We start from the raw sequence: 57671 nt of genomic DNA, 5'->3' as shown, positions 1-57671 counted from the left end.
CGGTGATGATCACCAGGGTCATGGGAAGCGCGATGAGCGCGATCGGGATGACCTCCAGCGTGACGAACCGCCAGAAGCGCGGGCTGGCCACGCCTTCGACGCTGAGCGCGCCGATCGCGACGACCAGGATCAGGGCCACGACGAGCACGGCGTCCCAGGACCCGGCCACCGCCCGCACCCGCCTCATCGCGCCGCTCCCAGCCTTGGTGCCCACGCCGTCTCGTACCGCCTCAGCCACGGCCGCTCCTTTCTCGCAACGTCCTGGCCATGCGGACGGCCAGCGCGCGGTCCAGGCCGATCGCGGCCAGGATGAGCGCGCCGACGGCGGCCCGCTGCCAGAACGGGCTCACCCCGAGCACCGGCAGCGCGCTGCTGATCGTGGTGAGCAGCACCGCGCCGAGCGCGGCGCCGTAGACCGAGCCGCTGCCGCCGAAGATGGCCACGCCGCCGACCACGACGGCGGCCACCACGTTCAGCTCGAAGCCGTTGCCCGCGTTGGCGTCGAGGGTGCCGAAGCGGGCCGCGTACAGGACGCCGGCCAGGCCCGCGAGCGCGCCGGAGACGACGAACGCGGTGAACACCCGGCGGCCCACCGGGATGCCGGCCAGTCGGGCGGCGGGCGGGCTGGAGCCGATGGCGTACAGCTCCCTGCCGCTGCGGTACGTCCGCAGGTAGTAGCCGGCGGCCACCAGCACCACCACGGCGAACAGCGCCAGCACCGGCACGCCCAGCAGGGTCGCGCTGCCCATGCGCAGGAAGCCGGGCGGCATGTCGGCGGCGTTGATCTGCCGACCGGTGGCCCAGGTGTAGTCGACGCCGCGGAAGACGTACAGGGTGCCGAGCGTCACCACGAGCGCGGGGACGCGGGCGGCGGCGATGAGCGCGCCGTTCACGGCTCCGCAGACGGCGCCGAGCAGCACGCCGGCCGCCAGCGCGACCGGGATCGGCAGGCCGGGGTTCGCCACGAACAGGCTGCCCGTCGCGAACGCCGACAGCCCCAGCACCGAACCGACCGACAGGTCCACGTTGCGGGTGATGACGACGATGCTCTGCCCGACGGCGAGCACGGCCAGGATGGTCGAGCCGAGCAGCAGGTCCTTGATGCCCTGCGCGGTCAGGAAGCGCGGGTTGACCAGCACGGTCACGGCCACGAGCAGCACCAGCGCGGCGGCGATGCCCAGCTCTCTGATCACGAACACCCGGTGCACGAGCCGGGTGCCCTCGCGCGCCTTCGTGGGGGCCTCGGTGACGGCGGTCATGCGGTACCGCCCTGTCCTGTCGCCTGTCCTGTCGCCTGTCCTGTCGCGGCCAGCATCACCGACTCCTCGTCGGCCCGCGTACGGGGGATGTCGGCCACCAGCCTGCCCTCGTGCATGACGAGCACGCGGTCGGCCATGCCCAGCACCTCGGGCAGCTCACTGGAGATCATCAGCACCGCGACGCCCTGCCCGGCCAGCTCCGACAGCAGCCGGTGCACCTCGGCCTTGGTGCCGACGTCGATGCCGCGGGTGGGCTCGTCCACGATGAGCACGCGGGGCTCGGTGGACAGCCACTTGGCCAGCACCACCTTCTGCTGGTTGCCGCCCGACAGGGTGGAGACGGGGTCGGTGAGGCGGGCGGTCTTGACCTGGAGGCGCTCGCTCCAGGTGCGGGCCGCGGCCCGCTCGGCGCCGCCGAACAGCAGCCCGAGCCTGCTCAGCGACCAGCGCCTGGTGAGGGTGGCGTTGCGTTCCACCGACAGCTCCATGACCAGGCCCTGCTGGCGGCGGTCCTCGGGGACGAGGGCCAGTCCCGCGGCGATGGCGGCGGCGGTGTCGCCGGGCGGCAGCGTCCTGCCCTCGACGGTCACCTCGCCCGCGTCGGGCCTGTCCACGCCGAACACGGCCCGCGCGACCTCGCTGCGCCCGGCTCCGACGAGCCCGGCCAGCGCCACGATCTCGCCGCCGCGCACGGTGAACGAGACGTCCTCGAAAACGCCGTGCCTGGTCAGGCCGCGTACCTCCAGGCGGGGGGCGCCGACGTCCGCCTCGGTCTTCGGATAGAGCGAGGACACCTCGCGGCCGACCATCCTGCGGACCAGCTCCTCGACGGTGAGGCCGGCGGCCGGGTCGGTGGAGACCCAGCGGCCGTCGCGCATCACCGTGATCCGCCCGCAGAGGGTGAAGATCTCGTCGAAGCGGTGGGAGATGAACAGCACGGCCGCGCCCGCCTCGCGCAGCGAGCCGACGACCGAGAACAGCCGCTCGACCTCGACGCCGGACAGGGCGGCGGTGGGCTCGTCCATGATGAGGACGCGGGCGTCGAACGCGAGCGCCTTGGCGATCTCGACGAGCTGCTGGTCGGCGATGGACAGGCCGCGGGCGGGCCGGTCGGGGTCGAGCCCGACGCCGAGCCTGGCGAACAGCTCGGACGTGGCCGCGCGCATGGCCTTGGCGTCGATGCGGCGCAGGCCGCGTAATGGCTGGCGGCTCATGAAGATGTTCTCGGAAACCGACAAATCTGGAAAAAGGGTCGGCTCCTGATAAATCACCGCTATTCCGGCGGCCTGGGCGTCGGCGGGGCCCGAGAGCGTCAGCTCCTTCCCGTCCACGGTCAGCGTGCCGGCGTCGGCCGGATGGGCGCCGGCGAGGATCTTCACCAGCGTGGACTTCCCCGCCCCGTTCTCTCCCACCAGGCCGTGCGCCTCGCCGGCGTACAGGTCGAGCCGCACGTCCGACAGGGCACGGACCGCGCCGAAGGACTTGCTGACATCGCGGAGCGACAGGATGGGAGGAGATTCACTCATACGCCCTCCGGCGCCGTTCAGGCGAAACGTTTTAATGTGTCCAGAACGTAAAACGGTGGGGAGTTACGTGTCAATACTGCCGGTGCGCGACTTGGGTCCTGGCATAAAATTTCTAAAACGATTTAGACACCAACCGGTCGCGCGGGGGGCCGCGCCTCCGGACATCCAGCGCTCATCCCGGACGTACGCGCTCACTCGGCCCGGTCACTCGGCCCGGTCACTCGGCCCGGTCACTCGGCCCGGTCACTCGGCTTGCTCACCCGGCTCGGTTACTCGGCTGGGATCGTCCGGTAGCCGTTCCACACGAACCTGGCCGTCGTCACCGCGTCGTCGCCGTCCCCCGTGATGAGCTGGTGGATGGCGATGCCGTCCAGCTCGCGGTACTCACACCACTCGTGGTCCGACGTCAGCACCAGGTCCAGGCCCAGGTTAACCAGCAGGTCGAACACCTGGCCGCGGTTCGCCCTGTCCACCCCCACGAACACCTCGTCCAGCAGGATGAAACGCGGGCAGCCCGGGTCGGTCAGGTAGTGCGCGGCCACGGCGGCGAACAGCGGCAGATGCAGCGCGATCGCCTTCTCCCCGCCCGACAGGGCGCCGTGCAGCTTGCGGGTCAGGTCCTGCCAGCCCTGGCCGTCGCCCCTGTCCAGCTTGACCACGAAGCGGTGCCAGGCGGTGTAGTCGAGCACCTTCATGAGCTGGTCCTCCCAGCTCGCCGACGAGTCGTCGGCCCTGGCCTCCTCGACGCGGTCCCTGAAGAAGACGTACAGGGCCTCCTTGTCGGCCTCGCTCAGCCCGGCCGGGTCACGCAGCAGCAGGTCGCGGGCGGCGCGGGTGCCGGGCGACTGCGTGGGGTCGACCTGCCACACCAGCCGCACCGCCACCTTGGACGCGGTGCGGACCCGTTCGAGCCGCTGGTTCATCGCCTCCACCAGCGCCGTCGCCTGCCTGATGCGGTCGGCGAGATGCCGGCGCGTGTCGCCGGCCAGCGTGCGGTCGAACAGGTCCCGCTCGGCCTCGGTGATGTCCCGCCGCCGGGCGTCCCGATCCTGGTGCAGGACTCTGCCGAGCGCCGCCGCCCCGGCCCGCACCCCGTTGACGGTCGCGGTCAGCACCTGCACGTCGTCGTCGGGCGTCAGCTCCAGCTCCGCCCGCCCGCCCAGCGCCTCCCTGGCACGATGCACGGCGTCCCGCAACCGCGCCTCGGCCTCCCTGACCTGCTTGCTCTCAAAGGGCACCGCCCCCAGCCGCTCCGCCACCACCCTCGCCGCCTCCAGCACCGGCCCGGTCTCCGAGGCCGGCTCCAGTGTCACGCCCGCGTCGGCCGGCAGGTGGCCGGAGGCCAGGCGGCGGAAGCGGTCAGCGGCCTCGTCGCGTGCCCGCGCGGCCTCGGCGTGCCGGTCGCCGGCGGTGGACAGCTCGCCCCTGAGGCGGCCCAGGCGGGCGTTGAGCCTGGCCAGGCCGTCGTTGATCTGCTTGATGGCGCGGCGGCGGTCCTGGTAGGCGGCCTGCGACTCCTGGAGCCTGGCGAGCATCTCGTGCTGCTCGGCGCCGGCCGTGCCTTCGATCGCGGCCAGCCGCTCGGCCAGCACGACCGCGGCGGAGGCGGCCCGCTCGGCGCGTTCGACGGCGTCGAGGGCGAGCCGCTCGTACTGGGCGGCGGTCTCGGCGGCCAGCCTGGCGTGCTCGGCGGCGGCGCGGGCGTCGGCGCGGCGGTCGTGCCAGACGGCGCCGGTCGTCTCGGCGGTGCGCAGCGCCTGCTCCAGGTTGTCCAGCGCGGACGGCGCCGCGGGCAGCGCGTGCCGGTCGGCCAGCTCGGTCAGGCGGCGCAGCGACCGCGCCACGTCCTGCTCGCGCTCGTGCAGCCGCTCCTGGTACGCGCGCAGCCGGTCCTCCAGCAGCGCCACTTTCCGTTCCGCGTCGTCGAGCGCCTGGACGGAGTCCGCGTACGGCCGCCTGTCGGGCCTGCGCCGCAGCTCGGCGGCCAGCGTGTCGCGGTCGGCGTCCACCACGGCCAGCAGGTGGTCGCACTCGGCGATCCGCCCGGCCAGCTCGCCCAGCCGGTCGTCCAGCTCGGCGACGCGGCGCCGCCTGGCCCGCTCCCTGGCGGTCGCGCCGATGTAGGCGGGCTCCGGCTTGACCCAGCGGCCCGCCGCGGGGCCGAGCCGCCAGGTGCCGTCCGCGCCGATCACGGCCGGGTGGTCGACGCCGATCGCGGTGGGCGCGAACGCGATGCCGCCCAGCACGGCGTCGGCCGAGACCGGCGAGTCCGCCTCGGTGTGCAGCACGTGGGCCAGGCTGTAGCCGGGGGCCGGGCGGGCCAGGGCGGCGACCGCGAACGCGTCGTGCTCGCCCGCGTCGAACCCGCCGTCCGGACGCAGCCACAGGCCGAGCAGCCCGGACGCCTCCAGCGCCGCCTCCACTCCGGCCTGGGCGACCGGGTCGAGCCCCGACCTGAACGCCACCGCCCGCCACAACGGCAGCCCGGGCCGGGCCAGCCGCCCTGCGGGGGTGCGGGTGGGCGAGGCGGGCGGCTCGATCGCCGTCTGATCGCTGAGCCGCTCCCGCTCCTGAGCCAGCTCGGCCCGCTCGCCGGCCAGCCGGTCACGCAGGCCGGTCAGCTGCTGCTCCCGAGCCGCCAGCTCGACGGCGGCCATCGTGCGCGCCGTGCTCACGAGGTCATCGGCCCGCTCGAAGTCCTCGGCCAGGCCGGCCAGCGTGGCAGGATCAAGCTGAAGCTGCGCGCACCCGCCGGCCCAGTCGCCCAGCGCGGCGGCCAGGTCCCGAGCCCGCTCGTCCCGCACCCGCTCAGCCCGCTCACGGCCCTCCTGAGCGGCGGCCAGATCGTCACGCGCCTCGTCACGATCCCGCTCAGCCGTGCTCCGCCGCCCCACAGCCTCCTCGTGGGCGATCGCCCCCGCCCTGACCTCCCTGATCTGCCCGGCCCTGCTACTGACGGCCGCCCGCAGCAGCTCCCTCCCCCGCCGCACAAGCGCTTCCGCATCCCCCAGCTCATGGACGGAGAGGGGGGCAACGCGCCCCGCCCCTTCAGAGTCGGACAGTCGTCCGCCACTGTCGGTGGCGAGGCCGGAGGGATGGTCGGCATCGCCCGAGTGGAGTTCCGCGCGGCCGGCGGCGCGGTCCGCTGCTTCGGAGGCGGAGGGGAAACCGGCGTGGCCGGACGGCAAGCCCGTGCGACCCCCGCTGTTGTCGGCCGCCTCCTCGTGGACGGACCCGACGCCGGCGCGACCGGCTGCTTCCTCGTGAACGGACCCGACGCCGGCGCGGCCGGCTGCTTCCTCGTGGACGGAGAGGAGGCCGGCGCGGGTGGCGGCGTGGTGGGCCTCCGTGCGGGCGCGGTCGGCCAGGGCGGCGGCTGTGCGGGCCGCGGCGGCGGCGCGGTCGGCGTGGGCCTGCCTGGCCGAGACTTCCCCGGCCGCTTGGCCGGCCTGGTCGCGGAGGCGGGCCGCCGTCTCGTGGGCCGCCTGGGCCTCGGTACGGAGGCGGTGGAGGTCGCCGGCCTCCCGGTACGCCTCGCTCTCCTTCAGGCCGTCGATGCGGGCGGCCAGGGCCAGCTCCTGGGCCTCCTCCTCCCCCAGCCGCACGGTCGTGGCCGCCAGCTCGCGTTCGGCCTCCTTGAGCGCCTCGCGCCGGTCCTTGACCTCGGCGGCCAGCGACTCCACCCGTTCCCACGCCGACGTGACGGCAGCGGCGGCGGCCCGCAGCACGCGCTGGGCGTAGCCGCGCTGCCGCTCGGCCAGCCGGTCGGCCTCCTCCACGTCGCGGTCGAGCCGCCGCAGCTCCTCGCGCTGCCGGTCGAGCCGCTCGAACCCCTCGGCGATCTCGTGGATCTCGCCCTCGCCGAGCGGCGGCAGGGCGCTGGACAGCAGGTCGGACAGCAGCCCGGGGTCGAGGCGTTCGGACAGCTTGGGGGTGCGGAGCTGGCGCAGCGCGGTCAGCAGCGAGTCGTAGCGCTGCTCGTTCAGCTCGCGATAAAGGGTCCTGCGCACGACGTCGCGGTACGCCTCGGCGCTCTCGTGCACGGTGCCCGACGGACCCAGCTCGTCGATGAGCTGGGCCTTGGTCAGCGGCTGGCCGCCCTCGCCGACGAGCCTGATGCCGTCGGGGGCGTCCACGCGGGCGTCGGTGGTGAAATAGGCGGCGGTGACGTTCTTGGTGTGGACGGTGGCCTGCAGCCGCGCCCCGCAGGTGAACCAGCGGCCGTCGGCGTGCCGGAACTCCAGCCACACGTACCCGACCCTGGTGGCGCCGCCGGCGCCGTCGCCCATGAGGTTCCAGTGCATGGTGCGCTCGCCGCCGCCGAACGTGGACAGCCGGCTCGGCTTCAGGCTGGCGTCCAGCAGATACGGCAGCAGCAGCTCCAGCACCTTCGACTTGCCGCTGCCGTTGGGCCCGCGCAGCAGCAGCCGCCCCCGGTGGAACTCGAACACCTCGTCGTAGTAGCGCCAGACGTTGAGTATCCCGGCGCGTACCGGAACCCAGCGGGCGTCCATCCCCTGCGCGGCGCGCTGCGGGGCGAGCTCGGTGACGGTCATCAATCCTCCTGTACGGCCGCGCAATCGACCCGGTAGCGGGCCGCGGCGGGCAGGGCCGCGACCCGGTCACCCGTACGGCGGGCGAGCCCGAACCGGACGAGCACCTCAAGCGCGTCGGCGGCCAGCCGCGGCCCGCCGCCGTCCGACTGGTACGCCTTGGCCCACTGCGGGAAGCGGCGCAGCAGCTCGGCGGCCTCCTCGTCGAGCCGGGCCGCGCTGACGGGCCCCGAGGTGACGAGCAGGTCGAGCATGAGCAGGGCGGCCACCTTGGCGTGCCCACCGTCGTCGGGGAACCTGCTGTCGGTGGCGATCCCGTCGGGATCGACCAGCAGGAACCCCTCGGCCCGCTCCTCCAGCACGAACCCGGCCTCCTCCGCCGCGCGGCGCAGCAGCCTGCGGCCGGTCAGCGAGGCGGCGTAGGCGGCCTGGGCGGGGGTCAGCTCGTCGCGGTAGACGACGGGGTCGTCGAGCAGGCGGCGGATGAGGGTGTGGCGGGCGTGCAGGGCGCGCTGGGTCTCACTGGGCTCGCCGGCGCCGTACCGCGCCTCGGCGACCAGCGCCTCCGGCGGCCCGCCCCGCCAGGTGTCCGTCACCCGGGACGGGGGGACCGGGGCGGCGAGGAGGCGGATGACGCGGGTCGTGTCCACCCGGTAGAGCACCTTGGCGTCCTCGTCGTCGAGGTAGGCGTCGGTGGCGCCGTCCATCGCGGTGAGCGCGCCGTAGTGCTCCAGCAGCTTGACCGCGTCCACGAACGCCGCACGCTCCTCACCCCGCACCGGCTCGAACGCGGGCACGCCCGGCTCCACCGCGGCCGCCTGCGCCACCCGCCCGGCCAGCATGCCGATCGTGGTGACGGGCGAGGTGAGCAGCTCGGCCGCGCACAGGCACAGCAGTGTGTAGCGGCGGCGGTCGAAGGAGGCCCTGGTGGTGCGGCGGCGCCTGGCCGGGCGGGTGGTGCCGGGCTGGGACCTGACCTTGACCAGCCGGGCGTACCCCTGACGCGGCTCCACGACCAGCCGCCAGCCGCAGAAGTAGTCGAACCACTGGATGAGCGGCCCGCGCCGCTTCCTGACCAGGTCGAAGGCGGCCGGGTCGTCGTGGGCGGAGACGAGGGGACGTCCGAGCAGGGTCCTGATGGCCCGAGCCAGCTCCTCCTTCTCAGCGCGTACGAGCTGGTTGGCAAGGGTGCTCACGCGCCCACCACCCGTTCGCGCAGGGCGCCGGGGGCGCGGACGTCGATGAGGTAGTCGGGGCTGCGGAACCAGCCCTCGGACGTCCGCAGGACCGCCACCTCCCTCTCGGTGGGCGCGTCGTCGGGGGCTCGCAGGACGATCTCCACCCGGCCGTCGGAGGTGACGGCCCGGCGGAACCCGGTCGGGTCGGGGCGCTCGGCCAGCGCCCTGCCGACCAGGTCGAGCAGGCGGCCGAAGGTGTCGTGGTCGAGCTCGCCGAGCTGCGACAGCCGGATCGGGCCCGTCGTGGCCAGCGCCGCCCAGGCGGCCTCCAGCTCGGCGCGCTCGCGCTCGGCCATGGCCCGCCGTTCGGCGCGCAGTTCGGCGACGTCCCGGACCCTGCCGGTGCGGCCCATCCGCTCGGTACGTCCGCGCGAGCGCAGCAGCGCCGACACCTCGACCGGCTCGGCCTCCGCCCACGGCACCCCGGCCGGGATCAGCTCGGCGTCGGCGTGGCCGAGGTGGGCGTGGCGGGCCGAGCCGAGCCCGAACGCGGCGTCCCACAGCCGGTGCGCGTCGTCCTCGCCGGGCGCGGTGGCGAACCAGCGGGCCAGCGTACGGAAGTCGGCCGCGGCGCTGGACGAGCGGCGGCGGGCGTCGGTGATGCGGTCGAGCACCTGCAGCAGCACGACGATGGCCCGCCGCGCCACATCGTGCAGCCGCCGCACCCGCGGCACGCTCCCGTCCTCAGGCGCGAACCACGCCAGCAGCCCCTCCCACTGCGCCACCCGCGCCGCCAGCCACGGCGTCGCATGATCAGCCCCCGGCACCCTCGGCAGATCAGCCCCATCCAGGGCCCGCGCGTGCAGCACCGCGACACTCGGCCCGGTGTGCCGAGCCAGGCCGCCTCGCCCGCCCTGCCCGCCATACGCAGCCGGATCACCCCGCCCACGGTCTCCAACGGGACCCGCCTCTCCGGGCTGACCGCCCTGGTCGGGGTGGTCGGCCCCTCCGGTGAGGGGGTGGAGGAGGGTGGTGATGGTGTCGGTGCGTTGTTCCAGGTCTGTGACGAACTGCTGGAGATACGCGACCGTGGCGGTCTTCACCTCGTGGAACGTTGCCAGGTCTGTGCCCTCGGCGCGTAGCAGGCGCTGCAGGTCGGCGTTGAAGCGGCGGGTGTTGGTGCGCAGGGCGTCGAGGTGGGCTTCCAGCTCCATGAGGCAGGCGAAGATGCGGCGGTTGCGGCCGGGGTCGGGGTCGTGCAGCAGTGCGTTCAGCTCGGCCAGGCGGGCGGCGATGGCGTCCAGCACCGCCGTCTGCAGTGCGCCCGCCGAGTCGAGCGCGGCCATGGCGTGCCGGACTCCGGCGAGGGCCGCCGCGCCGCGGCCGGTGAGCGAGTATTGGAGGTTCCTGCGTTCGTACTCCTCGGCCGTGGCGAAGCCGCCCGCGTGGTCGAAGACCACGTCGAGCAGCCCCCACCCGGCCAGTTGCTTGAGCGTGCCGGCGAGGTCCTGCTCGCCGACCGGCGCGTAGCAGCCGGTCGCGCGCAGCCGCTCCCGCACCTCGTCGGCGGTGAGGGCCGTCTCCAGCCGCTCGTCGGCCTCGCCGAACGCGAAGAGGACCGCCGTGTGCAGGTCAGCCCGCTCCGTCGTGGTGAACCGGAACAACTCCGGCGGCACCTGTGGCGCGCCCGCCATCACCCGCTCCCCTCGCCGGTCGATTACCCGACGCAACCGTAGCGGGACACACCGTCGCGGGGGTCACTGTTTGCCCGTACATCACGGGGGTACGGCGCTGGCATTGGAAGCCAGGGGTCCGGGGGTAACGGTATGGCGGAGTTCGAGGCGACGCGGGGAATGCCGGCGGAGAGCATGGTGGTGTTCGGAGTGGCGTCCGATGTGCGGCTCATGGACCGGTGGCTGCCGCAGGGATTGTCGGTCCACGACGCGGGGCCCGGCACGCTCGAGGCGGACGGCTCCCTGGTGCCCGGTTCCGGTAAGCACGAGGGGTTGTTCCGCGTCTCCCAGGAGCAGCTGAGGGTGGAGTGGGGCGGGCGCGACCACCCCGACTATTCGGGCTGGCTGCAGGTGTCCGACTCCGCGGCCGGCACCAGCGAGGTGACGGTGCACATCAGCCTGCTCGACGAGCCTGAGTCCGGGGCGCGGGCGGACGAGGTGCGAGGGTTGCTCGACCGGTCGCTCGACAGCCTCGCCGACGAGGTGCAGCGCCGCGTCTCCGGGGGCGGCTGAGCCGTCACCAGGCCATCTCCGTGCCGTCCGAACGGGCGGCCATGCGGCGGCGCGATCGCGCGGGCGGGAAAGCCCGTGGGCGGGCGGATTTCGGGGCGGGGGACGGGCTTTGAAGTCTCGGGCGGTCAGTAGATCTTTTTCCGGATCGGGAATTCGCGTGTTTTGCCCACTTGCTCTCGATCTGGGGCAACGTCTATAAATAACGGGAAATCCGTTGCCTACATCCCCTGAGACATGCGACGACTATTCCGTTTCATTACGCCCGCCCTGGCCGGCCTGCTGACCCTCACCGGCGTCGCGGGCCACGCCCGAGCCGCCGCGCCTGAACGGCTTGGCGAATTCTACGGACAGCGCCTTGCCTGGTCTCGCTGCGGCGACGGCTATGAATGCGGGAAGTTGTCGGTCCCGCTCGACTACGCGCACCCCGAGGGCGACAGGATCGGCCTCAGCATGGCCCGCCTGCCTGCGACGGGACGCAAGGTCGGGTCGATCGTGCTCAACTTCGGCGGCCCCGGCGCGTCCGGCGTCGACACGCTGCTGCAGAGCAAGGACGTCGTCTCCCCCGCGATCAGGGAGCATTTCGACGTCGTCAGCTTCGACCCTCGCGGCGTCGGCGGTTCGGCACCCATCCACTGCATGAAATCCCTCGACCTCGATTCTTACTTCACCCTCGATCCCACTCCTGACACCGCCGCCGAAGTAAAGCGTCAGGAAAAGTGGGACAAAGCATTTGCAAAATCGTGCGCCAAGCGGTCGGGAAAGAAACTGCTCGCCCATGTGGGCACGGTCGAGGTCGCCCGCGACATGGACGTGATGCGCGCGGCTCTGGGTGACGAGCGGCTGACGTACCTCGGTTTCTCGTACGGCACCTACCTCGGCTCGCTGTACGCCGACATGTACCCGGCGCGGGTGCGGGCGATGGTGCTCGACGGCGCCGAGGACCCGTCGCAGGACACCGAGGACTTCATCGAGGACCAGGACCGCGGGTTCGAGGTGGCCACGGAGTCGTTCCTGCGCGACTGCTTCAAGGCCGAGGGCTGCCCGTTCAAGGGGCACTCGGTGAAGGCGGCGGTGAAGAAGCTCGACCGGCTCTACGACCGCGCCGACCAGTCGCCGCTGCGCAACGAGTACGACGCCCGCCAGGTCAGCGAGGCCGTCGTGCGCAGCGCGGTGGAGTACTCGATGTACCAGACGGCGACCTGGCCGCGGCTGCGGCAGGCGCTGGCGCAGGCGTACAAGGGTGACGGCACGAAGCTGCTGCAGCTCGCCGACGAGAGCAACGGGCGGCGGCCCAACGGCCGCTACGACAACAGCTTCGAGGCGCTGATGGCCATCAACTGCGTCGACCATCCGGAGAGCCCGTGCCCGTTCTGGCCGGTCAAGGGCTCGCGGGTGCCGGCGAAGGTGCAGGCCAAGGGGGCGCCGCCGATCGTCGTGGTGGGCACGACGCGTGACCCCGCGACGCCGTACAAGGAGGCGCAGGCGCTGGCCAGGCAGCTGGAGCGCGGCGTGCTGCTGACCAACGACGCCGACGGCCACACCGGTTACCGCAGGGGCTCCTCCTGCCTCGACCGCAAGGTGGACGACTACCTGCTGACGGCGAAGGCCCCGCGCCCGAGCACCTGCCGCCCCGACGCGAAGGCCGACGCGACGACCGACGCGAAGGCCAAGGCCAAGGCCAGCACCTGAGGCAGACGGGCGGCGCGCGAGGCGGCTGCCGCGACCGGCGCATGAGGTGACACCACACCTCGGTGTGGGAGTGGTGACGTTCGGGTCAACCCTGGCCGTGCCTGCGCGATGGCGCGGCCACCGTGGGAGAGATTGGCGGACGTAGCCGGAAATTCCCGCCCGAGGAGCCCATGGAGTCGCTGCTGATCCTGCACGCGGTCGCGGCGGCCTGCGCTCCCTGGCTGGTGACCCGCATGGGCCGGGCCTCCTACTTCGCCGTGCTGGCGGTGCCGCCGGCGGCCGGGCTGGCGTACACGGGATGGCTGGCGCTGCGCGGGCTGCCCGCGCGGGAGAGCAGGCCGTGGGCGCCGGTGCTGGGGCTGGAGCTGTCGTTCCGCGCCGACCCGCTGGCGGTGCTGATGATGGCGCTGGTCACCGGAGTCGGCGTGCTGGTGCTGGGGTACAGCGCCCGCTACTTCTCGGCGGCCGACGAGGGGCTCGGCCGCTACGGCGGGGTCATGGTGGCCTTCGCCGGCTCGATGCTGGGCCTGGTCGCGACCGACGACCTGCTCCTGCTGTACGTGTTCTGGGAGCTGACGACGGTCTTCTCCTACCTGCTCATCGGCCACGACCCGGCCAGCCGCCCGAGCAGGCAGGCGGCGATGAAGGCGCTGTCGGTAACGACGTTCGGCGGGCTGACGATGCTGGCCGGGTTCGTGCTGGTGGGGCAGGCGGCGGGCACGTACCAGATCTCGGAGATCGTCGCCCGCCCTCCTGACGTCGCGCCGGCGGCGCTGGTGCTGGTGCTGGTGGGGGCGCTGTCGAAGTCGGCGATCTTCCCGTTCAGCACGTGGCTGCCGGCCGCGATGGCGGCGCCGACGCCGGTCTCGGCGTACCTGCACGCGGCGGCGATGGTGAAGGCGGGGGTGTACCTGCTGGCCCGGCTGGGCCCGGCGTTCGGCGACGTGGCGGTGTGGCGGTCGGTGGCGGTGCCGCTGGGCGTGGTGACGATGCTGCTGGGCGGCTGGCGGGCGCTGCGGGAGACGGACCTGAAGCGGCTGCTGGCGTACGGGACGGTCAGCCAGCTCGGCCTGATGGTGCTGCTGTTCGGCGCGGGCACGGAGGGCACGGCGGTGGCGGGCGCCGGGATGGTGCTGGCGCACGCGCTGTTCAAGGCCGCCCTGTTCCTCGTGGTGGGCATCGTGGACCACGCGACGGGCACGCGGGACCTGCGCGAGCTGAGCGGGCTCGGCTGGGCGATGCCGTGGACGTGCGGAGCGGCGGTGCTGGCGGGCGCGTCGATGGCGGGGCTGCCGCCGCTGCTGGGCTTCGCGGGCAAGGAGGCGGCGCTGGAGTCGCTGCTGGACACGCCGCCCGTGCTGGCGGGGGTGGTGGCGGGCGCGGCGCTGACTGCGGCGTACACGCTGCGCTTCCTGTGGGGGGCGTTCGCCGGCAAGCCGGGCATCGAGCCGACCCCCGCGCACGCGACGCCGGCGGCGATGGCCGCCCCGGCGGGGCTGCTGGCCGTGCTGGGGCTGGTGTTCGGGCCGCTCGCCCCCTGGTACGAGGGCGCGATGTCCGGCTACACCGGCACGTACGCCGACCCGGGCGGGCACGCCCACCTGGCCCCCTGGAGCGGCCCTTCGCTGCCGCTGCTGCTGTCGGCGTCGGCGCTGGCGGCCGGGCTGGTGCTGTTCCTGGCGCGCGGCCCGATGGCCAGGGCGGGCACGGCGCTGCACGTGATGGACTCCAGCCAGGTCTTCTGGACGGCGATCCGCCGCCTCGACCGGTTCGCGATCCAGTTCACCGGCTTCATCCAGCGCGGCTCGGTCCCCGACTACCTGCTGCTGACGCTGCTGGCGACGGTCGGCGTGGGCCTGTTCTCGATCGTGTACGGCGGTGCGCCGCACCTGGACGTGCCGGTCGTCGGCTGGCAGCGGCCCGAGCAGCCGGTGATCGTGGTGCTGCTGGCGGCGGCGGGCGCGCTGGCCCTGTTCTCCCGCGCGTACGTCCTGCTGGCCCTGGTGATCGGCCTGACCGGTTACGGCACGGCGCTGCTGTTCCTGGTGCACGGCTCCCCCGACCTGGCGCTGACCCAGTTCCTCGCCGAGACGCTGAGCCTGGTGGTGTTCGCGCTGGTGCTGCGGCGGCTGCCGGTGGAGCCGGCAGGGGGGCGGCTGCCGATGCCGTTCCGGCTGGGGGTGGGCCTCGCGGTGGGCGTGGTGGCGACGGGCGCGGGCATGCTGGCGATGGCGGCGCGCGGCACCGAGCCGGTGGGCGCGTCGATGCCGGAGGCGGCGGTGGAGGCGGGGGCGCGCAACGTGGTCAGCGCCATCATCCTCGACGTCCGCGCCTGGGACACGCTGGGCGAGAGCGCGGTGCTCATCGTGCTGACGCTGGGCGTGACCAGCCTGGTGTTCCTGCGGCGCAGGTCGTACGCGATCGAGCGGGTGGAGCACGGGCACCGGCCCGGGGAGCCGACGCACTGGCTGGCCTCGACGCTGCCGCGCGGGCAGCGGGCGCTGGCGTTCGAGGTGGCGGCCAGGCTGACCTTCCACACGGTGCTGGTGCTGTCGGTGTTCCTGCTGTTCGTCGGGCACAGCGGGGTCGGCGGCGGGTTCGCGGGCGGCATCGTGGCGGGGCTCGCGATCACCGTGCGCTACCTGGCGGGCGGCAGGAACGAGCTGGCCGCCGCCGTGCCGGTGCACGCGGGCGTGCTGATGGGGCTCGGGCTCACGCTGTCGGCCGGGACCGCGCTGATCGGGCTGCTGTTCGGCCAGGCGGCGCTGGCGATGCTGGCCACGGACGTGAGCGTGCCGCTGGTGGGTCACCTGCACCTGTCCACGGGCCTGCTGTTCGACCTCGGCGTGTACGTCTCCGTCGTCGGCATGGTGCAGGACGTGCTGCGCGCGCTCGGCGCCGAGCTGGACCGCCAGATCGACGCCGGGGAGAACGCGTGAACAGCGTCTCGCTGGTGCCGTTCGCCGCCTGCTGCGTGCTGATCACCACCGGCGTGACGCTGCTGCTGGAGCGGAGCCTGGTGCGGGTGCTGGCGGGCGTCATCGTGCTCGGCAACGGCGTGAACCTGCTGATCGTGACCTCGGGCGGGGACGCGGGCGGCCCGCCGTTCACCGGCACGGTCGGCATGGCGGACCCGCTGCCGCAGGCCATGGTGCTCACCGCGATCGTCATCACGCTGGGCGTGACCGGGTTCCTGCTGGCCATGGTGCACCGCTCGTGGCAGCTCACCGGCACCGACGAGGTGCAGGACGACACCGAGGACCGGCGGGTGCGGCTGCGCGCGCGGCGTGGCGAGCTGGGCGACTCCGTACGGGCCAGGCGGGACGCGTACCGGCGGCTGATCGTCGAGCAGCGGGCGGAGCTCGCGAACATGGAGGCCGAGCGGGCCGAGCGGGAGCGGCTTGAGGAGGCGGACCTGGAACGGCGCATCTCCCGCGTGCACATCGAGCTGGAGCAGTGGATGCGGCTGCTGCGCGCGCAGGGCCTGTCGGAGGAGGAGCTGCAGCGCCGCTTCGAGGACGTCGGCCTGCGCGAGGACACCGGCGCGATCAGCAACGTCGAGCGCATCGAGCAGCTGCGCGAGGAGCACGAGCGCCGCAGGCGGATGCAGGAGGCGAGGGAACGGGAGCTGCGCAAGAAGCTCAAGGCCCGCCAGCGGGAGGCGCGCAAGCAGATGCGGGCGGCCATCAGGAAGGAACGCGCCAGGCAGGCCCTGGCGGAGGACCCCGAGCTCGAGGGCGACGACTGAGCCATGGACGGTGAGCGGTGATCGGCGCGAGCGGGCTGGAGAGCCTGGTCTGCGTGCCCGTGCTGCTGCCGCTGCTCGCCGCCGGGGTGAAGCTGGCGATCGGCGGGCGGCTGCGCGGGCTGCAGTCGCTGATCAGCGTCGTCACGCTGGGCGTGTCGCTGGCCGTGTCGGTGGTGCTGATGGTCGCGGCCGACACGCAGGGGCCGCTGGTGACGGAGCTGGGCGGCTGGCCGGCGCCGGTCGGCATCACCCTGGTCGCCGACCGGCTGTCCACGCTGGTGCTGGTGGTGTCGTCGGCGGTGACGCTGTGCGTGATGGTGTACTCGGTCGCCAACGCCTACGACGACCAGGAGCACGACGCGCCGATGGCGATCTTCCATCCGGCGTTCCTGGTGATGGTGGCGGGGGTGGCCGACGCGTTCCTGAGCGGTGACCTGTTCAACCTGTTCGTGGCGTTCGAGCTGCTGCTGAGCGGCTCGTACGTGCTGCTGACCTTCGGCGGCACCGAGTTCAGGATCAGGGCGGGGGCGACGTACACGCTGATGGCGCTGGCCTCGTCGATGTTGTTCCTGATCGCGCTGGCCGTCACGTACGGCGCCACCGGCACGCTGTCGCTCGCCCAGCTCGCCGAGCGCTTCGCGACCCTGCCGGAGCAGGTGCAGCTGCTGGTGGAGCTGACGCTGCTGCTGGCCTTCGCGATCAAGGCGGCGATCTTCCCGATGTCGGCGTGGCTGCCCGACTCCTACCCGACGGCGCCCGCCCCGGCCACGGCGGTCTTCGCGGGCCTGCTGACCAAGGTCGGCGTGTATTCGATCATCCGGCTGGAGGCGCTGCTGTTCCCCGTCGGGCCGGTCTCGACGCTGCTGATGTGGGTGGCGCTGGCCACGATGGTGGCCGGGGTGCTGGGCGCGGTGGCGCAGACCGACATGAAGCGGATGCTGTCCTTCACGCTGGTCAGCCACATCGGCTACATGGTGTTCGGGGTGGCGCTGTCGACGGTGGCGGGCCTGGCCGGCGCGGTGTTCTACGTGGTGCACCACATCACCGTGCAGACCAGCCTGTTCCTGGTGGCGGGCATGGTGGAGCGGCGCACCGGCACGACGTCGGTGACCCGGCTCGGCGGCCTCATGCGGGCCACGCCGCTGATCGCGGTGCTGTTCTTCGTGCCCGCCATGAACCTGTCGGGCATTCCCCCCATGTCGGGGTTCCTGGGCAAGCTGATGCTGGTGCAGGCCGCGCTCGCGACCGGCGGCTGGCTGCCGGTGACGCTGGTCGTGGCCGGGCTGGCGACGAGTCTGCTCACCCTGTACGCGGTGGCCAAGACGTGGGGCAAGGCGTTCTGGCGGACGCCGCGCTCCGAGCAGGTGGGCCGGGTGCTGGAGAGCGAGGAGGCCACCGGCGAGGACCCGACCGTGACCACGATCAGCCTGCCCGCGCCGCTGCCGCTGTCGGTGGCGGCGCTGATCGTGCTGGGGCTGTCGTTCACGGTGCTGGCGGGGCCGCTGACGGCGCTGGCCGAGCGGGCGGCGGGCGAGCTGCTGGCGCGCGAGCCGTACGTGTCTGCGGTGCTGGAGCGTCCCCGGTGAGGCGCGCACACGGGAGGTGGCGATGAGGCGGGAGTCGCCGGCGCCGCGGCTGCTGGGCCGGCGGGTGCCGCTGCCCCTGGTGGCCTGGCTGACGCTGGTGTGGGTGGCGTTGTGGGGCGACCTCAGTGTGGGCACCGTGCTGGGCGGGCTGGCGACCGGGCTGGTGGTGACCTGGCTGCTGCCGATGCCGCCCATCAACCGGGGCATCAGGCCGCATCCCGTACCGCTGGCCCGCTTCCTGCTGTCCTTCGCGTTCGACCTGGTGATCTCGACCGTGCGGGTGGTCTATTACGTGCTGCGGCCCGGCGACCCGCCGACGCAGTTCGTCCGGGTGCCGCTGCGCACGACGTCCGAGCCGATCACCGTGCTGGTCATGGTGGCGATCTCCACCTTGCCCGGCAGCCTGGTCGTCGAGCGCTACCCCGGCGAACTGCTGCTGCACGTGCTGGGCCGGCCCGGCGACGCCACCGACCCCGTACGCCGGGACGTGGCGGAACTGGAGTCGCGCATCGTGGCGGCCTTCGGCACGCCCATGGACCAGGAGGAGCTGGCGTGAACACGGTGTACCTGGTGACGCTGGCCCTGCTCGGCTGCGGGGCGGCGGCGACGCTCTACCGGGTGGGCAGGGGCCCGTCGATGCTGGACCGCGCGGTGGCGCTGGACGTGTTCACCTCGCTGTCGATGTGCGGGGCCGGGGCGTACGCGGTGGTCAGGGACGACTACTCCGACCTGCCGATCCTGCTGGTGCTGTCGCTGCTGGGGTTCGTCGGGTCGGTGTCGCTGGCCCGCTTCTTCTCCGGCAAGGAGGAGAGGAGGAGCCGATGAGCGTGCTCGACATGATCGCCTCCGCCTGCCTGCTGCTGGGCGCGGTGCTGGCGCTGTCGGCCGGGATCGGGCTGGTGCGCTTCCGCACGACGCTGCAGCGCATGCACGCCGGCACCAAGCCGCAGGTGCTCGGCGTGCTGCTGGTGCTGCTGGCCATGTGGCTGCACCGGCCGTCGCTGACGTACGCGGGGCCGCTGCTGCTGGTGGCACTCTCGCAGGTGATCACGGTGTCGGTCGCCGCCTACATGGTGGGGCGGGCGGCCAACGCCCGTCACTCCTCCGACGACGACACCGGGCTGCCCTCCGACGACTGAGCGCGCGTGGAGCCCTCGTCCCCGTCCGGACCCGTGTCCGAGCGGTCCAGCGCCGGCTGCCCGAACCAGGTCCACAGCGCGAGCAGCGCCAGCAGGCCGGCCGCGATCCACGCCAGCGTCGCGTCGAACAGGTAGTCGATGACGAACATCGTGGACGTGGTCATCGACACCGCCAAGGCGAGCGCGCCCAGGATGCCGTAGACGTTGGAGCGGCGTACCAGCGTCTCCTTGCGGCCCTGGCGGAACAGCACGCGGTGCTGCGCGGGCGGCGCGATGTAGCAGATCGACGCGAAGGCGGCGCTGAGCAGCGCCGCGAAGTAGAGCCAGCGGTCGGCCTGGTCCAGCCGGGAGAAGCCCGTGGAGAAGGGCACGGTGAGCAGGAACGCGAACAGCACCTGCACGCCGGTCACCGCCACGCGCGCGCCCTGGAGCAGTTCGACGAAATTGCGGTCCGCACGTTCCTGGTGCGACTCGTTCTTCAAGGGGGCCTCCCGCCACTGGACGAGAGCCTTACTCTGCTCCGCGAAGCACCGTTAAAACGTGTGCCCCAGCACCTTCGCGGGAGTGATCGGCAGCTCGCGCACGCGGTGGCCGGTCGCGTGGAAGACCGCGTTGCCTACGGCGGCCGCGGTGCCCACGATGCCGATCTCGCCGATGCCCTTGCTGCCCATCGGGTTGAGCGCGTCGTCCTGCTCGTCCAGCCAGACGGCCTCGACGTCGCGGATGTCGGCGCAGACCGGCACGTGGTACTGCGCGAGGTCGCGGTGCAGGAACCCGCCGAACTCCTCATCGGTCAGCGTCTCCTCCATCAGCGCCATGCCGAGCCCCATCGTCATGCCGCCGATGAACTGCGACCTCGCGAGCTTGGCGTCCACGATGTGCCCGGCGGCGAAGACGCCGAGCAGCCGCGAGACCCGCACCTCGCCGGTCACCGTGCTCACCCGCACCTCGGCGAACTGGGCGCCGAACGCGTGCCTGGCCAGCTCGGCCTCCTTCGCGACCTCGTCGGTGGTGTCGGCCCGGCCCTCCTTGCCGTCCTTGACCAGCTCCTCGCAGGCGCGGACGACGGCGGACCCCCAGGACGCGGTGCCCATGGAGCCGCCGGCGACCGGCCCGTCCGGCAGGTCGCTGTCGCCCAACTCCACGTGCACCCGCTCGGGCGCGACGTTCAGCGTCGCGGCGGCGATCCTGGTCAGCGCGGTACGCGCGCCCGTGCCGATGTCGGCGGCGCCCACCTGGACGAGCACGTCGCCGCCGTCCAGCACCTTGGCCAGCGCCTTCGACGGCCGCCGCCTGGCCGGGTAGGTGGAGGACGCCACACCAGTGCCGATCAGCCACTCCCCCTCGCGCCTGACGCCGGGCGCCGGGTCGCGCTGCTCCCAGCCGAAGCGGCGGGCGCCCTCGCGCAGGCAGCCCACGAGGTCGCGGGAGCTGAACGGCAGCCCGCTGTACGGCTCGGTCTCGGGCTCGTTGCGCAGCCGCAGCTCGACGGGGTCGATGCCGGCGGCGTAGGCCAGTTCGTCCATGGCGGACTCCAGCGCGTACATGCCGGGGCACTCGCCCGGCGCGCGCATCCACGAGGGCGTGCCGACGTCGAGCCGGACCAGGCGGTGCCTGGTGCGCAGGGCGGGGGTGGCGTACATGACCCTGGCCACGGTGGCGGTCTGCTCCGCGAACTCGGCGATCGTCGAGGTCTGCTCGTACGCCACGTGCTCCAGCGCCGTCAGCCGGCCCTCCCCGTCCGCGCCGAGGCGCAGCCGCTGGATGGTGGGCGTGCGGTAGCCGGTGACGTCGAACATCTGCTGCCTGGTCAGCGCGATCTTGACCGGGCGGCCCACCGCCTTGGCGGCCAGCGCGGCCAGCACCGCCTGCGGCCTGGTCGTGCCCTTCGAGCCGAACCCGCCGCCGACGTGCCTGGCCACCACCCTGACCTGGTCCTTCGGCAGGCCGAGCGTGTGGGCGACCATGTCGCGGCTGGTGGAGCTGCCCTGCGCGGTGTCGTACAGCATGAGCCGGCCGTCCTCGTCCCAGTAGGCCAGCGCCGCGTGCGGCTCCATCGGGTTGTTGTGCATGACGGGCGTCTCGTAGACGACGTCCACGGTGGTCGCGGCCTCGGCCAGCCCGGCCTCGACGTCGCCCAGCTCGGTGTCGGTCGGGTAGTTCGGGTTGACCACGTCGGGCTTGTACAGGCCGGGGTGGTCCATGCGCAGGGTGACGTCGTGGTCGTCGGGGTCGTAGTCCACGCGGACGGCGTCGGCGGCGGCGCGGGCGTTGTCGTAGGTGTCGGCGACGACGGCGGCGATGATCTGGCCGCGATAGGCGATGTCCCTGCTCCTGAACAGGGCCAGCTCGGGGTCGGCGTCCTCGGCGAGGCTCGGCGGGTCCTCGCAGGACAGCACGGCGAGCACGCCGGGCAGCTCCAGCGCGGGCGCGGCGTCCACGTGCTTGACGCGGCCCTTGGCGATGCGGGACTGCACGGGGTAGGCGTAGGTGACGCCTTCGGCCGGGTACTCCGCCGCGTACGTGGCCAGTCCCGTGACCTTGACGCGGCCCTCGATGCGGTTCACGGCGCGAGCTCCTCCAGCGTGGCGACGATCAGGTTGCGGGCCAGCGGCACCTTGTACGCGTTGCGCGGCAGCGGCCTGGCCTGCTCCAGCTCCGCCTCGGCGGCCTGGAGGAACGCCTCCCCCGTCGCGGGCCCGCCGATCAGCGCCGCCTCGGCCCGCTCCGCCCGCCACGGCACGTGGGCCACCGAGCCGAGCGCGATGCGGCACCCGGCCACCCTGCCGTCGCGCACGTCGAGCGCGGCGGCGATGGACACCAGCGCGAACGCGAACGACGACCGCTCGCGCACCTTGCGGTAGGTCTGGACGCCCGTGGGCGGCGGCGGCAGCTCGACGGCCGTGATCAGGTCGCCGGGCTCCAGCACGGTGTCCCGCTCCGGCTCGTCGCCCGGCAGCCGGTGCAGGCCGGGCATGGGCACGATGCGGTCGCCGCCCGGCCCCGTGACGTGCACCTCGGCCTCCAGCGCGGCCAGCGCCACCGCCATGTCCGAGGGGTGGGTGGCCACGCAGGCGTCGGACGCGCCGAGCACGGCGAGACCCGAGTGGTCGCCGGCGATGGCCGGGCAGCCCGAGCCCGGCCTGCGCTTGTTGCACGGCCTGGTGACGTCCTGGAAGTACGGGCAGCGGGTGCGCTGCAGCAGGTTGCCCGCCACGGTGGCGATGTTGCGCACCTGCCCCGACGCGCCCGCCAGCAGCGCCCTGGCCAGCATGGGGTAGCGGGTGCGGATCAGCGGGTGCACGGCCAGGTCGGTGTTGCGGACGGTGGCGCCGATGCGGACGCGGTCGCGTACCTGCTCGATCTCGTCCAGCGGCAGCCGGCTGACGTCCACCAGGCGGTCCGGCTCGGCCACGCCCAGGCGCATGAGGTCGACCAGATTGGTGCCGCCGCCGAGGTACATGGTGCCGGGGGCGAAGCCGCGCACGGCCTCCGCCGGGGTGGCGGCTCGGGCGTACTCGAAGGGTTTCACGACGTCACCTCGCGGATGGCGCTGACGATGTTGACGTAGGCGCCGCACCGGCACAGGTTGCCGCTCATCCGTTCCCTGATCTCCTCAGGGGTCAGGCCAGGGTCGGTGGCGAGGTCCTCGGTCACGGCGCTCGGGCCCGGCTCGCCCAGCATCCCGGCCGCCGAGCAGAGCTGGCCCGGCGTGCAGTAGCCGCACTGGAAGGCGTCGTGCTCGATGAAGGCCGCCTGCAGCGGGTGCAGTTCCTCGCCGTTCGCCAGGCCCTCGACGGTGGTGATCTCCCTGCCCTCCACCGCGACGGCGAGCGCCAGGCAGGCGTTGGCGCGCCGGCCGTCGATCAGCACCGTGCACGCGCCGCACTGGCCGTGGTCGCAGCCCTTCTTGGCGCCGATGAGGCCGAGGCGTTCGCGGAGCAGATCGAGCAGCGACGTGCGCGGGTCCACGTGCACCGTGCGCGGCACTCCGTTCACCTGCAGGGTGATGTCCATTTCGCACGACTACCCGAGCGTTGTGAGCGACAACCCCTGGCAGCGGTAAAGCGGCGCCGCCCTTTCGTCCTTGGACGTCCGGTTTTGCCGGGGTGGTGGCGGGTAGCCGTGGCGGCATGGGGCGGGCCATGGAAGAGGAGGCGGCGATCCTCACGGTGAACGCCGGCTCATCAAGCCTCCGCCTGGACCTCGTCCAGGGCGGCTGCGTAATCGACAGCACCCACACCGACCTCGCCACAGACCCGCAAGCCTCCGGCTCCGGCTCGGGCTCCGGCTTCCGGTCCGGCGCCGGCTCCCCCTCCTCCCCGGAACACCCCAGCCCGTCCGGCCGGGAGGGCGCCGGCGGCGGGTCGGGGGCGGCGGCGCTGGAGGGTTTCCTGGGTGGGCATTTCGACCGGGACATCAGGGCCGTGGCGCACCGGCTGGTGCACGGCGGCGACGTCGTCCGCGCGCCCGCCGTCGCCGACGACGAGACCGTGGCCGCGCTGCGCGGCCTGACCGCCCTCGCCCCGCTGCACCTGCCGCCCGCGCTCGACCTCCTGGACGCCGCCCGCGAGCAGCTCCCGGCCGTGCCGCACGTGCTCTGCCCCGACACGGCCTTCCACGCCGGCCTGCCGGACGAGGCCGCCGTCTACGCCCTGCCGCCCGAGTGGCGCGAGAAGCACGGCCTGCGCCGCTACGGCTTCCACGGCCTGTCCTACGCCTGGGCCGTCGACCGGGTGGCCGATCTGCTCGGACGCCCGGTGGCCGAGCTGGAGCTGGTGCTGGCCCACCTGGGCGGCGGCGCGTCGGTGTGCGCGGTCTCCGGCGGGCGCAGCCGGCACACGTCCATGGGGTTCACGCCGCTGGACGGCCTGCCGATGAGCAAGCGGTCGGGCAGCGTGGACCCGGGGATGCTGGTGTGGCTGCTGTCGCAGGGCCATCTGTCGGTCGCGGAGCTGGGCGACGGCCTGCAGCGCCGCTCGGGCCTGCTGGGCCTGTCGGGCGGCCGGTCCGGCGACACGCGGGAGCTGGTGGCGGCCGAACGCGACGGCGACGCGGCGGCCGGGCTGGCGCTGCGCGTGTTCGCGCACCGGGTGGCCGGGGAGATCGCCGCGGCGGCGACCGCGCTGCCGCGGATCGACGCGCTGGTGTTCACCGGGGAGATCGGCTGGGACCAGCCAGAGGTGCGCGAGGCGGTCTGCCGCCGTCTGGGCGTCCTGGGCGTCGAGCCGCCGCCGCTGCGCGAGCGGAGCGACGACGGGCCCGTCAGCGCGTACGAGGCGAAGGTCCCGATCCTCGTGGTCCAGGTACGCGAGGAGCTGCAGCTCGCCCGCGAGTGCCTGAGCACGCTCGACGACCCTCCGGCGGACGCGGCGGCCGGTTAGCCGGGTTGTCGGTGCCTGGTGGTTGGATCTCCTGTGTGGAGGCCAGCGTCGAGCAGCTCGTCTACGTCCGTGACGACGAATACACCGTCGCGCGCATGAGCGCCGACGGCGAGCCCGACTTCGTGGCCACCGGCCGGGCGCTGGCCGGAGTGCAGCCGGGCGAGACGCTGCGGCTGTTCGGCGAGTGGGGCAGGCACGCCCGTCACGGCCGGCGCTTCGCGGTCAGCGGCTGTGAGCGGATCACGCCGTCGTCGGTCCGCGCCATCCGCGCCTATCTCGGGTCGGGGCTGATCAGGGGCATCGGGCCGAAGCTGGCGTACGCGATCGTCGACCACTTCGGCGAGGCCACGCTCAAGGTCATCGACGGCGAGCCCGAGCGGCTCACCGAGGTCGTCAACATCGGGCCGCAGCGGCAGGGGCAGATCGTCCAGGCGTGGCAGGAGCAGAAGGCGATCGCCGCGCTCATGGTCACCCTGCAGGGCCTCGGGGTCAGCCCGCTGCTCGCCGCCAAGATCCACCAGGTGTTCGGCAGAGACGCGGAAGAGGTCCTCGCCACCGACCCCTACCAGCTCATCGGCCGGGTCAGGGGCATCGCGTTCCGCATCGCCGACCGCATCGCGCTGCGCGCGGGGGTGCCGGAGCGCAGCCCGCAGCGGGTCAAGGCGGCGCTGCTCGACCGGCTGGAGGCGGCGGGCAGCCGCGACGGCCACTGCTTCGTCCCGGTGCAGGTCCTGGTCAGGGAGGCGGCGCAGCTGATCGAGCAGGACCAGGAGCTGGTGCGGCCGATGGTCGACGCGCTGGCGGGCGAGCGGCGGCTGGTCGTCGAGACCCATCCGGAAAGGCCCGACGAGCCGGTCGCCTACCTCAAACACGTGCACAGCCGCGAGGTGGCGCTGACCGCGCAGCTCACCGCGCTCCTGCGGGCCCGCTCCACGCTGCCGCTGCGCTCCTTCCACGAGGACCCCGGGCTCCACGACGACCAGCGCGCGGCCGTCACCATGGCGCTGACCAGCACCGTCTCGATCATCACCGGCGGGCCGGGGTGCGGCAAGAGCCACACGGTCAAGGCGATCGCCACCGTCGTGCGGGCCGCAGGCGGCACGGTCACGCTCACGGCGCCCACCGGCAAGGCCGCCAAGCGCCTGTCGGAGCTGACCGGGCTGCCCGCGATGACCATCCACCGCATGCTCGCCCAGCAGCCCGACCCCGACCCCGAGACGCTGTTCGACGAGCGGCCCGCGCAGGCCGACCTGATCGTGGTCGACGAGGCGTCCATGCTCGACCTGCATCTGGCCACCCGGCTCACCGCGGCCGTGCGGCCGGGCAGCCACCTGCTGCTCATCGGCGACAGCGACCAGCTGCCCAGCATCGGCACCGGCGACGTCCTCGCCGACCTGCTGCGGGTCACCGCGATCCCGCGCGTCGAGCTGACCCACGTCTTCCGCCAGGCCGGCGGCAGCGGCATCGTCCAGGCCGCCCACCGCATCCGCGCGGGGCGGCTGCCCGCGACGCCGGGCGGCGGCGGGTTCTGGTTCGAGGAGCTCGACGACCCCGCGCAGGTCGCGCGGCGGGTGTCGCACCTGGCGATGGTGGCGATCCCCCGCAAGCAGGGCGTCGATCCCGGCCAGGTGCAGGTGCTGTGCCCGATGCGCAAGGGCGAGACGGGCGCCACCGCGCTCGGCAGGCTCATCCAGGACCAGCTCAACCCGGCCGCCGACGACCGGCCCGAGCACTGGTCGGGGTCCACGGTGTTCCGGGTGGGCGACCGGGTCATGCCGATCCGCAACAACTACGACAAGGGCGTCTTCAACGGCGAGACCGGCACGGTGACGGCCGTGGTGCGCGAGGAGCGCGCGGTCGAGATCCGCACCGACGACGGCGAGCAGGTGACGTACGGCTTCGACGAGCTCGACGACCTCACCCACGCCTATGCCATCAGCGTGCACCGCTCGCAGGGCAGCGAATACCCGTTCGTGGTGGCGCCGATCGTGGCCGAGTCTGGCGGCGTCATGCTGCGCCGCAAGCTGCTCTACACGCTGGTGACGCGGGCCAAGGCGTGGGTGGTGCTGGTGGGCCAGCGCGAGGCGCTGGAGCTGGCCGTCCACCGCCTCGGCAGGCGCCGCGACACGGGCCTGGCCAGGCGGCTCACGCTGGCTCTCGACGGGTGAGCGAGACCACCGGGCGGCCGGTGCGCCGCCGTTCGGCGGCGGTGTTACGGTAGTGCGTCGGTACGCCGGAGGTCTGGTCGGCATGGACTGCCGGCCGGACGGTCGGGGGAGGCGTTCACGAATGCGTGACCGTAGCCGTGCTCGTCACATCGGGGCACGTGCATGAACAGCGTTGTCGCCTGGCTGACGTCCCGTTTCCAGCAGCCCGCGCAGGTCGTGGTGCTCGGGTTCGGCCTGGCCATCACGGCGGGCACGGCCCTGCTGGCGCTGCCCGCCGCCACCACGTCAGGCGAGCCGGCCGGGCTGGTCGACGCGCTGTTCACGGCCACCTCGGCGGTGTGCGTGACGGGTCTCGCGGTGGTCGACACCGCCTCGCACTGGTCGGTGTTCGGGGAGCTGGTGATCGCGGGGCTGGTCCAGGTGGGCGGGCTCGGCATCATGACCATGGCCACCGTGTTCACGCTGCTCGTCTCGGGCCGCTTAGGACTGCGGGCCAAGATCGTGGCGCAGGCCGAGACCAAGACGCTCAGCGCCAGCGACATCCGCCATGTGATCCGCAAGGTGGTGCTGTTCACGCTGCTGTGCGAAAGCGTCGCCGCCGTCGTGCTGACCGGCCGGTTCATGGTCGCCTACGGTGAGCCGTTCGGCCGGGCGCTCTATCTCGGCGGCTTCCACGCGGTGGCCTCGTTCAACAACGCGGGGTTCGCGCTGTGGCCCGACAGCCTGATGAGGTTCGTCACCGACCCGTGGATCTGCCTGACCGTGGCGTTCGCCTGCATCGTCGGCGGGCTCGGCTTCCCCGTCGTGTTCGAGCTGGCCCGCACCTGGCGCCACCCGCACAAGTGGAGCGTGCTGACCAGGATCACGCTCGGCGTCACCGTGACGCTGCTGGTGCTCGGCACCCTCGTCTTCCTGATGACCGAGTGGCGCAACCCCGGCACGCTGGGCGCGCTCGACGAGCCCGACAAGCTGCTGGCCGCGTTCTTCACCGCCGTCATGCCGCGCTCGGCCGGGTTCAACACCCTCGACGTCTCGGCCATGTACCCGTCGAGCTGGCTGCTCACCGACCTGCTCATGTTCATCGGCGGGGGCAGCGGCGGCACCGCGGGCGGCATCAAGGTGACCACGGCGGGCCTGCTGGCGTTCGTGGTGTGGGCCGAGCTGCGCGGCGAGAGCCGGGTCAACGTCGGTCACCGGCGGCTGCCCGACACCAACCAGCGGCAGGCCGTCACGGTGACGGCGCTGGGGGTAGGGCTGGTGGGTGTGGCGACGTACGTGCTGCTCGCGCTCACCCCGCACAGCCTCGACCAGGTCATGCTCGAGGTGGTCTCCGCGTTCAGCACGGCGGGCCTGTCCACCGGCATCACCGCCGACGTCGGCACGGCCGGGCACGTGCTGCTCGTCATGCTCATGTTCGTGGGCCGCATCGGCCCGCTCACCCTGGGCTCCGCGCTGGCCCTCAACAGGCGCGCCCGGCACTACGAGCTACCAGAGGAGCGTGTCATCGTTGGCTGAGTACAAGGGCGACCCGGTCGTCGTCATCGGCCTGGGCAGGTTCGGCACGTCGCTGGCGCTGGAGCTCACCCGGCGCGGCACCGAGGTCCTGGCCATCGACAACCGGCCCAAGATCACGCAGAGCCTTGCGGGCCGCATCACCCAGATCGCGACCGCCGACGCCACCGACATGGAGGCGCTGCGCCAGCTCGGCGTGCCCGACTTCTACCAGGCGGTGGTGGCGGTCGGCAGCGACATCGAGGCCAGCATCCTCGCCACGTCGCTGCTGGTCGAGCTGGAGATCAACGACATCTGGGCCAAGGCCATCAGCACCCAGCACGGCCGCATCCTGAGCCGCATCGGCGCCCATCACGTGGTCTTCCCCGAGCACGACATGGGCGAGCGGGTCGCGCACCTGGTGAGCGGCCGCATGCTCGACTACATGCAGGTCGACGAGAACTTCGCGCTGGCCAAGACCAGCCCGCCGAAGGAATATGTCGGCATCCCGCTCGGCCGGTCCAACCTGCGCCGCAAGTACGGCGTGACGATCGTGGCGGTCCAGCCGCCTGGCGAGGAGTTCACGTACGCGACGGCCGAGACGGAGCTGTCGTACGGCGACATCGTGCTCGTCTCCGGGCGCACCGAGCAGGTGGAGCGCTTCGCCGAGCTGCCCTGACCCGTGCGGTGACAAGCTCGTGACCGGACGCTGCAACGCCCCACGCAGAGGGCATTCACCCTGGTAAGGGAGGTCATCGCATGCGCGCACGCGATCTCGCCGTCGAGTTCCCGACGGTCACCCTCGACACCCCGGCTCTGGAGGCGGCCAGGCTGCTCGCCGACCGCGACCTGCCGGGGCTCATCCTCATCGGCGACGACGGTCTCCCGCACAGCATCCTGCCGGGCACGCAGGTGCTGCGGCTGGCGGTGCCGGCCTACTGCCAGGACGACCCGGCGCTGGCCAGGGTGGTGGACGAGGCGCACGCCGACCGGTTCCTGCATCGGCTCGACGGCAGGACCGTACGCCAGTGCCTGCCGGAGGAGCCGCGCGAGCTGCCGGTGGCCGGTCCGAAGGCGACCGTGCTGGAGCTGGCCTCGCTGATGGCACGGACGCACAGCCCGCTCGTCGCGGTGGTGGCCGACAAGCGGCTGATCGGCGCCGTCACCCTGCAATCCCTGCTCGACCACGCACTCCAGCTGTGAAACCGGGCTTACCTGGGATGACGGGCCGGGCGACGTAGGGTGGGGTCATGGTGAAGGCCGTGGCTCGACAGCCCGTTCCGGCCCGGCGTGCGAACGCCGAGCGCAGCATCGCCGCGATCCTGGAGGCCGGCACGCGGTTGCTCAGTGCCGACCCGGGGGCCGGCGTGGCCGACATCGCGCGGGAGGCCGGGGTGGGCAGGGTGACGCTCTACGGCCACTTCCCCTCCCGTGAGGCGCTGGTGGACGCGGTGCTCGACCATGCGGTGCGCATGGCGGACGGCGTGCTGGAGGACGACCGCATCGACACCGCGCCGCCGCCCGAGGCCATGGAGGGTCTGCTGCGTTCGTCGTGGGAGGTGCTCGACCGCCATCGCCGGCTGTTCCTCGCCGCCGACCGCGCGCTGCCCACCGAACGCATCAGGGAGCGGCACGAGCGCCCGCTGCGCCGGGTCGAGCGGCTGATCGCGCGGGGGCGGGAGACCGGCGACTTCCGTACGGACCTGCCGCTGCAGTGGCTGGTGACGGCGTTCTTCGCGATCCTGCACAGCGCCGCGCAGGAGCTCGAAACGGGCCGGCTGGCACCGGACGAGGTGGAGAAGGTCCTGGTGACCACGATGCTGTCGCTGCTGCGTCCGCCTGTGGCGAAACGAACCTGAGCGCGTTGCCGAGTGGGCGGACGCCCACCTACTGTGGGCGTATGCCCACTACTTCCCCTGAGCCCGGCCTCCCCTCCGGGCAGGAGACCCATCAGCTCCGCGAGGTCGCCGAGTCCTTCGGCACCGAGGCCGACCGCTACGACCGCGCCCGCCCGAGCTACCCCGAGCCCCTGATCACCCGCATCGCCGGCGCCGCGCCCGGCCCCGACGTTCTCGACGTCGGCTGCGGCACCGGCATCGCCGCCCGGCAGCTCCAGGCGGCCGGCTGCCGCGTGCTCGGCGTGGACGTGGACGGGCGCATGGTCAGGCTCGCGCGGGAGCGCGGCCTGGAGGCCGAGGTGGCGCCGTTCGAGACCTGGGACGCGCGCGGGCGCCGCTTCGACGCGGTGGTCGCCGGGCAGACCTGGCACTGGGTGGACCCGGTGGCGGGCGCCGCCAGGGCGGCCGAGGTGCTGCGGCCCGGCGGCCGGCTGGCGCTGTTCTGGAACGTCATGCAGCCGCCGCCCGCCGTGGCCGACGCCTTCGCCGAGGTCTACCGGCGGGTGCTGCCGCAGATGGCGGCCGTGGGCGCGGCGGGACCGGCGCTGGAGGCGTACGCGGTGATGGCCGGGAAGGCGAGCGAGGGCATCGAGGCGTGCGGCGCGTTCCACGAGCCCGAGCGGTGGCGGGACGACTGGGAGCGGACGTACACGCGGGAGGAGTGGCTGGACGCGCTGCCCACCTTCGGCGGCCACAGCAGGCTGCCCGCGGAGCAACGAGAGGAGTTGCTGGCGGGCATGGGTGCGGCGGTGGACGCGCTGGGGGGCCGGTTCGTGCTGCCGTACGCGACGGTCACCGTCACCACGACCCTGCTCACGGCACCGCTCACAACACCGCGCACGACCGCCTGAACCTCTCGCCCGAGCCCCTCTCCCGGCCCGGCGGAGGATCCCGCTTTTGGCGGAAATCCAGGGATATCCCAGGACACTTTTGCGGATTATTCTTCGTTGGATGGTCGTATTCCGCCGGCGAAAGCGGAGAAGCCGTAGATGCCGCCATTGAAGCTGGCGCACCAGCGCCCGCGCGGGGTGATCGTGATCGCCGTCAACGGCGAGATGGACGCCACCAATCGAGCCCAGCTCGAGGCCTACGTCCGTGACCTGCCCGTCGATCTCGCCCGGGGCATGGTGTTCGACCTGTCGGGCGTCCCGTTCATGGACAGTTCGGGGCTGCACGTGCTGCTGCGCTGCGCCACCGACTGTCTCAGGAACGGCGGCACCGTGCATCTGGCGGGCGTGCAGCCGCTGCCCGCCCGCCTTTTCGAGATCACCGGCGTGGCGGCGTACGTCCCCGTGCACGACACGGTGGAGACGGCCGTCGCCGCGCTCACCTCGGCGGGCCATTCCCTCTGACGGATTTCCCGCCGGATACATGCTGTGATAGGGCAATGACAACTCGCCGCTAGCCCACGGGGCGGCCGACTCCGGATAATCTCTGCGCTACCTCGATTGCTTGGGCGAGTACGGAGGAGCGGTCATGAACGACCCCACCGTCGGCACGTCCCGTCCGTCCGCCGCGCGCGGCCAACGCGCCAGGGGCCAGGGAGAGGCGGGTGAGGAGCCCGAGCTGCGCAGGCTGCTGGCCGGCCTGACCGCCGTCAGGGACGGCGACTTCCGCACCCGGCTGCCCGACGACGCCGACAGGCTGCTCGGGGAGATCGCGTCGGTGTTCAACGGCATGGTGGACCAGCTGTCGCTGTTCACCTCCGAGGTGACCAGGGTGGCCCGCGAGGTCGGCACGGACGGGCGGCTCGGCGGCCAGGCGGACGTGCCGGCGGTGTCGGGCACCTGGAAGGACCTCACGGAGTCGGTCAACGCGATGGCCGGCAACCTCACCGACCAGGTACGCAGCATCGCCCAGGTCACCACGGCGGTGGCGCGCGGCGACCTGTCCCAGAAGATCACCGTGCACGCCCGCGGCGAGATCCTGGAGCTCAAGAACACCGTCAACACGATGGTGGACCAGCTCTCGTCGTTCGCGGCCGAGGTGACGCGGGTCGCGCGCGAGGTCGGCAGCGAGGGCAGGCTCGGCGGGCAGGCCGAGGTGGAGGGCGTCTCCGGCACGTGGAAGCGGCTCACCGAGAACGTCAACGAGCTGGCCGGCAACCTCACCAGGCAGGTGCGCGCCATCGCCGAGGTGACCAGCGCCGTCACCTCGGGCGACCTGACCCGCTCGATCACCGTGGACGCCGAGGGCGAGCTGGCCGATCTCAAGGACAACATCAACTCGATGGTGAAGTCGCTGCGCGAGACCACGACCGCCAACGAGCAGCAGGACTGGCTGAAGTCGAACCTGGCCCGCATGTCCGGCCTGATGCAGGGCCACCGCGACCTGACCACCGTGGCCGAGCTGGTCATGAACGAGCTGGCGCCGCTGGTCTCCGCCCAGTACGGCGCGTTCTTCTCGGCCGAGGACAGCGAGCTGAAGCTGATCAGCGCCTACGGCTACCCGGTCGACCCCGAGCGGCCCACCCGGTTCAGGCTCGGCGAGGCGCTGGTCGGGCAGGCGGCGCGCAGCCGCAGGACGATCGCCATGACCGATCTGCCGCCCGGCTACATCACGATCGCCTCAGGGCTCGGCCGCACCGACCCGTCGTCGGTGATCGTGCTGCCCATCGTGGTCGAGGAGCAGGTGCTGGGCGTGATCGAGCTGGCCTCGGTGCAGGCGTTCACGCCGGTGCACCGGGCCTTCCTCGACCAGCTCATGGAGACGATCGGGGTCAACCTCAACACGATCGTGGCCAACGCGCGTACCGACGAGCTGCTGAAGGAGTCGCAGCGGCTGGCGGTCGAGCTGCAGGCCCGCTCGGAGGAGCTGCAGCAGCAGCAGGAGGAGCTCCAGCGCTCCAACGCCGAGCTGGAGGAGAAGGCGACGCTGCTGGCCCGCCAGAACCAGGACATCGAGACCAAGAACCTGGAGATCGAGCAGGCCAGGCAGGAGCTGGAGGACCGGGCGCACCAGCTGTCGCTGGCGTCCACGTACAAGAGCGAGTTCCTCGCCAACATGAGCCACGAGCTGCGCACACCGCTCAACTCGCTGCTCATCCTGGCGCAGCTGCTCGCCCAGAACCACACCCGCAACCTCACCCCCAAGCAGGTCGAGTACGCGGGCATCATCCACTCCGCCGGGTCCGACCTGCTGCAGCTCATCAACGACATCCTCGACCTGTCGAAGGTCGAGGCCGGGAAGATGGACATCAACCCCGAATGGGTGCAGCTGCGGCGGCTGCTCGACTACGTCGAGGCCACGTTCCGGCCGATGACCGGCCAGAAGAGCCTCGAGTTCCGGGTCACCCCGGCGCCCGGCGTGCCGGCCGAGCTGCTCACCGACGACTCGCGGCTGCGGCAGGTGCTGCGGAACCTGCTGTCGAACGCGGTCAAGTTCACCGAGACGGGCAGCGTGGAGCTGCGCATCGAGCCGGCCGCGCCGGGTGAGCTGCCCGCGTCCGTACGTCCCCACGGCCCCGCCATCGCCCTGCGGGTCGTCGACACCGGGGTGGGCATCCCCGAGCAGCAGCTCGAAGTGATCTTCGGGGCGTTCCAGCAGGCCGACGGCACCACCAGCCGCAAGTACGGCGGCACCGGGCTGGGGCTGTCGATCTTCCGGGAGATCGCGTACCTGCTGGGCGGGGCCATCACCGTGCGGAGCACGCCGGGGCAGGGCAGCGTGTTCTCGCTGTACCTGCCGGTGGCGCGGCCCGGGTTGGAGCCCGGTGAGGCGGTCGCGCCCGCCGAGGGCGCGCCCGCGCGGTCGGCCGAGCGGGCGCCGGTGAGCGCGCGGCGGCTCCTCGTCATCGAGGAGCGGCGGGGCGGGCTGCTGTCGCTGGTCGCGGAGAGCGTCGTGGGCGACCTCGCCACCGCCCGCGACCTGGGCGGGACGATGGAGGTGGTCACGGCGGCCGGGGCCGAGGAGGCGGCGCGGCTGCTGGGCGGGGAGCCGTGCCACTGCATCGTCCTCGACCTCGACATGCCTGACATGTCGTCTTATCGGGTGCTTGCCGCCATGGACGGCGACCCGCGGCTGCGCGGGGTCCCGGTGCTGGCGTACAACAACTGGCGCTCACACCCGCAGCAGGAGGTGCGCCTGGCGCACCAGCCGCTGGAGCTGCTGTCCAGCCTCGACGAGCTGCGCGAGCGCATCGCCCTGCACCTCACCGCCGACCAGCATGCTGGAGCTGCACGGCATCACCGTCCTGCACGCCGAGAACGGCCGCGCCGGCATCGACACGCTGACCACCCACCCGGAGACGGACCTGATCCTGATGGACGTGATGATGCCCGCGATGGACGGCTACACGGCGACGGAGACCATCCGCTCGATGCCGCAGTACGCGCACCTGCCGATCATCGCCGTCACCGCCAAGGCGATGCCCGGCGACCAGGAGAAGAGCCTCGCCGCCGGCGCCTCGGACTACGTCACGAAGCCCGTGGACGCCGACCACCTGATCGCCCGCATCCGCCACTGGCTGGACCTGTCATGACGCCACCCGCACCGTTCCCCTGGCCTCCGACCCGCCCCCTCCCGCCATGACACCCCCACCCGAGAACGACGAGACACCTCCCTCCCCCGCCGGCGCCGACGCGGATGCCGGTGGGCTGGAGCACCTGGTGGCGACGGTTGAGCGGTTGCGGGGGGAGGCTGAGTGGGTGCGGCGGGCCGCTGCCGGTGGTGCGGTGATCGAGCTGGCCAAGGGGGTGCTGGTCGAGCGGTTGCGGTGCACGCCGGCGCAGGCGGCCGAGCAGCTCGCCCTGCTCGCCGTCAAGGCGGGCGTGACGCCGCTGGAGGTCGCCGCCGACGTGGTGAACGAGGTGGCGGGCGACCGCATCGGAGAGGCGGGCGAGCACGACCCGGCGGTGTCGGCCCGCCTGCGCGCCGCCGAGAGCTCGGCTCTGGGCGCAGGCGACACCCAGGTCGTGGCCGCGTCGCTGCTGGAGCACGCGCTGGCTCCGCTGGGCGCGACGGCCGTGGCCGTCTGGGAGGCGGAGCCGGGCGGCGCCCTCGCCCTGGCCGGGCAGGCCGGCTTCGGCCACGAGGAGGCCAGGCGCTGGCGTCACATCCCACCGGGCGTCCCCACCCCGGCGAGCCGCACCCTGCGCGAACGCCGCCTCCTCTGGCACCCGTCAACCACCCTCCCCGCCATCGGCCACCCCCAACCGGAAGCTCACTCTCCGATGACCGTCCGGCCGGTGGCCGGCCCTTGGATGAGCATGAGGGTGGGGGGCGGGTGACCGTCCCCATGGTGGCCGAAGGGCGGGTGGTGGGGGTGTTGGAGGTGTGCTGGCCTTACGCGGTGCCGGCGCGGTCGGTACGGGTCGAGCGGCAGATCGAGGCGCTGGCCGAGCTATGTGCGCGGACGCTCGACTCGCCGTACGTCGCCAGGCCCGAGGATGCGGCCACGGGAGCGGCGCAGCACGCCGAACTGGTGGGGCTGGCGGATGCGTTGCCGGATCCGTCCCTGGTGTTGCGGGCCCGGCTGGACGAGCACCAGAAGCCGGCGGACTTCGAGATCCAGCACGTCAGTGAGCGGGTCACGCGCGGGGACGGGATGCTGCTGGAGGCGTACCCTGTCCACGTGGGCGGGTCGTTGCTGGAGGCCTGTCCGCAGGCGGCGCGCACGTTGCTGGGGTTGCTGGAGCGGGTGCATGCCACCGGTGAGCCGTTCCGGGCCGAGCGCATGCCGCTCCAGCTGAGCGCCACGGGCGTCGCCGACGTCAGCCTGACCCGGCATGGCGAGTACGTGCTGATGGTGTGGCGGGACCACGACGAGGACGCGCGGCTGGCGGGGCTGCTGGAGCACGCGCAGCGGCTGGGCAGGATCGGCGGGTTCGAGGAGAACGCGCGTACCGGCGAGATCACCTGGAACGCCCAGCTGTACACCCTGTACGGCCGCACCCAGGGCGACCGCCCCGTCCCCCTCGAACGGCTGCGCGACCACGCCCACCCCGACGACGCGGTGGCGGTGGGCCGGTTCCTGCGTACGGTGCTGCACCACCGCAGGATGGCGGCCGTCGCGTTCCGGCTGCGGCGCCCCGACGGCGTGGCCAGGCACATGCGGGTGGTGGCCGAGCCCGTCTTCGGCCCGGACGGCCGGCTGATGGCGGTACGCGGCGCGTACCAGGACATCTCCTCCCAGCACTGGACGGAGGTCGCGCTGTCCGTCACCCGCGACCAGCTCGCCCACACCGAGCAGCAGTCGGCCGCCCGCAACAGGCTGGCCCTGCAGCTGCAGCAGGCGATCATGCCGCCGTCCCACGGCAGCATGGACTCCTCGGGCCTGCACATCGCGGTCCGCTACCGCCCGGCGCAGAAGGAGCACCTGGTCGGCGGTGACTGGTACGACGCGGTCGCGCTGCCCTCACGCCAGGTGCTGCTGTCGGTCGGCGACGTGGCGGGCCACGGCGTGCAGGCGGCCACCGGCATGGTGGTGCTGCGCAACGCGCTGCGCGGCCTCGCCACCACGGGGGCGGGCCCCGCCCAGCTCATGACCTGGCTGAACATGGTCGCCCACCATCTGGCCGACCGCATGACGGCGACGGCGGTGTGCGCGCTGTACGACCCGTCGTCCCGCGTCCTGCACTGGGCGCGGGCAGGGCACCTGCCGCCGATCCTGCTGCGCGACGGCGACGGCGACGGCTGCGAGCTGCCGGTGCTGAAGGGGCCGCTGCTGGGCGCGTTCGAGGACGCGGCGTACGAGGAGGGCCGGCTGCAGCTGCGCTCCGGCGACACGCTGCTGATGTACACCGACGGCCTGATCGAGCGGCGCGACCACAACCTGCGCCACGCCCAGGACCGGCTGCTGGCCATCGCCAGGCGCGGCGCCGCCACGCTGGATCACCGCCTGGACGACCTGCTGACCCACTCCAACTCCGACACCGACGACGACACCTGCCTGATCGGCGTCCAGCTGCGCTGACAGCGCCCCGGCCGCCACCCCCACGGGCGCCGCAGAGTGGTCCGAGTACGTCGTGGAACGTCCCTATCGCCCCGTGTGCTGACGCCGGTTCTCCGGCGGGACGCGGACGATGCGGAAGCCGGCGTCCTCCAGGAGGGCGGGCAGGCCGGTGACGGCCGCGCGGTCCTTGCCGCGCGCCTCCTCCGACAGGTATTCCCAGTCGAGGAGGTCCGGGTGCTGCTTCCTGGCGTCGTCGCGCGTGGGGCCGTGGGTCCAGCCGCGGTCGAGGAGGTAGGACATCCAGCGGCGGTGCTCCAGCTCGGCGAGCAGCTCGATCTCGTCGTGCTCGAACGCGAACGTGGCAGGCGCGTCGGTGCTCGGCGCCGGCACCGCGCCGATCACGCGGAGCTTGATGCCGATGTGGGCGGCCTGGTCGCGGTTCTGGCCCTTCTTGGCCTCGGTCAGCGCCTCGTACGGCACCATGGACTCGTTCTGCTCAGGGGTCTCGCCGCGCTCGGCGCACCCCATCAGGTATCGCTCGTGGATCGCCCGCGCCAGGCGCTCGATCACGTCCTCGTCGATCAAATCGGGTCGTCCCGCCTCTTCTGTGACGGCGAAGAACCGCAGCGTGCCGGCGACGTCGTCGAGCAGCCCCGCGGTTCCGAACGCCTCCGCGAACACCCTACGCTGGCCCACCCGGACGATCATGGGTGCGCCGGTCCACAGCGGGGCGACGGTGAGGGTGGCGGTCAGGGCGTCGTCCTCGTCGCCGTAGCAGACGTAGACGCGCTGGGGACGTTCCTTCATGTCCTCCAGGAACGGGCGCAGCCCGTCGGCGCCCGCGTCGTGCGCGGTCACGGCGCAGTGGTCGGCGACGAACGGGTACGTCCTGCACACCGCCTCCACCTGGGCCGTCGCGCCGGGGGCGAGCACGCGGACCGGGACGCGCGCCCCGGCGCGCAGCCGGCACTGCCGGGCCAGCTCGACCAGCAGGGCCGCGCCGAAGTGTCTGAGTCCGAGCAGCAGGACGGGGCCCTCGTGGGTGACGGGGTCGCGCAGCAGCAGCACGCGGGCGGCCAGCTCCTCCAGGTTGAAGAAGTCGAGCCGCCGCTCGTGCGGCCCCTCCGAGCCGAGGCGGCGGGCGCGCAGCGCGGAGCACAGGCCGGGGTCGGGGACGTACGCGTAGGCCGACACGGGTGAGCCGCTGCCGAGGCCGTGCGCGGCGGCGGCGATGGCGACGTTGGCGGTGGCGTCGTCCTCGCAGGCGTAGACGACGCGGGCCCGGTGGGCGCCGGCCGCGCGCAGCACCTGCGGATTCCTGGCGTCGCCCGCGACGTGGAACACCCCGCGCGCCCGCTGCGGGTCGCCGGCCGGGCCGCCGATGACGACGACCGTGCGGCCGTTCTCGCGCAGCCGCTGCGTCAGCGCCTGTCCCAGCGGGCCGGTGCCGCAGACGACCGCGTGCCCGGACGCCTCGCGGGCCCGCAGCCTGCGGTATTCGGCGCCGAGCAGCAGGCGTACGGTCTCGGCGAGCGCGTAGATCGTGACCGCGGGCGCGGTGAACCTGGCGACCTCCAGCGGCCACGGCAGCGGGCCCGGCGTGCCGAGCGGCTGGGGGTCGATGACGAACAGCTGGAGGTCGTAGTAGACGAGGTCGAGGAGGGTGGGTGCGGGGGTCGCGGCGGCGAGGTGCGTACGCAGCCCCATGAACCCCAGCACCAGCGACACCAGCGCCAGGAACCCGAACCCGGCCATCACCGAGGACCTGATGGAGCCCGTCTCTCGCATCCCGCCCCGCTTCCGCAGCCTGAGACGACAAGGACCGTCCGCTCCTTCATAGCAACGGGTGTCCCCGGCGTTACCGCTTTCCCGGAGATGATCAGCCGGCGCCGAAGCAGACGAAGGTGGCGGCGGGTTCGCCGAGTGAGGCGATGGCGAGGGCGTCGGCGGGGCGCGCCCCTTCCGCGACGGCCTGGTGGTAGGCCGTCATGACGCGCTCGGCCACCTGGTCGGGCACGCGGGTGAGGCTGGAGATGACGGTGGAGGTGCCGAGGTAGAGCAGGGCGGCGGTGAACCCGAGCAGCTCGTCGCCCGCCCTGACCACGGCCTGGCCGACGTCGCAGGCCGACAGCACGACGTGGCCGGGCGCCCGGCCGAGCCGCTGCAGGTCGTACGCCATGAGCGGCCCGTCGGCGAGCACGAGCCGGGAGAAGAACACGTTCTCGCGCTCGTGGTGGCCATGGGCGGCGAAGTGGGCGATGGACGCGCCGTCGAGCGCCTCCAGCGTGGCCGCCACCGTCGCCTGCTCCCCCGTCAGGCGGCGTGCCTTGGGATGGACGTCGCCCAGCCGCTCGACCTCGCGTTGGGCGTGCCTGAGGTCGGGCCCGGCGACCAGGACGGGCGAGCCGTCTTCGGGCGCGGCGGATCCCTTGGCCGCCAGCCACACCAGCGCGGACGGCGCCACGGCCAGCGGCCTGCCGCGCAGGTGGGGCAGCAGCCCCCAGGGCACCGCGGACAGCCCCATGGTGGGGATCAGCACGATCCCGCGGGCGCCGTCCAGGGCCTGGCGCAGCGGCGCCGCGAGCGCGTCGCCGATGACGGCGAGCTGCCGCTGCACGGACGCCTCGATCACGGCTTTCAGCGCGGGCCGCAGGTTGCGTCCCGCCTGGGCGTTCAGGTCACCGGCCAGCCGCCGCGCGGCTTCGGCCACCGGTTCGTACGCGGTCAGCCGGTGCAGGTGGCACCGGCCGCGTACGAGGACCAGGGCCAGCAGCCCGCCGTCCACGTTGAGCAGGCTGACCAGCGCCAGGTCGTCCTCGGCCAGCGCCGACTCCACCGCGGAGGCCGGCGCGGGTGGCAGCCGTTCGCCCACGCCTGGCAGCTGCCAGCCGCGCTCCCTGATCACCTGCTCCAGCTCCAGGCAGCGCCGGCGCAGCGCGGGGTCGCGGCGGCCCGCGGCCTCGTCGGCGTGCATCTGCTGGGCGAGCCGGCGCAGCTCGGCCAGCGCCTCGGCGGTCCTGCCGTCCTCGGGCGCCTGCGGCGGGCGGAACCGGAACGCCTGCGCCCTGCACCGCTCCGACCAGGCGAACACCTGCCGCGGCGGTCCCCCGTCGAGGGCCGCGCGCAGGCCGTGGCCGGCCAGGTCGGCGCCCAGGGCGGCGACGCCGGTGAGCAGGTCGAGGCTGCCCAGGCGGCCCCGGTGGGCGTGGATGAGCGCCAGCCCGTCCCGTACGCGGCGCAGCGCCAGGCCCCGCTGCCCGGACGCGCCGGCCAGCTCGGCGCCGGCGAGGTGCCGCATCAGCCGCACCTCCAGCGACACGTTCCGCCCGCCCTCGGGAAAGGCGGCGGGGGGCCGCCCGCCGGCGATGAGCGCACGAACCGCCACAAGCCTGGCCATCTCGGCGTCATCCCGCATGCCGAGCGCGGCGAACCGCTCCTCCAGGCTCCCCGCCCTCCGCGCCACCGCACCAGGAGCCACCGCCCGGGAAGCCACCGCCCGGGAAGCCACCGCGCCCGGGGCTACCGGGCCGGGAGCCACCCCACGGGCGAGGTCGGCGCGCAGGCGCATGAGGACCGCGCGCAGCGCCCAGGCGGTGCTGCCGCGGCGGCGGAAGTACGTCTCCGCCCGCCGGGCCCGGTCCCTGGCCTCGGCGTGGCGGCCCGCGTCGAGGGCGCACTGGGCGCGGGCCAGCTGGGCCTCGGCGTAGTCCTGCATGAGCCGCTGCCGGCGGAAGCCGTCGATGGCGCCGTCGAGGGTGCGTCCTGCCTCGTCGGTGAGGCCCACGGCGAGCAGGGCGCGGGCCCTGTCGACGGCGAGCACGGGCAGGAAGCCTGGGTTGACGTCCTGGTAGAGGCTCTCGACGCGGGCGAAGACGCGCAGCGCGGCAGGTACGTCGCCGAGCAGCAGGTCGCAGTAGCCGTCGTTGTGCAGGGCCTTGGCGGCGAGCACCCGGTGCCCGGCCGCGTGCGCGAGCTGGGCGCTCCTGCGGGCGTCGTCCCTGGCCTGGCGTACCCGGCCGGCCATGAGGTGGATGACGGACCGGTTGAGCAGCACCCTGGACAGCTCGACCCGCTCGCCCGCCGCGGCGAGCAGGGGCGCGGCGGCGTCCAGCTCGGCGAGCGCCTCGGCACCTGCGCCGAGACGCAGGTGCAGCAGGCCGCGCTGGGCGTGCACGATGGCCAGCTCGTGCGGCGGCGCCCGGCGCTGGGCGGCGTCGAGCAGCTCCATGCCGCGCCCGGTGTGCCCCTGCTCGGCCTCGGCGTGCGCGAGGCTGGTGAGCAGCCGGGCCAGCAGCCCGTCGGGCCCGTCAGGCTCGGCGGGCTCGGCGGGGTCGGCGTCGGAGTGGCCGAGCAGGGCGAGCGCGCGGCGCAGGCGGCGGGCGGCCTGGGCGGGGCGGCCGTTGTCGGTCGCCTCGACGCTGATCTTGTGCAGGTGCTCGACCTGCTCGCGGATCGCCGCGAAACCGCTGTCGCGCAAGACCGCCTCGCGGTGGGGTCGGAGGGTGGGGTCGGAGGGTGGGGTCGGAGGGTGAGGTCGGAGGGTGAGGTCAGAGGATGAGTGAGGGTGTCACCGCCAGTATCGTCGCCCGCGCCGGATCATCAAGCCCCTGGCGTACCACGAGTTGCGACAGGCCGCGTGGCACCACGTCGAGCACGAACCTGCCCTGGTCGTCGGCCCTGACCACGTGGGCGCCGCAGCCGGTGCGCAGCTCCACCAGGTGCTCGCCGGGCGGCGCGAGCCAGCCGTCCACGCGGACGGCGTGCTCGTCGCGCGCGCTCACGCTGATCATGATGGTGAGGATCTCGCTGTCGAACGTGATCGTCCGGCTGTCCTCGCCGCCCCGCACGCCGGCGGGCAGTGCGGGCTCCTCGTGCGGACGCAGCACGGCGAAGTCGGGCGACTCCAGGGCGAGCGCGAACTGCAGGCGTTCGACCAGGGTGGCGGGCACGGGATCGACGATGCGGTAGACGTCGGCGATCTGCCCGGCGAGCAGCTCGTCCTCGGGGGTCAGGTAGGGAGCGCCGCTCCCCTCTGCGGGGTTCATCAAGGACTCCAATCCGGATCCTTCGCGAGCAGGAGGCGCAGCTTCGCGAAGCATCGGCCGCGCGTGGGCCCGATGCTGCCCATCGGCATGTTCAGCGCGGCGGCCACCGCGTCGTAGTGGGGGCGGGGCACGAAGGCGATGATCCTGAGCAGCTCGGCGCACCTCTTGGGCAGGCTCTCGACGGCGTGCCAGAGCGCGCGCCGCCGTTCGTCGTCCACGAGCAGCTCGTCGGGGGTGAGCACGCTGTCGGGCAGGTCCTCGAAGGCGTCGTCGCCGGGCAGGTCGTCCTTGCGGGCGGCGGCGCTGACCCGCCACGCCTCGCGCCGGGTGGTGGTGACCAGCCATTCGATGAGGGCGCCCGGCACGGAGATGGCGTCGAGGTGGCGCAGCAGGGTGAGCCAGGTCGTCTGGATGACGTCCTCGGCGGCCTGGGGGCTGAGGCCCTGGTTCCTGGCGGTGTGCCAGAGCACGGGGGTCAGCTCGGCGACGATGGCGTCGAGCGCGCCCCTGTTGCCCGTACGGGCTTCGAGCAGCAGCGTGGCCAGCCGTTCGCGCCGCTGGGAGCGGGCGCCCGGCGGGCGGTCGAGTGCGCGGTCGCCGGCCATCAGATCGGGGTGATCTCCGGCCGCGCCGCCTTGTCGTTGATCATCGTGTCGATGACCGTGCGCGCCCGCTCGACGGGGTCGACGCCGACCTGCCCGATGGTCTTGGTCAGCTCGGCGGCGATGACGCCGGCCACGATGGGCGCGGCGAACGACGTGCCGCTCCAGCCGCAGAACGGCCCCACGGCGTCGCAGTCGAGCGCGGCCCGCTCGCCGACGCTGAGCGGGGCGTTCTGGGCGCCCCTGTGGGCGGGCGGGAAGGTGCTGACGACCATCGCGCCGGGCGCCCGCCAGCGTACGGCGGGGTGGTCGTTGCTGAAGATGGCGACGGTGCCGTCGGGGTTCTTGGCGGCCACGCCGAGCATGGGCGCGAGCGGCGGCCCAGGAACGTCCGTCTCGGAGAGCGCGGCGAGGTAGAAGGGCCGGGTGGTGGCGTAGTTGCCGGCCGCGTTGACGACGGTGACGCCGCGCGCCCGCAGCTGGTTGACCTTGGTGAACAGCGACTGCATGGCGGCGTCGCCGGACTCGGAGAACCCGCCGAAGGAGCAGCAGAGCACGTCCACGGGCTGCCCGTCGTCCATGAGGTCGAGGAGGCGGTCGAGCGCGGCGTGCAGGGCCTCGCCGGGGACGACGCCGTCGCTGTGCATGACCTTGTAGCTGAGGACGCGGGCGTCGGGCGCGGTCTGCGCGATGATCCCGGCGAGCATGAGGCCGTGCCCGGTGTGCGAGTTGAGGGTGCCGATGAGCGGGTTGGGCACCTGGCCGAGGTCCTCGTAGCCTTCCAGCCTGGCGATGTCGCGGCCGGCGTAGGCGGGGTGGGTGTCCTCGATCTGCTGCTGCCCGTCGGGATCGACGGTGAGGAACGCGTCGGGGTCGGTGACGGGCCTGAACCAGGGATGCGTGGCGACGCCGGTGTCGAGGATGACGACGGTGATCCTGGGGCCGCCCAGCTCGTCGAGGGTGCGGCGGCGGGGCGGCCCGGCGACCACGGTCAGCGGGATGCGCCCGTATCCGGGGCCACCGCCCGTGCCGGGCTGCTCGGTGACGGCGTGGCCGCTGGTGGCGGGCTCACCGCCGAAGTCGAGCGATCCGATCCCGCTGGTGGCCGAGCCGACGAACAGGTGGTCGAGGGAGATCTGGTCCATCTGCGAACGGAGGGCGGCGGCGGCCGGCTCGGCGTACGACGGGTCGTTCAGTGCCCTGCGCACGGCGCGCAGCGCGGGCCAGGCGTCGGCCTTGACGTCGTGGGCGCCGTCGGCGATCTCCAGGACGGCGGGCAGCCAGACGGTCCGGTCGCCGAAGTCCCTGTCGCGGGCGCGGCCGACGCTCTCCGGCGACAGCTTCAGCCCCACGGTGGACAGGGCCTCGTCGATCCAGTCGGTCGCCTCGCGGACGGCGAGGAGCTGCCCGGGGACGAGCAGCACGTCCGCGCGGTAGACCGTGGAGTCGGGGCGGGCCTCGCCCGGGTCGAGGCCGACGGCCCACGGGTCGAGGACCTTGGCTCCGTGCCGGTCCAGCAGCTCGCGGGGCAGCGTGATGCCCTGCCAGGCCGGCCCGAACGGCTCACCCTGACCGTGTCTGGCCGGTTCCGGGATGTGGTCGATGGTCATGCCGCCTCCGTTCTCGCCTCTGTGGCGTACGAGAGCGGATCGCCGCCCGCGATACCCCGCAGCCGGTAACGGAAGCGTCACGATCCCCCGTGCGGCGCCGCGAGTGGAGGTGCTTAACTTGGACACGTAAAACGTTTCACTCCCTTTATTGCGGAAGGTCACCCTTGGACTACGAACGCCAGCCGTACAGAAGGTGCGGCCGCAGCGGTCTGCTCCTCCCCGCCGTCTCGCTGGGCCTGTGGCACAACTTCGGCGAGGGCAAGCCACTCGACAGCCAGCGCGCCATCCTGCACAAGGCGCTCGACCTCGGCATCACCCACTTCGACATCGCCGACCGCTACGGCCCGCCCATCGGCGCCGCCGAGTCCGCGTTCGGCCGGATCTTCCCCCGGTCGCTGCGCGACGAGGTCGTGGTCACCACCAAGGGCAGCAACCCCATGTGGGACGGCCCGTACGGGAAGGGCAACTCCCGCAAGCACCTGCTGGCCACGCTGGACCGCTCGCTGGCCCGGCTCGGCCTCGACTACGTGGACATCTTCTACCTGCACCGCGACGACGAGGAGACGCCGCTGGAGGAGCAGGTGGCCACGCTGGACCACATGGTCCGCACCGGCCGCGTGCTCTATGTCGGCGTGTCCAACTTCTCGCCGGAGCGCACCGCCGAGGCGGCCGGGCTGCTGCGCGGGCTCGGCACCCCGCTGCTGGTGCACCAGCCGTCGTACTCGCTGCTCAACAGGGGCATCGAGGACGCGCTGCTCGGCGTGCTGGAGGAGGAGGGCGTGGGCTGCGTGGTGTACTCGCCGCTGGCCCAGGGCCTGCTCACCGACCGCTACCTCGACGGCATCCCGGCCGACTCGCGGGCGGCCGAGGGCCGGTTCCTGACGGCCGACCGGGTGACGCCCGAGGTGCTGGCGTTCGTACGGACGCTGTCGAAGCTGGCCGACGCGCGCGGGCAGACGGTGGCGCAGCTCGCGCTGGCCTGGGCGCTGCGCGACCCGCGGATCACCTCGGTGCTCGTCGGCGCCTCCAGCCCCGAGCAGCTCGAGGCGAACGTGGCGGCGGTGGACCGGCTCGACTTCACCGCCGACGAGCTGGCCGCCATCGACCAGGCCGCCAAGGAGGCCGGCGTCTCCTCCTGAGCGGACGAGCGGGTACATCGATCGATGTACCCGGTATTTCGCCCCTCGGGACGACGGCCTGGCCCCGCGCGGCCAGCACAGTGGAGTGTGTGACGCGACGCATCGACGCACTCGACGTGCTGCGCGGGGTGGCCATCATGGGCACGCTCGGCACGAACATCTGGCTCTTCACCGCGCCGGAGGGTCCGCTGGGGTTCCTGCGGCCCGAAACCGGCGCGGTGGAGACCTTCCTGCGCTTCCTGGCGAACGGCAAGTTCCTCGGGCTGCTCACGCTGCTCTTCGGGGTGGGCCTGGAGCTGCAGTACCGCAGCGCCGCCCGCAGGGGGACGCCCTGGCCCGGGCGGTACCTGTGGCGGGCGGCGCTGCTGTTCTGCGAGGGCGTCCTGCACTACGTGCTGGTCTTCGAGTTCGACGTGCTCATGGGGTACGCGCTGACCTCGATGGTGGTGGCGTACCTGATCGGGCGGAGCGAGCGGGCGGTGACCGCGTGGATGGTCGCGGCGGGCGCCGTGCACCTGGCCGTCATCGGGCTGGTCACCGCGGCGCTGGCGGTGGCGCCGCCGGTGTCGGGCGGGGTGCCGCCGCGCGACTGGCTCGGCCAGGTGCGGATGCGGCTGGACAACGTCGCGGTCTTCCGCGCCGAGCTGGTGATCATCGTGCCGCTGGGGATCGTGCTGTTCCTGCTCGGGGCCCGGCTGATGCGCGCGGGCGCGTTCGAGGAGCGCGGGGCCGCGCTGCGGGTGCGGCTGATGGCCGTGGGGCTCGGCCTCGGCGTGCCGCTGAACCTGCTCACCTCCTTCGCGGGCCCGGCCTGGTTCATGGTGGATCGGTACGTCGCCGCGCCGCTGGTCGCCCTGGGCCTGCTGGCGCTGGTCACGCACGTCGTGCTGGGCATGAAGGGGGCACCGGGCGTCGTACGGCGGGGCCTGACCGGGGTGGGGCGCACGGCGCTGTCCTGTTACGTGTTCCAGAACCTCGCCGCGAGCGTGCTCTGCTACGACTGGGGCCTGGGGCTGGCCGGACGGTTGGACGGGCTGCGGCCCTGGTGGGTGCCGGCGGCGTGGGCGGTGATCTGCCTGTCGTTCATGGTGCTGGCGTCGTGGTGGCTGCGCAGGTTCGACCGGGGGCCGCTGGAGCTGGCCTGGCAGTGGGCGTACCAGGCACCGTGGCGGGGGCGGGAGCGCGTACGGGCGTGAAACCGGGTGTTGACGGGGTCTGCCGCAGCGCTTAACGTTCCGGCAGTCGGTGAAATTATCGACACACTTCCGAAACTTTCGGAAATCGCCCTGGCACCCCTGCTCCGGCATTCGGAGGTTCGTTCGGTGAAACCCTTGATCCTCGCCTTGGCGCTCGTGCTCGCCGTACCCGCGAGTCCCGCGAGCGCGCACCCCGGCCCCGGGCACCATCCGCGTCCTGCCAAGGACCTGCGCCAGCTCGCCCAGCAGCTGCACATCAAGATCGGCTCGGCGGTCGACATCGCCTCGCTGCGCGACGAGCCGACGTACCGCAAGACGCTGAACCGCGAGTTCACCCACGTCACCGCCGAGAACGCGATGAAGTGGGAGTCCGTCGAGCCGCAGCGCGGCGTCTACACCTGGGACGACGCCGACGCGCTCGTCGAGAACGCGCGCCGCAACCACCAGCAGATCCGCGGCCACACACTGCTCTGGCACAACCAGCTGCCCGCCTGGCTGACCAGCGGCGTCGAGGACGGCTCCATCGACGCGACCGAGCTGCGCGAGATCCTGCGCGACCACATCACCACCCAGGTACGCCGCTACAAGGGCAAGATCCGCGCCTGGGACGTGGTCAACGAGGTCGTGGAGGAGGACGGCTCGATGCGGCAGAGCATCTGGCTGACCCACCTCGGCCCCGGCTACATCGCCGACGCCTTCCGCTGGGCCCACAAGGCCGACCCGCACGCCAAGCTGTTCATCAACGACTACAACCTGGAGTGGAACGCCCCCAAGATCGAGACCACCCTCGACATCGTCAAGGACCTCAAGGCCAAGCGCGTGCCGATCCACGGCATCGGCTTCCAGGGCCACCTCGGCATCCAGTACGACTACCCCGGCGACTGGGCGAACGTCATGCAGCGCTTCGCCGACCTCGGGCTGGAGGTCGCGGTCACCGAGCTGGACGTCCGCATGGTGCTGCCGGTCACCCCGGAGAAGCTCGCCACCCAGGCCGACTACTACCGGCGCGCGCTCACCGACTGCCTCAGCGTCCGCGCCTGCCGCGAACTGACCGTCTGGGGCTTCACCGACCTGCACTCGTGGGTGCCGGGCTGGTTCGACGGCGAGGGCGCCGCGACGTTGATGGACGAGAACTACGCGCCGAAGCCGGCGTATGGGGCGTTGCTGTCGGTCAAGGGCCGGAAGTGATGGCTTCGTCGAGGCGCTGCAGGAGGCCGTAGACGAAACGGGCCCGGTGTGTCCGCCCGCCGGACGGGAAGTCGACCGTCCAGTGGTGCGGCGCCGGGCCCTCCAGTTGTACGGCCCCGGGAAGCGCGGCGAGGTCGGCCACCACGCACGTCCAGGGCTCGAGGCCGGACGGGGCGGGGCCCGAGGGGCGGACGAACCACTGGTTCCACAGCTCGCCGCCGGGCCCGAGCAGCGCCTCGTACAGCAGGCCCGGCCACGACGGGAGCGGCCAGCGCAGGACGTCGCAGGTGAGGCTGCCGACGGGCCTGCTCCCCCGGTACGGCGCGGGCCCGAGCGCCATCCGCAGCGCCGCGGCCCCCTTGGGCGCCCTGGGCGCGTGGGCCAGCCGCGTCCAGTGCGCGTGCGCCGCGCGTACCTCGGCCCGTGAGGCGCCCATGTCCCGCAGCGCCTCCTCGACCCGTCCAGGGTTGAGATCGCGCATGCGATGCATCAGGGCCAGCTCGAACTCCCGCACTCCGAAACGCACACCCCCACCCTGCCACGGGCCTCAGACAGGTTCGGCGGGCGCGTCGCGGTCCCCGGCCCGGCGGAGCTGGAGCAGGATGTTGTCACAGAACCGGCGCGGGATCTCCTGGGTGGCGGCGATGCGCTCGGCGTGCACCGGACGGCCGGCCGTGGCCAGGGCGAGCATGGCGCCGAGGGCGTACCGCGTTCGGGCGGAGATTCTCATCTGAGGTCTGGGCGGCCCTCAGGCCGAGGCCGTCTCCTCCTCTTCCGCGCCGCGCTCGCGCAGCCCGCTCTCCACCGCCTCGACGGACTCGCCGGCCTTGTCACGGCGGTATTCGCGCACCGAGTACGCGATCGCGCCCGCCCACAGCAGCGCGATGACGATGTAGGCGGCCGTCTGGACCCCGCTGGAGGCGTCGATCCAGTCGCTGCGCAGCAGCGTGCGGACGTTCGTCAAGATGATGACGCCGCCGACGGCCGAGCCGAGGATGCGCGGCGGGATGTGGCGGACCAGCCAGGCCGCGATCGGCGCGGCGATGACGCCGCCGAGCAGCAGCACGGCCACCCAGGCGAAGTCGATGTTCTCGGAGCCGATGCCGACGAAGAAGCCGACGCTGGCGGCGATGGCGACGAGGAACTCGCTGGCGTCGATGGAGCCGATCACCTTGCGGGGGGCCAGGCGGCCGCTGGCCAGGATGGCGGGCGTGCCCACGGGGCCCCAGCCACCGCCGCCGGTGGCGTCGACGAACCCGGCCACCAGGCCGAGCGGCGCCAGGAACCGCCTGCGCAGCGGCTTGCCCAGGTTGCCGCGCGGCAGGCCGAACGCGGTGAAGCGGATGAGGATGTAGACGCCGAGCGACAGCAGGATGATGGACATCACCGGGGCGGCGATCTCGGTGGACAGGCTCGACAGGAACGTCGCGCCGGCGAACGCGCCGACGGCGCCGGGGATGCCGATCTTGGCGACGACCTTCCAGTCGACGTTCCCGAAGCGCCAGTGGGAGATGCCCGAGGCCAGTGTGGTGCCGATCTCGGCGAGGTGGACGGTGGCGGACGCGGCCGCCGCGTTGGTGCCGACGGCCAGCAGCAGCGTGGTCGACGTGACGCCGTACGCCATGCCGAGGCTGCCATCGACGAGCTGGGCCGCGAGGCCGACCAGCCCGAGCAGGATGAGCGCTCGCACGATCTCCCTCTCCCTACCATTCCTACTATAGAAGTAGGAATAATACTTTAGACCGGACGCCCATCTGTCAACCCCCATCCAGGCAAAGCCCAGGGGCGAACCAGGGTATTAGTCGGTGATCAGGGCTCTGACCGTGAGTTCTTCCGTGCCGGACGGGCCGTCCAGGCGGACGGTCAGCTCCCAGCCGCCGGTCATCGTGAACAGGTCGCCCTCGGCGGTGAAGTGGCCGGGGCCCTTCTCGGTGGCGGCCAGCTCGGGCGTGGCGTGTCCCATGTCGGTCATCACCGCGGAGACGTGCACCGCGTCGGCGTCTCCGCGCTCGACCACGACCTCCACCGTGCCACGGCCCGGGGACGGGTCGTCGACGACGACGGTGGCGGCGTAATGGGCGCCGGTGGTGGTCACGCGGACCGGCTGGGCCGACGCGCTCCTGCCCACGACGAAGAGCGCCACCGCGACGGCCACCAGCGCGGCGGCGATCAGCATGCGCCTCATCGGCCGCCCTCCGTCACCTCGACGGTGAAGGGCGCGGTGACGATGCGGTCGGAGACGGCGTACTGAGCCCAGGCCAGGTAGCGGCCGGGCTCCGGGAAGCTGAAGGTGAAGCGCAGGCGGGGGCCTGGGGTGCCCATCTCGTGGATGTGGCCGAGGAAGGAGCCGTCCTGGTTGCGGACGATCAGGTGGCCCACCATGCCGAGCCACGGCCGTACGCCGGCGGGGGCGGTCAGCTCGATCGTGGTCGGGCGTCCCGCGACGGGGACCGCCGGGCGCAGCACCGGGGCCGCCACCGCGTCCGGGCTCGTGGTCACCTCTCCCCCTGCACCGATCTCGAAGGACGTGGTGGCGAGCTGGCCGCCGGAGTCCTCGCGTTCCAGCTCGGCGTGGGCGAAGTAGCGGCCGGGACGGTCGGCCCGCAGGCGGACCTCCAGGCGGCCGGGAGCGGTGCGCAAGGGATGCACGTGACGGAAGAAGCGCCCGTCCTCGGAGGTGACGATCACGTGGGCGAGCGCCTCGTGATGGACGACGAGGTCGTCCACGGGCCGCCCGGTGGAGCCGTCCACGAGGTCGATGCCCAGCGTGAACTCCTCCCCCGCCCCGGGCCGCGCCGGCTCCGTGGCGACCCTGGCCTGCGCGTACGGCCGCCCGCCGGCGGTCGTGACGGCGGGCGCCGCCCCGTCCGGCGGGGCGGGCGGCAGCTGCGGCTCGAACACGATCACCATGGCCGCCACCGTGACCCCGGCGGCGGAGACGGCGGCCAGCCCCATCGCCGGGCCCGGACGGGTCAGCGCCCCGGTGAGCAGGCCGCCAACCAGCAGCAGCGCGGCCACGAACAACCCGCCGTAGATGAGGAGGTCACCCGGCGAGCCGCGGTCGACGAGGACGCGGAACGGCAGCACCGCGACCTCGTCCCCCGCGCTCAGCTTCAGCTCGTGCGGCCCGGTGCGCTCGACCCGCAGCGCGGTGTACGCCGGGTCGGCGGCGGCGCGGGCGGTGCCGGTGACCGTACGGCCGTCCTCGACCGAGCGGATCTCAAGGGCGATGGACGGCCCGGCGACCGGCTCGTACGCGATGACCCCGATCCGCAGCGGCCCCGGCACCCGGGACGTCCCCTTGATGACCACCGTGACCTCAGCCCCCGCGATGGTCTGCGCGAACCGCAGGTCCGCGCCCGCCGTGACGTTGTGCGCGGCGGCGGGCGCGGCCATAGCCAGCACCAGGAGGGCGGCCAGGCACAGGGCTCGGATCATGCCCGCGCGGGGCGGGCGTCGGGCAGGAACAGCGCGCCGAGCGCCAGCCCGACGAGGCCGGCGACGATCGGCGCGCCGGTCCACAGCTCGGCCACGAACGGCAGGCGGCCGGCGGCGACCGAGGCGAAGGCGATGTAGAGCGACCAGGTGGCGAACGCCGACAGCCCGGCGAAGGCCCAGTAGGCGCCGCGCCGCTCTGCCGACGGGCGCAGCCGGCTCATCAGCACGTCGGCGACGAGGCCGCCGGCCATGATGGAGAGCAGGACGGGCACGTTCTCGAACTCGGTCTGGGCGCCGGGCATGAGGACGACGATGGCGTACATGATCGTGATGGCGCCGAACGGCAGCCGCCAGCGCCGGGCCAGCAGCAGCACGGGAGCGAGCAGGATGACGTTGCTGACGACGATGGCGGCGGCCAGGCTGCCGGCGCCGGAGTTCTCGACCGCGGAGAACGCCTCCACGATGGACGTGGGGCGCCATTGCATGGCGTCGGCGTACGACAGGAAGAGCGAGACCAGCGTGGCGGCGAACGCGAGCCCGATCAGCGCGGGCAGCAGGCGGCCGAGCGTGGGGCTCTCGCCGATGTCGGGGGCGTTCCAGGCGGAACGCAACGGAGTGGTGATGATGAGCAACATCGTCACGATCAGCCCGAGATGTGATGGGCTGAAGAGAATGTCGATGTTCGTCTCGATGCCGAGAATGGTGTGCCACATCATGTCGGCGAATCCGAACGCGGCGAACGCGGGTATCGCGAGCAGCCCGGCGAGATATCCGGCCGGCACGGCGGCCAGCCCCTGACGCCCGGCGCGCACGTTGCGCCACACCTGCCAGATGATCCAGCCCGCCACCACCGCGAATCCGGTGTAGAACACCGCGTGCCACGGCGTGAAGAACGTCTCCAGCTCGGACAGGTTGGTGTGGGCCCACGCGTCGATCATCAGCCCGACCCCGAACCAGACGCCGAACAGGGCCATGATCAGGTCGGTGCGCGGGGACACCCATGTCCGCGGCTCCCCTGAATCCACCAGTAATCGCCGAATGCCGGCGTCGGCCATCGCCACTCGTGACTCCTTTCTCCCCTCAAGAATCTAACCTCCTTTCCAACAATGGCGCGCACCGATATTTCGGGTGGTGATATCCACACAGGGTGCTGTGATGAACACGTAACAGAATGAATTGCTGGGATAAATGGCCATCTGTGGTGGTTCTCCGGTGAGCCCCGCTTGAGAACCGCCCGCGCCCTGCGCGATGCTGGTACGTCAGCAGCGATCGACGGCCGATCTCGGGGGTGGGATGAGCTCTCTGCGGGTCCTGCGCTGGCTGCCCTTCGTCGTCATGGCGGGCGTCGCGGTGACGGACATGCTGGCCGGCCGTTCCCTGGTCTTCCTGCCGCTGCTCACGCTCGGGCCGGCGTTCGCCTCGGTGTCCGGCGGCGTGCGCCGCACCGCCTTCGTGGGCGCGGTCGCGCTGGGCATCTGCGTGCCCATGGCGATCTACAACAACCTGCTGTTCACCTGGGAGAACAACCTCACCATGATCGGCATCGCGGGCGTGACGGGCGCGAGCATGCTGGCCGCGGGCCTGCGGTTGCAGCGTGAGCGCGAGCTGGCCAGCGTCCGGCAGGTGGCGGAGGCGGCGCAGCGGGTGCTGCTGCGGCCGGTGCCGCGGCGGGCCGGGGATCTGCGGATGGGGCTGTCGTACACGTCGGCGGCGGCCGAGGCGCGCATCGGCGGCGACCTGTACGAGGTGGTCACCACCCCGCAGGGCGTCCGGCTGCTGATCGGCGACGTCCAGGGCAAGGGCCTCGCGGCGGTCGAGACGGCGGCGTGGGTGCTCGGCGCCTTCCGTGAGGCGGCCTACGACGAGACCGACCTCGCCGACATCGGCGAGCGCCTGGAGGCGAGCCTGACCCGGCACCTCGACAGCGAGCAGTTCGTCACGGCCATCATCGCCGAGATCCACGACACCGAGGTGTCGCTGGTGAACTTCGGGCATCCGCCGCCGCTGCTCGTCCACGCCGACGGCGGCATCGCCACCGCTGAGCCGCCCGAGCAGGGGCTGCCGCTCGGGCTCGGCGTCTTCGACGCCTCGCGGACCAAGGCGCACCGGGTGCCGTTCCACCGGGGCGACCGCATCCTGTTCTTCACCGACGGCGTCATCGAGGCGAGGAACACGGCCGGCGAGTTCTACCCGCTGGAGGAGCGCGCGGGGCTGCTGCGGCGCGAGGACCCGCAGGTGGCGCTGGACGCGCTGCGCGCCGACCTGGTGTCACACACGGGCGGCCCCCTCCTGGACGACGCCGCCATGCTCCTCCTCCACCGCCCCGGCCACTGACTCGAGGCGCGGTCAGATGACCTCCTCCCGCAGCGGAAAGGGACTTTCGTCCCTACCTGCCCGAGCGGCGGAAAAGGCAGGCTGGCGGGATGACGTACCAGGAAGACGGGCGGCGCCTGCGCGAGCTGCCCGCGACGGAGGCGATGCGGCTGCTGGCGGGGGTGCCGTACGGCCGCATCGTCTTCACCCGCCACGCCCTGCCGGCGGTCAGGCCGGTGAACCACGTGGTGGTGGACGGCGGCATCGTCATCAGGTCGAGCCCCGGCATGGTCATCGGCGACCAGGCGACGGAGGCGGTGGTGGCGTACGAGGCCGACGAGCTGGACAGCCACGAGCGGCTCGGCTGGAGCGTCATCGTGACGGGGGTGGCGACGACGGTGACCGACCCCGGAGCGGCGGCCAGGCTCAAGAGTCTGGTACGCCCGTGGGTGTCGGGCGAGATGGACCAGGTGATCCGCATCCAGCCGGAGATCGTCACCGGATTCGTGCTGGTGCCGGCGCAGGCGGTGTCCGGCCCTCCCTGATCAGTCGTCGAGGGGGACGTGCCAGGCCAGCCGGGTGCCGCCCTCGGCCGGCGTCTCCAGCTCGGCCGCCCCGCCCAGCCGGGCCGCGCGTTCCTCGATGTTGCGCAGGCCACTGCGGCGCCCGCTGTCGCCCAGGCCGACGCCGTCGTCGGCGACGACGAGGGTGAGCCGCCCCTCCGCGACCCCGGCCCGCACCTCCGCCCGCTTGGCGTGGGAGTGGCGTACGACATTGGACAGGGCCTCGCGCAGCACGGCGAGCAGGTGCTCGGCGACGGGCTCCGGTACGAGCGTGTCGAGCTGGCCCTCCATGCGCAGGCCGGGCGTGAAGCCCAGGTGGGCGCCGGCCCCCTCGACCAGGCCGACGATGCGGGCGCGCAGGCCCGGCGCGGCGTCCTCGCGCGGCCCCTGGAGGGCGAAGATGGACGAGCGGATCTGCCTGATGGTCTCGTCCAGCTCGTCGATGGCGTGCTGCAGCCGCTTGGCCGCCTCGGGCCTGTCGACCAGGCGTACGGTGCTCATCAGCGTCATCGCGGTCGCGAACAACCGCTGGATGACCACGTCGTGCAGGTCCTTGGCGATGCGGTCGCGGTCTTCGAGCAGCCCGAGGCGCTCGGCGTCGCGGCGCACCTCGGCGAGCTCCAGCGCGATGGCGGCCTGCCCGGCGAACGACTCCAGCATGCGCTGGTCGGCGTCGCTGAACGGCAGCCGCCCGCTCCGCTTGGCCAGCGTCAGCACGCCGCGCACGCGGGGGGCCGTACCAAGGGGGATGAACAGCCCTGGCCCGTGGCCGACGCGCCGGGCGGCGGCGGCCGTGTCGGGCGCCTCGCCCAGGTCGCGCTCGGCGCGCGGCTCGCCCCGGGTGAACACCTCGCCGGCCGCCGTGCCGGACATCGCGTACATGTTGCCCAGCAGGTCCTCGGCCCTGTCGCCCTCGGCCACCTCGACGGTCAGCGTGGTGCCCGCCGGGTCGGGCAGCATGACCAGCACCACGTCGGCGTCGCACATCTCGCGGGCGCGGGCGGCCATGGTGGTCAGCACCACCCGGGTGCCGGCGCCGGACAGCAGGCTCGTGGTCACCTCGGCGGACGCCTGCAGCCAGGTCTCGCGGCGGCGCGACTCCTCGTACAGGCGGGCGTTCTCGACGGCCACGCCGGCGGCGCTGGCCAGCGCGATCACCACGGCCTCGTCGTCCTCGTCGAACTCGCCGCCGCCGCGCTTCTCGGTGAGGTAGAGGTTGCCGAACACCTCGTCGCGCACCCGCACCGGGACGCCGAGGAAGCTGCCCATGGGCGGGTGGCCGGGCGGGAAGCCGTAGGACTCGGGGTGGTCGGAGATGCGGGCCAGCCGCAGCGGCCTGGCGTCCTTGATGAGCAGGCCGAGCAGGCCGAGGCCGTGCGGCCAGTGCTCGATGCGGGCGATCTCCTCCTCGCTCAGCCCGACCGGGATGAACTGGATGAGCGTGCGGTCCTCGCCCACCACGCCGAGCGCGCCGTAACCGGCGTCGACCAGCTTCGTGGCGGTCTCGACGATGCGGCGCAGCACGGTCTCGAGGTCGAGGTCGCTGCCCACGGACACCACGGCGTCGAGCAGCGCGTGCACCCGGTCGCGGGTGGCCAGCACGGCGTTCAGCCTGGTCTGCAGCTCCGCCAGCAGCTCGTCGAGCCGCATGTGCGGCAGCAGCGGACGATGCTCGCTCTCCGACATACGGCCAGTGTCGCACCAGGGGCCCTCGGGGGGACGACCAGGTGACCCCCGCAGACAGTAGAGTAATCGGGCAATCACTCAGGGTCACGAGGGGGCGTCCGATGCTCGACCAAGCCATCGCCGGTGCGGCACAGGACGAAGCGGGCGGTCTCGGCCCGCTCGGCGTCGCCGGGGTCACGATCGTGTGGGCCGACAACAACGGCATCCCGCGCTCCCGCACGGTCCCGGCCGCCGCGTTCGACGCCGTGGCCGAGCGCGGGGTGGGGGTGACGCCGCTGTTCGCGGTGTTCGACTCCCACGACGGCATCTGCTTCGGCCACGCCCCCTTGGGCACCCCTTCCGGCGACATCAGGCTGGTGCCGGTGGCAGACCGGATGGTCCGGCTGGCGGGGCAGCCGGGGTTCGCCTGGGTGCCGGGGCGGCAGGTGGCGGCCGACGGGTCGCCGTGGCCGTACGACCAGCGTGGCGCGCTGGAGCGCCAGGTCGAGCGGGCGGCGGCGCTGGGGCTCGAGTTCCTGGCCGGCTACGAGATCGAGTTCCATCTCAGCAGGGCCGACGACGGCGAGGGCCGCCCGGTCTACGACGGCCCCTCCTACGGCCCGGCCAAGCTGCTGGCCGTCGACGGCTTCGCCGAGCAGCTGCTGCGCGACCTGCACCACAACGGCGTGCCCATCGGCCAGTTCCACGGCGAATACGGCCCGGGCCAGTTCGAGCTCTCCCTGGCGCCCGCCGACCCGGTGACGGCGGCCGACCGCCAGCTGCTGGCCCGCCAGACCATCCACGCGGCGGCCAGGGCGCACGGGCTGCGGGCGAGCTTCGCTCCCCTGGTCACGCCAGGGCAGGTGGGCAACGGCTGGCACCTGCACACCTCGGTCTCGCGGTCGGGAGTCAACCTGCTGTCGGGCGGCGACGGCCCGGCCGGGACGACCGCCGAGGGGGCGGCGTACCTCGCGGGCCTGCTGCGCGACCTGCACGCCGTGGTGGCGGTCACCGCGCCCAGCCTGTCGTCGCTGCAGCGGCTGCGCCCCGGCTATTGGTGCGGCGCGTACGCGTTCTGGGGCGTGGAGAACCGCGAGGCGGCGCTCCGCCTGGTCCCCACGACCCCGCTGCTGGGTCCTGGCCACGCGAACGTCGAGCTCAAGCCGTCCGACGCCGCCGCCAACCCCTACCTGGCGCTGGCCGCGGTGATCGCCGCCGGCCTCGGCGGCATCGAGGACGCGCTGACGCCGCCCGCCCCCGTGCAGGAGAACCCGGGCGAGTGGAGCGAGGCCCGCCGCGCCGAGCACGGCATCCGCCGCCTGCCCTCCACGGTCGAGCAGCAGCTGGGCGCCCTGCTGGGCAACGGGCGCATCCGCGCGGCGCTGGGCGAGGAGCTGACGGACGCCTTCCGGGTGGTGCGCCTGTCGGACGCGGCGCGGGCCGCGGACCTCGGCCCTGACGAGGTGATCCGGCGCTACCGCTGGCTCTACTGACCGGGCGACCTGTACATGTCCTTCTCACCGGCGTTCCCCCTGTGGAACGGGGAGATGTCGATCATCGAGCCGGCGGCGAAAGGCCGGCCACCTCCCACGGCGAGGAGGGGTTCGGCGTCCTCGCCGCCGGACTGACCGTGAGCGTGGCAGGCGTAGTCAGCAGGTCACCGCATCGGGCGTGCCGGCCGGGGGCTTCGGCATGGAGCCGACGATCCGGGTTTCCCGTACCGCGCTCGCGTAGGTGACCACCTCCGCGCCACCGCCCGGTGGCGTCCGCAGGAAGCGCGAGCCGAGGAAGCGGTAGGTCTCCGGCTCGAAGATCAGTTCGGCGCGCTGCCATCCGTCCGGGCCCTGATACCTGATCGAGGCGCCGACGCCCTTGCGTCCGGCCAGGTCGGTGAGGTCGGTGCGCATGGTGGCGTTCGGCATCTCGGCCAGCGCGCCGAGCACCGCCGCCCGCAGGCCGGGACCGGGGAAGGGGTTTCCCGCCAGGGTGACGAGCCGGCTCACCACCGTGTGCTCGATGCGCCGCTCGATCTGGTCCTCGCCGGGCGTGGGCCGTTCCTTCCTGACCGAGGCAGCGGCGTCCGCACGGATCCGGGCGAGCAACCGGGCCGGGTCGGCGGGCAGGTCGTCGCCGCCGGCCGGCGAGAGCACGTTCA

48 protein-coding genes and 1 pseudogene (2 of these 49 running past the window's edge) are annotated in these 57671 nt (G+C 73.0%); 26 read left to right on the top strand and 23 right to left on the bottom strand.

Going from position 1 to position 57671, the window contains the following annotated elements; all coding sequences use genetic code 11:
* The 6 genes from AB0K18_RS16985 to AB0K18_RS16960 form a co-directional block, all read right to left on the bottom strand.
* A protein-coding gene (locus tag AB0K18_RS16985) for an ABC transporter permease (protein WP_364914933.1) crosses the window boundary here: on the bottom strand, positions 1-238 show its 5' end (the start). 797 nt of this gene lie to the left of the window's left edge; the window shows 238 of its 1035 coding nt (coding positions 1-238); its start codon is at positions 236-238; its stop codon lies beyond the left edge, outside the window.
* Positions 231-1259, bottom strand: a complete 1029-nt coding sequence (locus tag AB0K18_RS16980; protein WP_364914932.1) for an ABC transporter permease — start codon at positions 1257-1259, stop codon at positions 231-233. Before AB0K18_RS16980 ends, AB0K18_RS16985 begins: the two co-directional genes overlap by 8 nt.
* Entirely contained in the window at positions 1256-2785 is a 1530-nt protein-coding gene (locus AB0K18_RS16975; protein WP_364914931.1) for a sugar ABC transporter ATP-binding protein, read from the bottom strand. The genes AB0K18_RS16980 and AB0K18_RS16975 overlap by 4 nt, the downstream gene beginning before the upstream one ends.
* Positions 2786-3054: 269 nt before the next feature.
* Positions 3055-7341, bottom strand: a complete 4287-nt coding sequence (locus AB0K18_RS16970; protein WP_364914930.1) for a TIGR02680 family protein — start codon at positions 7339-7341, stop codon at positions 3055-3057.
* Positions 7341-8534: a TIGR02678 family protein gene (locus AB0K18_RS16965; RefSeq protein ID WP_364914929.1), complete on the bottom strand. Its 1194-nt coding sequence runs from the start codon at positions 8532-8534 to the stop codon at positions 7341-7343. The genes AB0K18_RS16970 and AB0K18_RS16965 overlap by 1 nt, the downstream gene beginning before the upstream one ends.
* The gene (locus tag AB0K18_RS16960; protein WP_364914928.1) at positions 8531-10210 is read right to left on the bottom strand and encodes a TIGR02677 family protein; all 1680 of its coding nucleotides are present in this window, start codon (positions 10208-10210) and stop codon (positions 8531-8533) included. Before AB0K18_RS16960 ends, AB0K18_RS16965 begins: the two co-directional genes overlap by 4 nt.
* Before the next feature lie 132 nt (positions 10211-10342).
* Here AB0K18_RS16960 and AB0K18_RS16955 point away from each other — a divergent pair, with 132 nt between their 5' ends.
* From AB0K18_RS16955 to AB0K18_RS16920, 8 genes are all read left to right on the top strand, one after another.
* Positions 10343-10762: an SRPBCC family protein gene (locus tag AB0K18_RS16955; protein WP_364914927.1), complete on the top strand. Its 420-nt coding sequence runs from the start codon at positions 10343-10345 to the stop codon at positions 10760-10762.
* A gap of 396 nt (positions 10763-11158) precedes the next feature.
* On the top strand, positions 11159-12451 hold the full coding sequence (locus AB0K18_RS16950; RefSeq protein WP_364914926.1) for an alpha/beta hydrolase: 1293 nt from the start codon (positions 11159-11161) through the stop codon (positions 12449-12451).
* Between the two features lie 170 nt (positions 12452-12621).
* The gene (locus tag AB0K18_RS16945) at positions 12622-15390 is read left to right on the top strand and encodes a Na+/H+ antiporter subunit A (protein WP_364914925.1); all 2769 of its coding nucleotides are present in this window, start codon (positions 12622-12624) and stop codon (positions 15388-15390) included.
* Positions 15387-16199, top strand: a complete 813-nt coding sequence (locus AB0K18_RS16940; protein WP_364914924.1) for a Na(+)/H(+) antiporter subunit C — start codon at positions 15387-15389, stop codon at positions 16197-16199. Before AB0K18_RS16945 ends, AB0K18_RS16940 begins: the two co-directional genes overlap by 4 nt.
* Positions 16200-16216: 17 nt before the next feature.
* Positions 16217-17785 (top strand): Na+/H+ antiporter subunit D, encoded by a 1569-nt coding sequence (locus AB0K18_RS16935; protein ID WP_364914923.1) that lies wholly within the window; start codon positions 16217-16219, stop codon positions 17783-17785.
* A gap of 22 nt (positions 17786-17807) precedes the next feature.
* Positions 17808-18341 (top strand): Na+/H+ antiporter subunit E, encoded by a 534-nt coding sequence (locus tag AB0K18_RS16930; RefSeq protein WP_364914922.1) that lies wholly within the window; start codon positions 17808-17810, stop codon positions 18339-18341.
* Complete coding sequence (locus tag AB0K18_RS16925; RefSeq protein WP_355427634.1) at positions 18338-18610, top strand: monovalent cation/H+ antiporter complex subunit F; 273 nt, start codon at positions 18338-18340, stop codon at positions 18608-18610. The genes AB0K18_RS16930 and AB0K18_RS16925 overlap by 4 nt, the downstream gene beginning before the upstream one ends.
* Positions 18607-18924 (top strand): monovalent cation/H(+) antiporter subunit G, encoded by a 318-nt coding sequence (locus AB0K18_RS16920; protein ID WP_364914921.1) that lies wholly within the window; start codon positions 18607-18609, stop codon positions 18922-18924. Before AB0K18_RS16925 ends, AB0K18_RS16920 begins: the two co-directional genes overlap by 4 nt.
* On the opposite strand, the gene AB0K18_RS16915 is transcribed toward AB0K18_RS16920, so the two are convergent.
* The 4 genes from AB0K18_RS16915 to AB0K18_RS16900 are packed head-to-tail and all read right to left on the bottom strand — an operon-like array spanning position 18882 to position 22941.
* Complete coding sequence (locus AB0K18_RS16915) at positions 18882-19406, bottom strand: DUF6328 family protein (RefSeq protein WP_364914920.1); 525 nt, start codon at positions 19404-19406, stop codon at positions 18882-18884. The genes AB0K18_RS16920 and AB0K18_RS16915 overlap by 43 nt on opposite strands.
* A 51-nt stretch (positions 19407-19457) precedes the next feature.
* Complete coding sequence (locus tag AB0K18_RS16910; protein WP_364914919.1) at positions 19458-21491, bottom strand: xanthine dehydrogenase family protein molybdopterin-binding subunit; 2034 nt, start codon at positions 21489-21491, stop codon at positions 19458-19460.
* Positions 21488-22456 carry a xanthine dehydrogenase family protein subunit M gene (locus AB0K18_RS16905; protein WP_364914918.1) on the bottom strand — a complete coding sequence of 323 codons (969 nt, stop codon included), beginning with the start codon at positions 22454-22456 and terminating at the stop codon, positions 21488-21490. The genes AB0K18_RS16910 and AB0K18_RS16905 overlap by 4 nt, the downstream gene beginning before the upstream one ends.
* Positions 22453-22941: a 2Fe-2S iron-sulfur cluster-binding protein gene (locus AB0K18_RS16900; RefSeq protein ID WP_364914917.1), complete on the bottom strand. Its 489-nt coding sequence runs from the start codon at positions 22939-22941 to the stop codon at positions 22453-22455. The genes AB0K18_RS16905 and AB0K18_RS16900 overlap by 4 nt, the downstream gene beginning before the upstream one ends.
* A gap of 128 nt (positions 22942-23069) precedes the next feature.
* Here AB0K18_RS16900 and AB0K18_RS16895 point away from each other — a divergent pair, with 128 nt between their 5' ends.
* The 12 genes and pseudogenes from AB0K18_RS16895 to AB0K18_RS16840 all read left to right on the top strand — a co-directional run bounded on the left by AB0K18_RS16895 (position 23070) and on the right by AB0K18_RS16840 (position 36778).
* Entirely contained in the window at positions 23070-24308 is a 1239-nt protein-coding gene (locus tag AB0K18_RS16895) for an acetate/propionate family kinase (protein WP_364914916.1), read from the top strand.
* Between the two features lie 35 nt (positions 24309-24343).
* Positions 24344-26476: an ATP-dependent RecD-like DNA helicase gene (locus AB0K18_RS16890; RefSeq protein ID WP_364914915.1), complete on the top strand. Its 2133-nt coding sequence runs from the start codon at positions 24344-24346 to the stop codon at positions 26474-26476.
* Between the two features lie 162 nt (positions 26477-26638).
* On the top strand, positions 26639-27991 hold the full coding sequence (locus tag AB0K18_RS16885; protein WP_364914914.1) for a potassium transporter TrkG: 1353 nt from the start codon (positions 26639-26641) through the stop codon (positions 27989-27991).
* Positions 27984-28646, top strand: coding sequence for a TrkA family potassium uptake protein (locus AB0K18_RS16880; RefSeq protein WP_364914913.1), 663 nt, complete (start codon positions 27984-27986; stop codon positions 28644-28646). The genes AB0K18_RS16885 and AB0K18_RS16880 overlap by 8 nt, the downstream gene beginning before the upstream one ends.
* A gap of 80 nt (positions 28647-28726) precedes the next feature.
* Complete coding sequence (locus tag AB0K18_RS16875; protein WP_364914912.1) at positions 28727-29170, top strand: CBS domain-containing protein; 444 nt, start codon at positions 28727-28729, stop codon at positions 29168-29170.
* 47 nt (positions 29171-29217) lie between these two features.
* Positions 29218-29826: a TetR/AcrR family transcriptional regulator gene (locus AB0K18_RS16870; RefSeq protein WP_364914911.1), complete on the top strand. Its 609-nt coding sequence runs from the start codon at positions 29218-29220 to the stop codon at positions 29824-29826.
* A gap of 41 nt (positions 29827-29867) precedes the next feature.
* Entirely contained in the window at positions 29868-30716 is an 849-nt protein-coding gene (locus AB0K18_RS16865) for a class I SAM-dependent methyltransferase (protein ID WP_364914910.1), read from the top strand.
* 138 nt (positions 30717-30854) lie between these two features.
* A complete protein-coding gene (locus tag AB0K18_RS16860; protein WP_364376975.1) occupies positions 30855-31217 on the top strand; it encodes an STAS domain-containing protein in 363 nt (120 codons plus the stop codon).
* 124 nt (positions 31218-31341) lie between these two features.
* A pseudogene (locus AB0K18_RS16855) lies at positions 31342-33498 on the top strand (HAMP domain-containing protein); the annotation flags it as partial.
* A 532-nt stretch (positions 33499-34030) separates the two neighbouring features.
* On the top strand, positions 34031-34345 hold the full coding sequence (locus AB0K18_RS16850; protein ID WP_364914944.1) for a response regulator: 315 nt from the start codon (positions 34031-34033) through the stop codon (positions 34343-34345).
* Positions 34346-34391: 46 nt separating this feature from the next.
* On the top strand, positions 34392-35093 hold the full coding sequence (locus AB0K18_RS16845) for an ANTAR domain-containing protein (RefSeq protein ID WP_364914909.1): 702 nt from the start codon (positions 34392-34394) through the stop codon (positions 35091-35093).
* Positions 35090-36778 carry a SpoIIE family protein phosphatase gene (locus AB0K18_RS16840; RefSeq protein ID WP_364914908.1) on the top strand — a complete coding sequence of 563 codons (1689 nt, stop codon included), beginning with the start codon at positions 35090-35092 and terminating at the stop codon, positions 36776-36778. Before AB0K18_RS16845 ends, AB0K18_RS16840 begins: the two co-directional genes overlap by 4 nt.
* A gap of 63 nt (positions 36779-36841) precedes the next feature.
* Here AB0K18_RS16840 and AB0K18_RS16835 read toward each other — a convergent pair whose 3' ends face one another.
* The 5 genes from AB0K18_RS16835 to AB0K18_RS16815 form a co-directional block, all read right to left on the bottom strand.
* Entirely contained in the window at positions 36842-38545 is a 1704-nt protein-coding gene (locus tag AB0K18_RS16835; RefSeq protein ID WP_364914907.1) for a RyR domain-containing protein, read from the bottom strand.
* 91 nt (positions 38546-38636) lie between these two features.
* The gene (locus AB0K18_RS16830; protein WP_364914906.1) at positions 38637-41234 is read right to left on the bottom strand and encodes a CHAT domain-containing protein; all 2598 of its coding nucleotides are present in this window, start codon (positions 41232-41234) and stop codon (positions 38637-38639) included.
* A 70-nt stretch (positions 41235-41304) separates the two neighbouring features.
* Positions 41305-41802, bottom strand: a complete 498-nt coding sequence (locus AB0K18_RS16825; protein WP_364914905.1) for a hypothetical protein — start codon at positions 41800-41802, stop codon at positions 41305-41307.
* On the bottom strand, positions 41802-42407 hold the full coding sequence (locus tag AB0K18_RS16820; RefSeq protein ID WP_364914904.1) for a sigma-70 family RNA polymerase sigma factor: 606 nt from the start codon (positions 42405-42407) through the stop codon (positions 41802-41804). Before AB0K18_RS16820 ends, AB0K18_RS16825 begins: the two co-directional genes overlap by 1 nt.
* Positions 42407-44014 carry a S8/S53 family peptidase gene (locus tag AB0K18_RS16815; RefSeq protein WP_364914903.1) on the bottom strand — a complete coding sequence of 536 codons (1608 nt, stop codon included), beginning with the start codon at positions 44012-44014 and terminating at the stop codon, positions 42407-42409. The genes AB0K18_RS16820 and AB0K18_RS16815 overlap by 1 nt, the downstream gene beginning before the upstream one ends.
* A 164-nt stretch (positions 44015-44178) precedes the next feature.
* On the opposite strand from AB0K18_RS16815, the gene AB0K18_RS16810 reads away from it, so the two are divergent.
* The 3 genes from AB0K18_RS16810 (at position 44179) to AB0K18_RS16800 (ending at position 47537) form a co-directional block, all read left to right on the top strand.
* On the top strand, positions 44179-45153 hold the full coding sequence (locus AB0K18_RS16810) for an aldo/keto reductase (protein ID WP_364914902.1): 975 nt from the start codon (positions 44179-44181) through the stop codon (positions 45151-45153).
* 89 nt (positions 45154-45242) lie between these two features.
* On the top strand, positions 45243-46349 hold the full coding sequence (locus AB0K18_RS16805) for a DUF418 domain-containing protein (protein ID WP_364914901.1): 1107 nt from the start codon (positions 45243-45245) through the stop codon (positions 46347-46349).
* 126 nt (positions 46350-46475) lie between these two features.
* Positions 46476-47537 carry an endo-1,4-beta-xylanase gene (locus AB0K18_RS16800; protein WP_364914900.1) on the top strand — a complete coding sequence of 354 codons (1062 nt, stop codon included), beginning with the start codon at positions 46476-46478 and terminating at the stop codon, positions 47535-47537.
* Here AB0K18_RS16800 and AB0K18_RS16795 read toward each other — a convergent pair.
* The 6 genes from AB0K18_RS16795 to AB0K18_RS16770 form a co-directional block, all read right to left on the bottom strand.
* Complete coding sequence (locus AB0K18_RS16795; protein ID WP_364914899.1) at positions 47521-48063, bottom strand: hypothetical protein; 543 nt, start codon at positions 48061-48063, stop codon at positions 47521-47523. The two genes, AB0K18_RS16800 and AB0K18_RS16795, sit on opposite strands and share 17 nt — an antisense overlap.
* A 21-nt stretch (positions 48064-48084) precedes the next feature.
* Positions 48085-48267, bottom strand: a complete 183-nt coding sequence (locus AB0K18_RS16790) for an Rrf2 family transcriptional regulator (RefSeq protein WP_364914898.1) — start codon at positions 48265-48267, stop codon at positions 48085-48087.
* Positions 48268-48285: 18 nt separating this feature from the next.
* Complete coding sequence (locus AB0K18_RS16785) at positions 48286-49227, bottom strand: sulfite exporter TauE/SafE family protein (protein WP_364914897.1); 942 nt, start codon at positions 49225-49227, stop codon at positions 48286-48288.
* Positions 49228-49335: 108 nt separating this feature from the next.
* On the bottom strand, positions 49336-49722 hold the full coding sequence (locus AB0K18_RS16780; protein ID WP_364914896.1) for a FixH family protein: 387 nt from the start codon (positions 49720-49722) through the stop codon (positions 49336-49338).
* Entirely contained in the window at positions 49719-50975 is a 1257-nt protein-coding gene (locus AB0K18_RS16775; protein ID WP_364914895.1) for a hypothetical protein, read from the bottom strand. Before AB0K18_RS16775 ends, AB0K18_RS16780 begins: the two co-directional genes overlap by 4 nt.
* On the bottom strand, positions 50972-51973 hold the full coding sequence (locus tag AB0K18_RS16770; protein ID WP_364914894.1) for a hypothetical protein: 1002 nt from the start codon (positions 51971-51973) through the stop codon (positions 50972-50974). Before AB0K18_RS16770 ends, AB0K18_RS16775 begins: the two co-directional genes overlap by 4 nt.
* 295 nt (positions 51974-52268) lie before the next feature.
* Here AB0K18_RS16770 and AB0K18_RS16765 point away from each other — a divergent pair, with 295 nt between their 5' ends.
* Positions 52269-53309 carry a PP2C family protein-serine/threonine phosphatase gene (locus AB0K18_RS16765; protein ID WP_364914893.1) on the top strand — a complete coding sequence of 347 codons (1041 nt, stop codon included), beginning with the start codon at positions 52269-52271 and terminating at the stop codon, positions 53307-53309.
* An 89-nt stretch (positions 53310-53398) separates the two neighbouring features.
* On the top strand, positions 53399-53833 hold the full coding sequence (locus AB0K18_RS16760; RefSeq protein WP_364914892.1) for a pyridoxamine 5'-phosphate oxidase family protein: 435 nt from the start codon (positions 53399-53401) through the stop codon (positions 53831-53833).
* Here the strand turns inward: AB0K18_RS16760 and AB0K18_RS16755 are convergent, their stop codons facing one another.
* The gene (locus AB0K18_RS16755; RefSeq protein ID WP_364914891.1) at positions 53834-55537 is read right to left on the bottom strand and encodes a GAF domain-containing protein; all 1704 of its coding nucleotides are present in this window, start codon (positions 55535-55537) and stop codon (positions 53834-53836) included.
* A 101-nt stretch (positions 55538-55638) separates the two neighbouring features.
* Here AB0K18_RS16755 and AB0K18_RS16750 point away from each other — a divergent pair, with 101 nt between their 5' ends.
* On the top strand, positions 55639-57009 hold the full coding sequence (locus AB0K18_RS16750; protein WP_364914890.1) for a glutamine synthetase family protein: 1371 nt from the start codon (positions 55639-55641) through the stop codon (positions 57007-57009).
* 156 nt (positions 57010-57165) lie between these two features.
* On the opposite strand, the gene AB0K18_RS16745 is transcribed toward AB0K18_RS16750, so the two are convergent.
* Positions 57166-57671, bottom strand: the 3' end of a protein-coding gene (locus tag AB0K18_RS16745; RefSeq protein WP_364914889.1) for a CU044_5270 family protein. The gene runs 532 nt beyond the window's last position; the window shows 506 of its 1038 coding nt (coding positions 533-1038); its start codon lies beyond the right edge, outside the window; its stop codon occupies positions 57166-57168.

Origin of the sequence: Nonomuraea sp. NPDC049421, from assembly GCF_040677005.1 — a bacterium.
GTDB lineage: Bacteria > Actinomycetota > Actinomycetes > Streptosporangiales > Streptosporangiaceae > Nonomuraea > Nonomuraea salmonea.
This window is presented reverse-complemented; position numbering and strand designations above follow the sequence as displayed.

Excerpts from the sequence above, each read along its gene's own strand:
- AB0K18_RS16750 (WP_364914890.1), top strand. The coding sequence starts at position 55,639 with ATGCTCGACCAAGCCATCGCCGGTGCGGCACAGGACGAAGCGGGCGGT.
- AB0K18_RS16920 (WP_364914921.1), top strand. The coding sequence starts at position 18,607 with ATGAGCGTGCTCGACATGATCGCCTCCGCCTGCCTGCTGCTGGGCGCG.
- AB0K18_RS16970 (WP_364914930.1), bottom strand. The coding sequence starts at position 7,341 with ATGACCGTCACCGAGCTCGCCCCGCAGCGCGCCGCGCAGGGGATGGAC.
- AB0K18_RS16775 (WP_364914895.1), bottom strand. The coding sequence starts at position 50,975 with ATGATCCGAGCCCTGTGCCTGGCCGCCCTCCTGGTGCTGGCTATGGCC.
- AB0K18_RS16820 (WP_364914904.1), bottom strand. The coding sequence starts at position 42,407 with ATGGCCGGCGACCGCGCACTCGACCGCCCGCCGGGCGCCCGCTCCCAG.
- AB0K18_RS16955 (WP_364914927.1), top strand. The coding sequence starts at position 10,343 with ATGGCGGAGTTCGAGGCGACGCGGGGAATGCCGGCGGAGAGCATGGTG.
- AB0K18_RS16790 (WP_364914898.1), bottom strand. The coding sequence starts at position 48,267 with ATGAGAATCTCCGCCCGAACGCGGTACGCCCTCGGCGCCATGCTCGCC.
- AB0K18_RS16865 (WP_364914910.1), top strand. The coding sequence starts at position 29,868 with ATGCCCACTACTTCCCCTGAGCCCGGCCTCCCCTCCGGGCAGGAGACC.
- AB0K18_RS16755 (WP_364914891.1), bottom strand. The coding sequence starts at position 55,537 with ATGTCGGAGAGCGAGCATCGTCCGCTGCTGCCGCACATGCGGCTCGAC.
- AB0K18_RS16870 (WP_364914911.1), top strand. The coding sequence starts at position 29,218 with ATGGTGAAGGCCGTGGCTCGACAGCCCGTTCCGGCCCGGCGTGCGAAC.
- AB0K18_RS16760 (WP_364914892.1), top strand. The coding sequence starts at position 53,399 with ATGACGTACCAGGAAGACGGGCGGCGCCTGCGCGAGCTGCCCGCGACG.
- AB0K18_RS16980 (WP_364914932.1), bottom strand. The coding sequence starts at position 1,259 with ATGACCGCCGTCACCGAGGCCCCCACGAAGGCGCGCGAGGGCACCCGG.
- AB0K18_RS16765 (WP_364914893.1), top strand. The coding sequence starts at position 52,269 with ATGAGCTCTCTGCGGGTCCTGCGCTGGCTGCCCTTCGTCGTCATGGCG.
- AB0K18_RS16845 (WP_364914909.1), top strand. The coding sequence starts at position 34,392 with ATGACACCCCCACCCGAGAACGACGAGACACCTCCCTCCCCCGCCGGC.
- AB0K18_RS16860 (WP_364376975.1), top strand. The coding sequence starts at position 30,855 with ATGCCGCCATTGAAGCTGGCGCACCAGCGCCCGCGCGGGGTGATCGTG.
- AB0K18_RS16850 (WP_364914944.1), top strand. The coding sequence starts at position 34,031 with ATGCTGGAGCTGCACGGCATCACCGTCCTGCACGCCGAGAACGGCCGC.
- AB0K18_RS16825 (WP_364914905.1), bottom strand. The coding sequence starts at position 41,802 with ATGAACCCCGCAGAGGGGAGCGGCGCTCCCTACCTGACCCCCGAGGAC.
- AB0K18_RS16835 (WP_364914907.1), bottom strand. The coding sequence starts at position 38,545 with ATGCGAGAGACGGGCTCCATCAGGTCCTCGGTGATGGCCGGGTTCGGG.
- AB0K18_RS16975 (WP_364914931.1), bottom strand. The coding sequence starts at position 2,785 with ATGAGTGAATCTCCTCCCATCCTGTCGCTCCGCGATGTCAGCAAGTCC.
- AB0K18_RS16895 (WP_364914916.1), top strand. The coding sequence starts at position 23,070 with ATGGAAGAGGAGGCGGCGATCCTCACGGTGAACGCCGGCTCATCAAGC.
- AB0K18_RS16945 (WP_364914925.1), top strand. The coding sequence starts at position 12,622 with ATGGAGTCGCTGCTGATCCTGCACGCGGTCGCGGCGGCCTGCGCTCCC.
- AB0K18_RS16885 (WP_364914914.1), top strand. The coding sequence starts at position 26,639 with ATGAACAGCGTTGTCGCCTGGCTGACGTCCCGTTTCCAGCAGCCCGCG.
- AB0K18_RS16875 (WP_364914912.1), top strand. The coding sequence starts at position 28,727 with ATGCGCGCACGCGATCTCGCCGTCGAGTTCCCGACGGTCACCCTCGAC.
- AB0K18_RS16815 (WP_364914903.1), bottom strand. The coding sequence starts at position 44,014 with ATGACCATCGACCACATCCCGGAACCGGCCAGACACGGTCAGGGTGAG.
- AB0K18_RS16900 (WP_364914917.1), bottom strand. The coding sequence starts at position 22,941 with ATGGACATCACCCTGCAGGTGAACGGAGTGCCGCGCACGGTGCACGTG.
- AB0K18_RS16780 (WP_364914896.1), bottom strand. The coding sequence starts at position 49,722 with ATGAGGCGCATGCTGATCGCCGCCGCGCTGGTGGCCGTCGCGGTGGCG.
- AB0K18_RS16930 (WP_364914922.1), top strand. The coding sequence starts at position 17,808 with ATGAGGCGGGAGTCGCCGGCGCCGCGGCTGCTGGGCCGGCGGGTGCCG.
- AB0K18_RS16960 (WP_364914928.1), bottom strand. The coding sequence starts at position 10,210 with ATGGCGGGCGCGCCACAGGTGCCGCCGGAGTTGTTCCGGTTCACCACG.